The organism is Sapientia aquatica (assembly GCF_004358105.1).
Classification (GTDB): domain Bacteria; phylum Pseudomonadota; class Gammaproteobacteria; order Burkholderiales; family Burkholderiaceae_D; genus Solimicrobium; species Solimicrobium aquaticum.
Map to the genome: position 1 here is coordinate 288,357 of NZ_SMYL01000003.1, position 57,671 is coordinate 346,027.

Sequence of the window (57,671 nt, forward strand, 5' to 3'; positions counted from 1 at the left end):
GAATGCCAGCAGAGCCAAACCAACGATAAAGGTGGTTACGTTCGAATCCAAAATCGTCGCCCAAGCACGATCAAAACCAGCCGAAATCGCTGCTTGCGGAGAATTACCAGCGCGCAGTTCTTCGCGAATACGTTCATTAATCAACACGTTTGAGTCAATCGCCATACCCAAGGCCAAGGCAATCGCCGCCATCCCCGGCAAGGTCAACGCGGTTTGCAGCAAGGACAAGGAAGCCACCAAGAGTAACAAGTTGAACGACAAGGCCAAGACGCTGAAGGCACCGAACAACATGTAGTAGACCACCATGAAAATCGAAATCGCGATGAAACCGTACAAGGTAGAATCAAAACCTTGCTTAATGTTTTCGGCACCCAACTGCGGGCCGATCACGCGCTCTTCAATAATGTTCATCGGCGCAGCCAAAGCACCAGCGCGTAACAGCAAGGCTAAGTCGCTAGCGGCTTCGGTCGAACCCATGCCGGTGATTTGGAATGACGAACCCAATTCTGCTTGGATAGTTGCCACGGTTAACACTTCGCCTTTGTTTTTCTCAAACAAAACGATGGCCATTTTTTTACCGATTTTGCCGCGTGTCGCTTCACGCATCTTACGGCCACCGTCGCCGTTCAAATCGATACTGACGGAAGGTTGTTGATGTTGGTCGAAACTTGCCGATGCGCCGGAAATATAATCGCCCGTCAAAACTGGTTCTTTGTACAAAATCACTGGCGCACCGCGACCGACTTTGAATAATTCCGAACCGTATGGAACAGTCGCGGTAGCATCGGTGCCATCCAAAATCGATTCGTCTTTCATGCGCACTTCTAAGGTCGCCGTGCGGCCAATGATGTCTTTCGCACGCGCCACGTCCACTACGCCTGGTAACTCAACGACGATGCGATCTGAACCTTGTTGCTGAATAATTGGCTCTTGGGTTCCAAGTTCATTAATACGCTTGGACAAGGTCGAAATATTTTGCTTAACGCTGTCCGCCTTAGCTTGTTGTAAGGCCGCTGGTTTTAACGACAGCGTCAACAACAAATCCGAACCGGTACCAGACTCAACTACATCGACATCGCGCTGTTGGTCGAGAATCAGATTTTTTGCTTTAGTGCGGGTATCAGCATCTGTAAATTTAATTGTGATTTGTTCCGCGTTGCGATCAATACCGGAATGACGAATATCTTTATCGCGCAAGCTAGTGCGCAAACTGGCTTGCATACCTTGCAAACGCTTATTCAACACGCCGTTGGTATCAACTTGCATCAAGAAATGCACACCACCACGCAAGTCCAAACCCAAGAACATCGGTGACGCATGAATCGCTTGCAACCAAGCTGGTGCGCTCGACATCGAGTTAAACGTCACGCTGTAGGATGGATCGGTTTGATCGGGGTTTAAGGCTTTTTCTAACGCTTCTTTGGCCTTAAATTGCGTGTCAGTGTCAGCAAAGCGCATCTTGACGCTGCCTTGCGTGCCATTCACGCCGAAGAAAACACCGGTGTTGGATAGGTTGGCACTTTTTAACGCATCTTCCACCCGCGCTTGCATGCTGGAATCGACTTTGACAGTAGATTTGGCGCTGTTGACTTGCAAAGCTGGCGATGGGCTATAAAAGTTGGGCACGGTGTAGAGTGCGCCGAACAATAAAGCGATGACGATAAGTACGTATTTCCAGGCTGGATAACGATTCATAGGAAGAAAATTTCAACTAAGTTAGAAAATAAAAACTACAGAAAGTCGACACGATATAAAAATTTAAACTAAAAAGCACGTCGCTAAAAACAAATAAAGCGGGGAAATCCCCGCTCTGGCTAGTTGCTTAGATCGTCTTAATCGTGCCTTTTGGCAGCAGCATCGTGACTGCGCTTTTTTGAATCACCACATCGGTGCCTTCAGAAACTTCGATCGTCACATAAGCGTCGGTCACTTTAGTGACGCGGCCTAGAATTCCGCCCACGGTAATGACTTCGTCATTTTTTGCTAACGCATCCATCATGGCTTTTTGCTCTTTTTGACGTTTCATCTGTGGACGAATCATCAAAAAATACAACACAACAAACATCATGATGATAGGCAAGAAACTCATCAAATTGCCTTCTAAACCAGTCGCACCGGCAGTTTGAGCATAAGCATTGGATATAAACATATTTTCCTCAGTTGATTTAATGGACAAAATTGAACGCAAGCACGTCAAATGGTGCCCATTTACTAGTTTTAAAGCGTGTTTTGGGGAATAACTAAATAAAGTTGGCTATTCTAGCATTGAGCTCAAACGCCACGCGCTCTATCTGCATGAAATTGCACAACAAATGTTGAAAAACGGTCGGCATCCAACGCATCGCGCATTTCTTGCATTAATTCCAAGTAGTAGTGCAAATTATGTATCGTATTTAAGCGCGCACCGAGGATTTCACCGGTGCGATGTAAATGATGCAAATAAGCGCGCGAAAAGTTTTTGCAGGCGTAGCAGGAACAGGTTTCATCCAGCGGCGCGGTGTCTTCTTTGTAACGCGCATTTTTAATTTTGACGTCACCAAAACGGGTGAACAACCAACCGTTGCGCGCATTCCGCGTTGGCATCACGCAGTCAAACATATCAATCCCGTTTTGCACACCGGCGACTAAATCTTCTGGCGTACCAACACCCATCAAATAATGCGGTTTATTCGCGGGCAAACGCGGGCCAACATGTTGCAACACGCGCAGCATATCTTCCTTGGGCTCACCGACCGACAAGCCGCCAATGGCAACGCCGTGGAAATTCAATTCTTCCAAACCCGCCAAGGATTCATCGCGCAAATGCTCAAACATACCGCCCTGCACGATGCCGAATAAAGCGTTGGGATTTTCACCTTGATTAAATTCATCCATCGAGCGCTTGGCCCAGCGCAACGACATGCGCATCGATTTGGCAGCCTCTTCTGTCGTGGCTGGGCGTCCGTCGATTTCATACGGCGTACATTCGTCGAACTGCATGACGATGTCGGAATTGAGCACGCGCTGAATTTGCATCGAGATTTCGGGCGATAAGAATAAACGTTCACCATTAATCGGCGAGGCAAATTTCACGCCCTCTTCCGTAATCTTACGCATCGCGCCCAGCGAATACACTTGGAAGCCGCCGGAATCGGTCAAAATCGGTTGGTCCCAGCCCATGAATTTGTGCAGGCCACCAAATTTATTGACCACATCCAAACCCGGACGTAACCAAAGGTGAAAGGTATTCCCCAGAATAATTTGCGCTTCGATTTCTTTCAGTTCCAGCGGCGACATCGCTTTGACCGAGCCGTAAGTACCGACTGGCATAAAAATCGGCGTTTGGATGACGCCATGATTGACCGTGACTTGACCGCGACGCGCGGCGCTGTTGGGGTCTTTTTTGATTAGTTTGAAATCGAGCATGGAGATTTTCTTTATTCGTAAAATTTGTTCGTCAACAGCATCGCATCACCATAACTAAAAAAACGATAACGCTGCGCAATCGCATGTTGGTAAGCCGCGCGGATGTGGTTGTAGCCAGCGAAGGCAGATACCAGCATCAGCAAGGTCGATTTTGGCAAATGGAAGTTGGTCACCAAACGCGTCACGGTTTTAAATTGATAACCGGGCGTGATGAACAAACGGGTATCGGCATTGCCCGCGAGGAGTTGACCGCTTTGGGAGGCCGATTCTAATGCGCGCAAACTGGTGGTGCCGACGGCAATGACATCGCGGCCATTAGCACGTGCGGTTTGAATTGCCGCAACCGTGGCTTCTGGCATGTTGTACCACTCGCTGTGCATATCGTGCTGACTTAAATCTTCGTGGCGCACTGGCTGGAATGTGCCAGCACCGACATGTAACGTCACGTACGCAAATTGAATCCCTTTGGCGCGGCATTTTTCTAAAATCGCTTCGTCAAAATGCAAACCCGCCGTTGGTGCAGCGACGGCGCCCGGGACTTTGGAATAAACGGTTTGATAGCGATTTTCATCGAACTCGTCGGCGCTATGTTCGATATACGGCGGCAGCGGCAAACTGCCGAATTGTTCTAACAAATCGAATACATCGCTGGGGAAATTGAGCACGTAAAATTCGCCTTGGCGCTCACCGACTTCTACCTCGAAGGCATCGGCCAATCGGATCGTGCTGCCTTGAGCAGGTGATTTGGATGCTCGGATTTGGGCCAACACGCTGCGTTGATCGGGATCATTAAACAAGACACGTTCAACCAATACCTCGACTTTGCCGCCGGTATTTTTTACGCCAAAAAAACGCGCTTTCAACACGCGGGTATCGTTAAACACCAGCACATCACCGGCGTGCAATTGATCGACCAAATCCGAAAAATGCCTATCGTGCAACTGCGCTCCATCGACTTGCAATAAACGCGACGCGCTGCGCTCAGGCAGCGGCGTTTGGGCGATCAGCTCGGGCGGCAGATCAAAGTTGAAATCGGATAAGGAGTAGCTAGTTGGAGACATAATTATTTATTTACGGAATTTGCTGTATAAAAACACAGTAATATGCTAATTTATCGCGTCGGCGAACCCGCCATTTTACGCTTTCTCGCTTAACTCCGATATGCCCACCGCCAACAAAACTAGCCCAACCAAGCCCAGCAAGGAGAAAGCGCCTTCCAGCACGGCCAGTAAACTGGCGGCTAGCTTAGCTAAACTCGGCCTGCGCAGCGATATGGATTTGGTGCTGCATTTGCCGATGCGCTATGTGGACGAGACCGAAATCACGCCGATGAAGCAAGCAGCGATGCAAGGCGGACAAATGCGTCAGGTCGAAGGTTTAGTTACGGCGTGCGATGTGCAATACCGCCCACGCCGCCAGTTAGTCGTAACCATTGCGGACGACGATGCGCAAATGGTACTGCGCTTTTTGAATTTTTACGGCAGTCAAGTGACCCAATTAGCGATAGGCACCCGAGTGCGCGCACGCGGCGAAGTGAGGCACGGATTTTTTGGCTCAGAGATGGTGCATCCCGACTACAAAGTCGTCAATGAAAACACCCCCTTGCCGACCCAACTCACACCAGTTTATCCATCAGGCGTTGGTGTTTCACAAGCAGGATTGCGACGCGAAATTCGCAGTGCAATGGGCAAAATCAATTGGCAAGACACGCTCACTCCCGCCTTGCGCGCAGAACTGCAATTATGCGAATTTGCCGAGGCGGTCAAACTACTGCACACACCACCCGCCGATGTGGACGAATCCAGTTTAGAAGACCGCTCGCATCCCGCTTGGCAGCGCATGAAATTCGACGAGCTACTAGCCCAGCAATTATCCCTACAACGCGCACAAGCGGCGCGCCGCAGCAAATCGGCGCCTAGCTTTAGCCTCGTGGGTGAAATCTCTAACGCGTTTTTAATGTCGCTGCCGTTCGCATTAACCGGCGCGCAACAACGGGTATTAAGCGAGATTCGCAGCGATTTATGCGCCCCGCATCCAATGCAGCGCTTGTTACAAGGGGATGTGGGTTGCGGCAAAACAATCGTCGCTGCGTTAGCCGCCGCGCAAGCGTTGGACAATGGATACCAGGCAGCCTTAATGGCACCGACTGAGATTTTGGCGGACCAACATTTTCGCAAGATTGCCGCATGGCTGGAGCCGCTGGGCATCTCGGTGGTGTGGCTGACTGGCAGCTTGAAAAAGAAAGAAAAGCAAGCTGCGCGCGAAAAGATCGAAGCAGGGACCGCGCAACTGATTATCGGCACCCACGCGCTGATTCAAGAAGACGTTAAATTTGCCAAACTCGGTTTAGTCATCGTCGATGAGCAACATCGTTTTGGGGTCGATCAGCGTCTGACTTTGCGCAATAAAGGCCACGATGAAGCCAGCGCGGATAAATTTATTCCACACCAATTAATGATGTCCGCCACGCCGATTCCGCGCACCTTGGCGATGACTTATTACGCCGATTTAGAAATTTCAGTGATTGATGAATTGCCGCCCGGTCGCAGTCCTATCGCGACCCGCGTGATTGATCAGGAGCGCCGCAGCGAAGTGATAGAGCGCGTTGGTGCAGCAGCGGCAGAAGGACGTCAGATTTACTGGGTTTGTCCCTTGATCGAAGAATCCGAAACATTGCAATTGCAAACGGCGACCGACACCTGCGCGATGCTACAAATGGCGCTACCGCATCTGCAGATTGGCTTGGTGCATGGGCGAATGAAACCGGCTGAAAAGCAAGAAGTGATGGCGGAATTTATTGCCGGACGCATGCAATTATTAGTCGCCACCACAGTGATTGAAGTGGGCGTGGACGTGCCTAATGCGTCGCTAATGGTAATCGAACATGCCGAGCGTTTTGGCTTATCGCAACTGCATCAATTACGCGGTCGAGTCGGGCGAGGCAGCGCTGCTTCGGTGTGTTTATTGATGTATCAAGGGCCGCTGGGCCTAGTTGCCAAGCAACGTTTAATGACCATGCGCGCCACCACCGATGGATTTGAGATTGCTCGCAAAGATCTAGAGATTCGTGGCCCAGGTGAATTTTTAGGCGCGCGCCAAGCCGGGCAAGCGATGCTACGTTTTGCTGACTTGGAAACGGATCAATGGATGGTCGAACAGGCACGCGACGTGGCGCAACGTTTATTGAAGAATCAACTGCCCGATTCCGCCGCCATGGTGGAAGCGCATTTATTGCGCTGGATGCATAACAAGGAAGAATATTTGCGGGTTTAACTTCCCCATCTTAACTTGCGCTTTGCCCCATACTCCCTCCGATTGCCTACTAATTCCGACTTTGCTCCGACGTAAGAACCGCCCATCTAGCTCGACCAAGTGCAGTATGCCTGTCCGACTAATAGCATCAATGATTTGCCAGCACTTAATGGCAAATAATGCCCCGGTATGTTCAAGAGTAAAATACTGCGCTATTGGTTAAATTTCGCTAACTTTGCATAATTTCCGTGGCGCACGAACAGCAATCTCACTAAACTGAGTGGTATTAGTTTGATTGCAAAGAAGTATTGGAGAATCTAGATATTGTTGCAAGCAAGGCAACCACAAGATTTGCCCCACCTTCAACAGCAATGTGACGGTGGTATCAATATTCGTAAGATTGCCCTTGGCAAATCAACGCCCGAGCTGAAATAAAACCAAAGATTGCAAGGCACAAACTGAAGTCGCCCTAATTAACAATAAGAATAATTGAATAACTCAAGCACGACTGCGCCACAATTCTACGGCCAACATATGAAACGTTTATGACACTCACCGAACTTAAATACATCGTCGCCGTCGCCCGTCACCGTCATTTTGGTCATGCTGCGGAAGCGTGCTTCGTGGCGCAGCCAACTTTATCGGTCGCGATCAAAAAATTAGAGGACGAATTAGGCGTGATCCTGTTTGAACGCGGTGGCTCAGAGATCACCACCACGCCCATCGGAGCGCAAATCGTGGCGCAAGCCGAACATGTGCTGGAACAGACCGCCGCGATTAAAGAAATCGCCAAGCAAAATAATGATCCGCTGGCGGGGATTTTCCGACTCGGCGTGATCTACACCATCGGCCCGTATTTGCTGCCGACTTTGGTCAAAGGCATGATCGAACACGCGCCGCAAATGCCCTTGGTTTTGCAAGAAAACTTCACCACTAAATTATTAGAATTATTACGCCAAGGCGAATTGGATGCCGCCATCGTTGCGCTACCTTTGCCCGAGAGTGGCTTTATGACTTTGCCGGTGTATGACGAGCCGTTTGTGGTTGCCGTTTCCAACCAACATCCGTGGGGCAAACGTGAAAGCATTAATTCGAACGAATTAAAGTCAGAAACCATGTTGCTGCTCGGTAACGGTCATTGCTTCCGCGATCAAGTGCTAGAAGTTTGCCCTGAGATGGCGCGCTTTGCGACTTCCGATGATGGAATCGCTCGCACCTTTGAAGGTTCATCGTTGGAGACTATTCGGCACATGGTGGCTTCCGGAATCGGCATTACCGTTCTGCCGAAAGCCTCCGCACCCAACGCCGTAAGTTCCGATGGCATGTTGCGCCATGTGCCGTTTGAAGCACCGATTCCCATGCGCCAAGTCGCACTGGTTTGGCGTAAAAGTTTTACCCGCCAAGCAGCCATCAACAAGCTCCAACAAGTCATCCTGCAATGCGATGTGCCGGGTGTGACGATGTTGCCAGACGCTGTCATTTCCTGATCTGTCCGAACTAAATCCAGGCGCTTTTTTCCAACCCCTCATTTTTTACAGAGGATGTATATGGTGTGGTTTGTCTTATTGATGGCTGGCCTAATGGAAATTGGCTGGGCCATTGGTCTTAAATATTCGCACAACTTCACCCGTCCAGTTCCCTCAATTCTGACCGTTGTGGCGATGGCAATCAGTATTTGGCTCTTGTCGTACGCCATGAAAACTCTGCCAATCGGCACGGCCTACGCGGTATGGACCGGGATTGGCGCGGTTGGCACCGTCATTCTGGGCATCGTCTTATTTAACGAACCGGCCACGCCCGCCCGCCTGATTTGCGTGGGACTCATCATCGCTGGGATCGCTGGGTTAAAGATTCTCTCGCCTACCTAAACTCGCTCGACGGTCCGTCGCCTGCTAGACCGCGCCGCTATTTTTTGTATTTTGTCCACACTCAACAACTTGAAGCATAAATAGTTGAGAAAAGTCATGTAAAAAATAATGATTTATGGCAATAATACGTGCTGGATTTTCAAGTTTTTCCATCCAACATATAAAAATAGGGGGCCCATCCAATATGCAGAATCAGAATTCAAAACAACATCATTTGGCGAGCGACACAACGCAGGTAATGGAACGACGCGATTTTTTGCGATATACCATCGCCGCAGGGCTAGCGATTTCGGTATTTCCGGCTGCTGCTAAGACAGTCATCCACACGGACACCGATGGTTTAAAAGACGGTGAATTCACCTTGGACATCGCTGGTCAGCCAGTGCCAGTCTATATGGCGCAGCCCAAAGATAAGGGAAATCTGCCAGTTGTGATCGTGATCTCTGACGTATTCGGACTAACAGAACACATCGAAGACATCGCTCGCCGTTTTGCCAAACAAGGTTATTTGGCTGTGGCGCCCGACTTATTTTCGCGCCAAGGCGATCCGGCTAACTACGACAGTGTCGCGCAGATTATGAAAGAAGTCGCCTCGAAAGTATCCGATGCGCAAGTATTTGGCGATTTGGATGCATGCGCGGCCTGGGCCAAACGCAATGGCGGTGATGCGAACAAAATCGCCGTGGCTGGTTTCGGTTGGGGCGGGCGTCACGCGTGGTTGTATGCCGCACACAATGCCGAGATCAAAACAGGCTTGGCTTGGTATGGACGCTTAGTGACCGATTCGACGTCAGCCGCAATCAATCCACAAAATCCAATCAATATCGCGCCAACCTTGGTCGCGCCGATTCTGGGATTTTACGCGGGCAAAGATAGCGCCATCCCAGCAACTACCGTTACTCAAATGAAAGATGCTTTGGCACTGGGATCGAGCCATTCAGAAATCGTGATGTATCCCAAATCCGGCAGCGGTTTTTATGCTGATTATCGCCTCACGTACGCACCTGACGACGCCAAAGATAGCTGGAAGCGCGCCATCGATTGGCTGCATAGTCACGGTCTGGAATAACACCTTGATCGCCACTGTTAATTCGCGTTAGCAGTGGCACTCTGTTTTATAATGAGTCGCTTGCACCGTAACTCTTCCTGCCGAGGCTCAAAATTCACTCCACTTTAATTTCCATTCTGTTCACCACAGCGATTGCCGGTGTCATCAGCATTACGGCGGCTGCTATTTTTTCGTTCTCGATGCTGTCCAAAATGGTGGAACGCATGGTCAGCCTGTCGGTCGGGATTATGTTGTCCACCTGTTTCTTGCATGCGCTGCCCGAAGCGTTTGAATCCAAAGCCGATACCCACGCTTTATTCGCGTTATTGCTTGGAAGCCTATTGGGATTTTTTCTGCTGGAGAAATTTGCGATTCTGCGCCATTCACATCATCACGAAGACGACGGACATCATCACGCACACGGGCATGACGCGCATCAGGCGGGCAAATCGGGTTGGATGATTTTGGTCGGTGATGGCATGCACAACTTTACCGATGGCATTTTGATTGCGGCCGCTTTTTTGGCCAATCCGCAGCTCGGCATCGTGACTGGCTTGGCGATTATTGCGCACGAAATTCCACAGGAAATCGGTGATTTCATCGTTTTATTAAATGCTGGATTTACCCGCCGCCGCGCGTATATGTATAACTTATTGTCGAGCTTGATGGCAGTCGTTGGCGGTGTGCTGGGCTACTACACGCTGGAGAGCGCCAGCAATTTGATTCCCTACGTGCTGGTGATTGCTTCATCCGGATTCATCTATATTGCCGTTAGTGATTTGATGCCGCAAATGCAGCGTCGCGCCACATTAAAAGAAACCATTCCGCAAATTATTTTGATTGGCTTGGGTGTGTTGATTGTGGTGTATCTGACCGGTCAACACACGCATTGAGCGCTTAATCGCTTGGTCACTCGATCAATCATCGATCAAACGTAATACGCCACCGAGGTCATCACCTTTGCCATGCCCGTCATGATTTTTTTGACTGGTTCGGGCAATTCCGTTGCGCCCAATTGCTGTGCCGCCGCGCCATGCGCGATTTCATCGTCGCGCATTTGCACGACAATCGCGCGCGATTTGGTGTCTTGCAAGGGCAACTCGGCCAAATGACTAGTCAAATGGGCTTCGACTTGGCGCTCGGTTTCCACTACAAAACCTAGACTTGGTTTGTCGCCGACTTTAGCCGCGATCATGCCGCAAGCAAAGGCTCCGGCATACCAAAGCGGATTTAACAGACTAATGTGCGAGCCAAGCTCACCCAATCGATGCGCGGTCCATGCTAAGTGGTCTTCTTCTTCGCGCCCTGCTTCAACAAATTGCTGTTGCACTGCCGGATCCTTAGAAAACAATCCCTGCGATTGATACAGCGCTTGCGCGCAGACTTCACCAACGTGATTCACCCGCATCAAGCCAGCGCTATGCTGACGCTCTTTATCCGTTAACGTGGCTTCCACGATTTTGGCCGAAGGATTAGCTCGGCTTTGTGCGGCAACACCCGCGACAACACGTAAAGTTTTATCGAATGCGGTGATGAAGGCGTCTAATTTATTCACGAAATAGTCCTAGGCGTTTAACAATGCGCAAAAGCGCGGAAAACAGATACTTTGGTGAGGCCACATTGTCGCGTATTTTAGTGAGTTTTACTTTGCTCTGCGACAGGAATTTGGGTACACGCAACCACGGCAGCGCGACAGTTTTGGGGACATACCGCAATCGAAGAATTAAACTTTGTCGGAATAACAACCCAATACCAACTCCCTCAGCGTTAAGTTATGTCTGATGGCATATCTGTTACCTCAACATTAAAAACATTTAATGTTTGCAATAAGCACGGGCTCCTATAATTCGGCCATCACAAATATGCCCTGTGGAAACTTTTGGGGCATCGAATTCCCCAAAAAACTTCACTTTGAGGCACCCATGCTTTGGATTGTCCGTGTTGCACTGAAACGTCCGTACACCTTTATTGTCTTGGCATTACTCATTTTGATTTTTGGTCCGCTGGCGGCGTTGCGCTCGCCGACCGATATTTTCCCTGACATCAAAATCCCCGTCATCAGCGTAGTCTGGACATACACCGGTTTACCACCGGAGGATATGTCGGGTCGAGTACTGTATTACTACGAGCGCCAGCTCAGTTCGACCGTTAATGATATCGAACATATCGAATCGCAATCACTTGCAGGATACGGCATTGTTAAAATTTTCTTTCAGCCCAACGTCGATATCCGCACGGCCACGGCGCAAGTGACATCAATTTCCCAGACCGTGTTAAAACAAATGCCGCCGGGGATTACGCCGCCGCTGATCTTGAATTACAACGCGTCCACTGTGCCGATTCTGCAATTGGCGCTATCCAGCATAGAAGAAACTGAACAAAAACTATTCGACTTCGGCCAAAACTTTATCCGACCGCAATTAGCGACTGTCCCCGGAACGGCGGTTCCGTCACCGTACGGCGGCAAGGTTAGACAAATTCAAATCGATCTCAATCAACAGGCGATGCAGGCCAAAAACTTAACTGCCGAAGACATTGAAAATGCCATCACTGCGCAGAATCAAATCATTCCAGTCGGTACGCAAAAAATTGGCAAATTTGAATACAGCGTCAAGCTCAATAACAGCCCTGATGCGTTCGAAAAATTAAGTGAACTGCCGATTAAGTACGTGGACGGCACGTTAATTTATCTGCGCGACGTAGCAAGCGTGCGCGATGGCAACCCTCCCCAGACGAATATTGTGAGGGTTAATGGCAGCCGCGCAGTTTTGATGACTATTTTAAAAAGCGGTGCTGCGTCCACACTCGACATTGTCAACAACGTTAAAAATTTGCTGCCGAAAATTACTGAAACACTGCCTAAATCGATTCATCTCGATGCCATCGGCGATCAATCTATCTTCGTTAAAGCAGCAGTTGGTGGCGTAGCACGCGAAGCAGTCATTGCGGCCTTATTAACCAGCTTAATGATCCTGTTATTTTTAGGGAGCTGGCGTTCAACTTTGATTATCACCGCCTCAATTCCGCTAGCAATTTTGTCGTCCATCATTGGCTTATACGCAGTGGGCGAAACGCTTAATATTATGACCTTGGGTGGTCTAGCGTTAGCGGTCGGCATTCTGGTCGATGATGCGACGGTGACGATTGAAAATATTAATTGGCACTTAGAACAGGGCAAAGATGTGCACACGGCGATCATGGACGGAGCGCACCAAATCGTCGGGCCCGCATTTGTTTCATTACTGTGCATTTGTATTGTGTTTATCCCGATGTTCTTCTTAAACGGGGTCGCGCATTATTTGTTTGTGCCAATGGCCGAAGCCGTTATTTTTGCCATGATTGCTTCGTTCGTTTTATCCCGAACCTTGGTGCCGACGATGTCACTATATATCTTGCGCGTTCACAGTATTGGCGGTCATCCTTCGGGAGAGTTACTACAAAATGCGCAACCAAATCATCAAACCCCTTCGCATTCAAGCAACCCCTTAGTACGTTTTCAGCAAGGATTCGAGCAGCGATTTATTAAAGTCCGCAATACCTATTATTCATTCTTGGTATTAGCAATGGAAAACAAAAAGTTATTCATTCCTGGCTTTTTAGCTATCGTTGCGATCTCGTTTGCTTTAGTACCGTGGCTGGGTCGTGACTTCTTCCCTGATGTGGATTCTGGTCAAATTAAATTGCATGTGCGCGCACAGATAGGCACACGAATTGAAGAAACGGCCAAACTATTTGATCAAGTCGAGCAACACATTCGCACCAAAATCCCAAGTAATGAACTAGGCACAATAGTCGATAATATGGGTTTGACCGTGAGTGGTATTAATCAGGTGTATAACAATACTGGAACGATCGGCCCGCAAGACGGTGATATTCTTATCGCGCTCAATGAAGATCATCATCCGACGGCAGAATACGTGGCCGAGCTACGCAAATCGTTGGCGCAACAATTTCCTGGGACGACTTTCTCATTTTTACCGGCAGACATCATCAGCCAGATTCTCAACTTTGGCGCGCCCGCTCCTATTGACGTGCAGGTGATGGGACCAAACGGTGCGGAGAATATGCTGTATGCACAAAAACTGGAACGTGAGATAAAGGCAATCTCTGGTATTGCCGACGTGCGCATCCAGCAGGCGAATAATTATCCGCAATTAAAGGTTGATGTAGATCGCAGTCGCGCTAAACAAGCAGGCATTACCGAGCGCGATGTGACAAATAGTTTGGTGGTCAGTATGGCGGGGAGTGGTCAGGTTGCGCCGGCTTTTTGGCTCAATAAACGCAACGGCGTTTCTTATCCTATCGTCGCCCAAACGCCTGAATACAACATTCAATCCTTATCGGATTTAAAAAATATTCCTATCGTAGGCGATAACGTCAAAGGCTTGCAGGTGCTAGGCGGGTTGGCCGATATTACACGGTCGGCTACGCCAGCAGTGGTGTCGCATTATGCAGTGCAACCAGTGATCGATATTTTTGCTACGCCACAGCATCGCGATTTGGGCAGTGTGGCAACGGATATCACCAAGATACTGAAGCAAAACGAATCCAGCCGTCCTAAGGGTTCCACCATCACCTTACGTGGACAGGTACAAACAATGAACACGGCGTTTAGCGGATTATTGTTTGGATTGTTGGCCGCGATTGTGCTGATCTATTTGCTAATCGTCGTCAACTTCCAATCGTGGAGCGATCCATTCGTCATTATTAGCGCACTCCCGGCCGCGTTGGCAGGCATTGTTTGGATGCTCTTTAGCACGCATACGACGTTATCAGTACCAGCCTTAACTGGCGCCATTATGTGTATGGGCGTCGCCACGGCCAATAGTATTTTAGTGATCAGCTTCGCCCGCGAGCGCTTGCAGCATTTGGGCGATCCGATAAAGGCTGCACTGGAAGCTGGGTTTACCCGTTTTAGACCAGTGCTAATGACCGCGTTAGCGATGATTATTGGTATGGCACCAATGGCGCTGGGTCTAGGTGAGGGTGGCGAACAAAATGCACCGTTGGGGCGCGCTGTAATCGGCGGACTCATGGCTGCCACCATTGCCACGTTATTGTTTGTACCTATCCTGTTTAGCATAATTCATCGAAATTACACACCTACTTCACCGCTTGGAGATACTCGTGAGCACGCATGATAACGACGCAATTTTGCACAAACCATTGCCACCAAATCTAAAAATGAAAGCGTTGGTGGTACTCATTGTCGGCATTTGCGTGGTCGTTTGGGGCATTGGTTCGCGCTCCAAAGAACAAGCGGGATTAGCGCAATCAGCGCAAGATCAGGCCAACCCGATTGTAAAAGTCATTCAACCCAGCCAATCCAAAGCAGCGCCTGAATTAGTCTTACCCGGCACATTGCAGGCTTACTACTCTGCGACAGTGTACGCACGGGTTAACGGCTACTTAAAAAGTTGGTCGGCCGATATTGGAGCACCGGTCAAAGCGGGCCAAGTGCTGGCCGTGATCGAAACACCCGAATTGGACCAACAACTAAAACAATCTGAAGCCAACCTCGAATCCGCCCTAGCCAACCAGCGACTCACCGAAATTACCAGCAATCGTTGGAAAAATTTGCTAGCCAGTGACTCGGTGTCTAAACAAGAAGCCGATGAAAAAAATGGTGATAATGAAGCCAAAAAAGCGCTAGTCGTCGCCGCTCAAGCGGACGTCAACCGCTTGCGTGCACTCGCATCATTTAAGCAAATTACAGCTCCATTTGACGGCATCATTACCTCGCGCAAAACCGATATCGGGGCATTGATTAACGCTGGCCACGATGCAGGGCATGAGTTGTTTACCGTGGCCGACAACCGCAAATTGCGCTTGTACGTTAATGTTCCCCAGAGCTATGCACATAAACTTAATGTCGGCATGAAAGCCGATTTAGACGTTCCGAGCTTTCCGGGTAAAACATTCGAGGCGACTTTACGTGCCAATTCCGGCGCGGTCAATGAAAGTTCAGGGTCGGTATTAGTGGAGCTGGAAGTCGATAACAAGCTCGGGCAGCTCATGCCGGGTGGATATGGCAATGTGAAATTCAAATTGCCCGTGGATGCTAGCCTGATACAAATTCCCGCCAGTGCATTGGTATTTCGAAAAGAAGGTCTATCGATTGCAACGCTCACGACGGACAATCATGTTGCGCTCCGGCCCATCCAAATCAGCCACGATCAAGGTTCCGTGGTTGAGATCGCAAACGGCATTAGTCCGACTGACCGCATTATTGACAATCCGCCGGATTCAATCGAAAACGGTGACTTGGTGCGAATCAGCGGACCGACCGGAGGAAAGAGACAATGACAACCAAATCAAACGGTGCGAAGACTCTTTTTGGCCTGAGCATTGCGCTGCTGTTGGGTGGTTGCTCCTTAGCCCCTACCTATCATGCACCTGCAGTTGCACTCAAAGCCGATCAATGGCAGGACAGCCTTTGGAAACCCGCGCAAGCTGGAGATGCTCTTCCGCGCCAAGCATGGTGGCAGGTATATAACGATCCTGTTTTAGACGCATTGCAAGCAAAAATAGATCAGAGCAGTCCCACGCTAGCAATTGCATTGGCGCGCTTCGACCAAGCCAACGCGTTCGCTAACGGAGTGCAATCAGGGCTCTTTCCTAGCGTCGATGGCGGTGCGAATGCCAGCAACAATCGCCAATCAGATAACCGTCCGCTGCGCGGCTCCAATCAACCGAATGTGTACAAAGCCAACACCATCGGACTGGGTGCGAGATATGAATTGGATTTCTGGGGGCGCGTACGAAATTTAGTTCAAGCTGGTCAAGCCGAAGCACAAGCCAGTGCCGCGGACGTTGAAACTGTACGACTTAGTTTGCATGCTCAACTGGCCGATTACTACCTCAACTTGCGCGGCACAGATGCCAAAATCACGCTACTCAATACTACGATAGCGGCGTATCAACGCGCCTTAGAGTTAACCCAGCGACGCCATGCTGGCGGAGTCGCCTCAGGACTTGATGTGGCCCGAGCCCAGACGCAATTCAGTTCCGTCAAAGCACAGTTGGCCGATATCGCCTCAAAACGTGCTGTCCTAGAACACGCTATCGCCAGCTTGATCGGTGAACCCGCAATGCAGTTTCAATTAGCGGTGGCAAGCGAGCAGTTAAGTGTGCCAGAAATACCAACGGCCATTCCTTCAACGTTATTGCAGCGCCGACCCGATATCAGCGCAGCAGAGCGACGCACTGCGGCCGCCAACGCGACAATTGGCGTGGCGCGGGCCGCGTATTTTCCTGACTTTACCCTCGGTGCGGCGGTGGGTTACCAAAATACCGGCAAGGGTGAATTACTGTCATCACCAAATAGCTTTTGGTCGCTCGGTCCATCGGTAGTATTTAATCTATTTGACGCTGGCAAACGTGACGCCGATGTAGCACGCGCCAAAGCGGCTTTCGAGGCGAGCAGCGCGCAATACCGCGCTACCGTGCTTACGGCCTTCCAACAAGTTGACGACGCCTTATCGGAACTGCACTATGCGCAACGGGGTGAAATTGAGCAAGCCGCAGCGGTCAAGTCAGCACAAACGACGTTAAATTTATCGCTCAACCGATATCGTGAGGGTGCGGTTAATTATTTAGACGTAGTGACTGCGCAAGCGGCGGCTTTATCGGCGCAAACCTACGCACTGGATTTACACACACAACAATTGCGCTACAGTGTTGAATTAATTCGCGCCTTAGGTGGTGGCTGGCAAGCGGATCAAGCTCCCACTACACCCAACTCGACATTCGCACAGAAATAATTTAGCGTGTTCGATTACGCATGCAGTTAGCCAACCAGAACCGACTATGCTTAAAATTTTAACCATCGAAGACGATCCAGTGACAGCCGAGGAAATTGCATCGGAACTGCAAGCGCATGGTTACGAGGTCGAGATTGAACACGATGGCCAGAGTGGCTTACTCAAAGCCAGCAGCGGCAAGTTTGACGCAATCACACTTGATCGAATGCTGCCCAATCTCGATGGATTAAGCATAGTGAGTCAACTACGCGCACAAGGCATCAACACACCGGTGCTGATGATTAGCGCCTTAAGCGATGTCGATGAGCGCATCCGAGGCTTACGCGCGGGTGGAGATGATTATTTGACCAAACCTTTTGCAGTTGACGAAATGGCGGCGCGCCTAGAAGTTTTGCTGCGTCGGCGTCAGACGCCGCAATTAGTCATTACCTTACAAGTTGCCGATTTAACGATGAATTTGATGGAGCGCAGCGTTTTGCGTGGCACGGAATATATCGAATTGAAAACGACCGAATTTCGCCTATTAGAATATATGATGCGTAATTCGAATCAAGTACTCACCCGCTCGATGATTTTTGAAGCAGTCTGGAATTACCATTTCGATCCGTACACCAATTTAATCGAAGTCCATATGACCCGCTTGCGCAAGAAAATTAACCTACCCAATCTTCCCGCACTAATCCATACCGTGCGCGGCTCTGGCTATTTGCTTGGTCAACAATGAAAGCCACGCTACTCGATCATTGGCGTATATCAATTTTCCGCCTGGCGATTTTGTATGGCTTGGTTTTCACCATCGGCAATATCGCCTTGATGGGTTTAATTTATTGGCAGACATCGAGTTATTTAGTGCATCGCATTGACGACAGCATTATGACGATGTCGGGCAACTTTACAAATCTCACACCCGAACAAGCCAAACAACAAGTGCACGAAGCTTTGCAATTCGATTTACGCAAATCGAATTTATATGCGCTCTTTAGTTCAGACGGCAGCGTCATCACCGGCAATATGCAAAGTTTGCCGGAACATGTTCCGATTGATGGAGCAATACACCAATTTCCGCATCTAGGCATTCCGCCGTACTTATCCAGTTCAAATCAATCACAACGCATCGATGGTTTAGCGCGCGCGAGATTTCAGCGATTATCGAACGGCAGCATTTTGGTTGTTGGACGCGATTTTACGCAACTAGCTGAAATTAAAGGCATTATTTTGCGGGCCTTAATCGGCAGCGGTTCAGCCATATTAATTATCGGACTGCTCAGTGGCTTTGCCTTTAGCATTCGACCTTTGCGTCGCATTAATGCCATCCGCGCGACCAGCACAAAGATAATGCAAGGTGAGTTAAGTTTACGCATGCCTGTCTCAAGCCGGCAAGATGAACTCGATATGTTGTCCGGCATTGTCAATCTAATGCTGGAAGAGATTGAACGCCTACTCAACGAAGTCAAAAGCGTCACTGACACAGTAGCTCACGATTTGCGCACACCGCTGACCCGCCTGCGCTTAACGCTTTATCGCGCACAACAACTACCCAGCAACGACGCTCAGCATCAATTATTAGATAGTGCGCTCACCGAAACAGATAGTTTGTTGCGCCGGTTTAGGGCCTTATTACGCATCTCCGAAATCGAAAATCGCCAACGCAAATCGGGATTCAAGCAAATTAACTTGCCCGAAATCCTCACTCAGATCCTTGAGCTGTTTGAGCCATTAGCAGAGGAAGCACAAGTCGCATTGACGTTCGAGGGAAATTGCAGCCGCACCATCTATGCTGACCCAGATTTATTGTTGGAGGCGCTGAGTAACCTGATCGATAACGCAATCAAATTTACCGATATTGGCGGATCAGTCCACATTCTTATTTCAGAACCCAACGGGGTCGTGCAGATCGATATTACCGATACCGGCTGCGGCATTCCCCCGGCGGAGCGCGCAACAGTCCTGCTGCGGTTTCACCGCAGTATGTCCAGCCAAAACCATCAACAAAAGGAAGGCTTTGGATTGGGTTTAAGTATCGTCGCGGCGATTCTGCGACTGCATAACTTTGGCCTAGAATTTAAAGATAACGCAGTAGGAACTCATGTCAGAATTACTTGCGCCAACGACTCAGTCCAAAATAACGGATGAAAAATGAGCCTAATCAACATCCCAGATCGAGGCTTAAAAGCTGCTCTGGGATGCATAAAGAGCAGAAATTAAATCTTGTAATCAATCCCCAAAGTTAGACCTGTGGTGCTAGCCTTATTAGTTGCTGCGCCTTGGAACTGAGTTGGATCGCCGCCCCATTTATTGTGGTCGACTTCCAAAAACACTAAGGTCTTTTTAGAGAATTTATATTCCGCAAAACCAATCACTCGCTTGATGTTGGCTTCGGGTTTTGCATTCGCGCTCCAACTACGATCGACATTGTAATAACCCAATGTTAAATCAATGGCAGAGGTGGCTGCGTAGGTGGTACCGATCGACGCCACATTAGTTTTGATCTGTGTTGACGTCGTGCGATCGGCAGTGCTGCTGCTATAGTTTCCAGCGATTTGCCAATCACCCAACGTATAACGACCACCGACTGTGTAATCGGTTAATTTCAACGTGTCATTAATGTTGTTGAGATCGAGATAAGCCGCCGACAAAACCAAACCATTATCGTGGTAAGTCAATGCGCCCTGCTCGCTTGAACCTGCTGCGCTTGAGCCGCTCACGCCACCAAACGAATAAACCAGCGTTGCAGTGACTGGGCCTATATCTTTAATGTATTTGATCGCGTTATCTTGGCGCTGCATCGAATCATTTCCGGCATTGCCAACACCGTAATACGTCGCAGCCGAACTCACTAACGACGCAGAGTTGAGTGACGTAAATTGCAAATTTGGATTGAACGCAGTAAAACGACCGCCAATGGCATCAATGTCATCGATTACATCGCGCGCCGCATTTTGTTGGCGTCCCAATACAACACGACCAAACGGAGTTACCAATCCAATAGTGGCCTGGCGCTCAAACAACTTATTGGCAGTGGTCGCTGAAGCATCTTTGCCCGCACCAAGATTGGGATTTACGCTACCAGTATTGGCGTATAAATCGCCTTCCAAGGTAAATAAGGCTTGATATCCGCCGCCTAAATCTTCGCCGCCTGTAATACCAAATCGACCGGAGCGGTCCACCCCATTGGCCAAACCCGAGGTACTGCCATTAGTAGCCGACGGTGACGATGTCGCCGATATTCCCAAACCTTCGGAATAGCGAGTACCCAGATCGACAACGCCGTAAATTGTGACCGCATTTGTTACCACTGGCGGCGCGTTGTTCTGAGAAATTTCTTGTGCGAAAACGAGGTGTGAAACCGCTGTACTAAGCGAGATTATTGCGAGTGCAAAAGTGCTTTTTTTAAAATTCATTATTCTTCCCATTAGATTTGGCCGAGTCGTTAAATGGTTGACTAGGCGACAGATTTAATAGGTTAACAGTCCGCGTTTTTTTACAAAACGAATTGTTTCACGCTTCGATATGTGAAAAATGAATTTAGGAAATCCGATGACTCGCAATAAAAAAGCCGCTCAATGTTTCCATTGAGCGACTTTTAAATTTCAACCGCAGCAGCGAGTGCTACGGCATCGCACTACATCATTCTAATTAAATTAGAACTTTGTACGCATACCAACAGCGTAGATGTAGTTGTTTGCGTTGTACACCAATGACGAGTAGTTATCGCCTTTGAGTTGTGTGTACATCAAACCAGCATATACGTCTGTACGCTTAGTGAAGTGGTAGTCAGCTAACAATGAATATGCATAGATATTGCCATCAGCTTGAGTCGAGTAAGCAACGCCAGTTGTAGCGTTAGTTACTTTGTTTGGTGCGCCAGCTGTCAAACCAGTGTAATCAGCAGATGCTTTTGGGTTGATGTCGTAGAAACCAACAGCCAAGTTAAATGCTGGAGTGAAGTTGTAATCACCACCGACCCAGATGATGTTTGTTTTCTGATCAGCAGCACCGAAGTCTGGTGAAGTTGCAGCAACAGCTTTGGTAGTCAAAGTTGCAGCGATCGCAGCAGTTGCTGGGTTACCGATTGGGAAACCGTAGTAGCTTGTTACGCCCAAAGATGCTAATGAGTTCGATGGTGCTTTTAATGTGTAGCTTTCGTAGCCAGCTTTAACTGTTGCATCGCCGAATGCGTACTTAGCAGCAACCATGTAACCTGTAGTGTTGTAGTTAGTTACGTTTACATCACCTTGGATTGCACTGTTAGCGCCTTTTAATGTATCTGTAGCCGCTTGATAAGCTGCTTGGATACCAAAGCCGTTAGCATTGTAGCCGCCTGTGAATGAGTAGCCTGAACCCGCAGTTTGGTTAGCAGACAAGCCGCCAAATTTGTACATTGCACCTAAGTTGAAATCGCCAAAAGTGTTGCTGTACTTGATGCTGTTATCTTGACGTGTGTTTTCGGAGATACCAGAACCACCACCGTATGTACCAGAGAAGCCCAATGGTGAGAACAACTGAGCCAATTGAACTGGATCGTAAGTAACAACGAGGTCATAGAAGGCTGAATTGTTGCGACCAACAGTGATCTTACCTAATGAGCTGTCTTGCAAACCAACAAAGGCTTGACGGTTGAATAATTGACCGTTCAATGAGGAGTTAGCAGATACTGTGCCGGAAGTTGAGTTGCGGTTGTTTGCCAATGATGCAGCAGCATTGTTCAAACCACCTGTTGGGAGGTTGATACCGGATTCCAATGTGAAGATAGCTTTCAAACCACCGCCTAAATCTTCAGTACCGCGAATACCAAAACGTGAATCTTGGATACCGCCGTTGAACAAGCCACTTACTGAATTGTTCACTGCTAATTTAGTAGCGCTAACTGGGTTAACAGTTGCTGGGAAGTTTGAATCAGCGCTCAATGAGTGATTCACAGTTCCCATTGCAACGTCTAATACGCCATACAATTCTACTGATGAACCATTGGTAGATTGTGCAAATGCGTTTGCAGCAAATAACATTGCGATACTAACGCCGATGATTTTCTTGTTCATTGTTCGTCCTTTTGGGTTTGATGAGTGGGTAATCCGAAAACTAATGTTACAAATGCGTAACCAACTTGTATCGATTACGATTTGCTTATTGTTGTAAATAACTGAGCAAACTACAACCGATGATTAACGTGGAAAACTGACTAAATTAAAACTTCACTGTCCGTTTTCGCCCTTTGTGACAGGGTCAATCCGGCCTTTGCTTTAACAAGGTTGCACTATAATAACGAATAATTACAGCTCTATGACATGTGCGTTGCAACAAAACAACAATTACTTTTCAGAAAAACAATACTCACCAAACGCATAAAACTAATTACAAAACGATAATAACCAAGCTCGCACACGCAATAATTAAAGGAGTGAATTGTGTCAGATTGGTGACAAAGATATTGCCGCATGGAAATTTCAGCTAGAGAATCAACAATCTACTAACTTGCGGCGTCGCAGCATTTAGTCACGCGGCTTCTTTGTCATAATTAATAAATCGCCGCCTTTTCACTTCAATTCGCTTAGGTAATTTTTAACAAAAGTTAACGTTTTCTGTTACATCTGAAACATTAAAGGTGTTGTTTTTTCGTAGAAATTAAAAAAAATAAATTCAGCAAACTTGATGAATATTTCATCGGACATGAAATATTTGGGTGCTTTGCCCAACAAAAAGAGTCAGCGGCAACGATAAATGGGCAGCGCGAGCAAATGGCGACGCATATTGCTGCCAAAAATACCGGTTCATTTTTCGCCTATTTGCTATTTATTTGCCAATTAGTGGGCTTTGTCCCAATTTAATCCAACTCCCACCTCGGCCAACAGCGGCACTTGCAGACTGGCGACTTGCGCCATTAATTCGGGCAGTTTTTGTTTTACTAACGCCAATTCATCTTCTGGCACCTCTAATACCAATTCATCGTGCACCTGCATAATCATTTTTGATTTCAGTGTGCTCGCCTCTAGCCAATTTTCCACCGCAATCATGGCGAGCTTGATTAAGTCCGCGGCTGTGCCCTGCATCGGCGCATTAATCGCTGCCCGCTCAGCGCCTTGGCGACGCATGCCATTGGGCGAATTAATTTCTGGCAGCCACAAGCGACGACCAAACACCGTTTCAACATAACCTTGCGCCTTGGCGGCAATTTTGGTTTCCGCCATGTATTGCGCCACGCCCGGATAACGACTGAAGTATTTATCGATGTAACTTTGCGCGGCAGCTCTCTCGATGCCGAGATTGCCAGCCAAACCAAACGCGCTCATTCCATAGATCAAACCAAAGTTAATCACTTTGGCGTACCGACGCTGCTCGCTGCTAACTTCGGCGCTGGCAATACCGAAAATTTCGGCTGCGGTGGCGCGATGGACATCTTCACCTTCGGCAAACGCACGCAATAAACTGGCATCGCCCGAAATATGCGCCATGATGCGTAGTTCGATTTGAGAATAATCGGCCGAGACGATTACGCTGCCCGGCGGGGCAATAAACGCTTCACGAATACGTCTACCTTCGGCGCTGCGGATTGGAATGTTTTGCAAATTCGGATCGTTGGAAGCCAATCGCCCGGTTACCGCCACCGCTTGGGCGTAGTTAGTATGAACCCGGCCAGTGCTGGGGTTGACCATTTTTGGCAACTTATCGGTGTAGGTGGACTTGAGCTTAGCTAGGCCGCGGTATTCCAACAGCACTTTGGGCAAAGGGTAATTTTCTGCTAATTTTTGCAGCACTTCTTCGTCGGTAGAAGGCGCGCCGGACGGGGTTTTCTTCACGACCGGTAATTGCAGCTTGGTGAAAAATATCTCGCCCAATTGTTTCGGAGAATTCAAATTGAACGGCTGCCCTGCTAATTCATAGGCTTGGTTTTCAAGTTCTAATAGCCGTGTTCCGATTTCATTGGATTGAGTGGCTAACAAACTGGTATCAATTAATACGCCATTGCGCTCGATGGTTTGCAGCACCTGCGCGGTGGGTAGTTCAATTGCACTATATATATAGCGCAGCTTTTCATCGTGTTCGATATTGGTCGGATACATCGCTTGGTGCAACTGCAGTGTGATATCGGCATCTTCGGCGGCGTAATTGGTCGCGGCCACCAAATCAACTTGGTCAAAGCACAGTTGGTTGACGCCTTTGCCGCACACATCTTCAAAGCTGATCGTTTTGCGCTCCAAATGGCGCATCGCCAAACTATCCATATCATGCGATTTGTGCGATTCAAAAACGTAGGATTCTAATAAAGTGTCGTGCAATACGCCGCGCAAGGTTACGCCATGGTTGGCGAAAACATGACTATCGTATTTCAAATTTTGGCCAACTTTATGGCGATTAGCGTCTTCCAGCCAAGGCTTTAGCTCACTTAGCACATAGTCACGCGACAACTGGGTCGGCGCATCTGGATAACGATGGGCCACCGGAATGTAGGCCGCATGCCCCACTTCGCCGCAAAGACTAATGCCAACTAACTGTGCGGTCATCGGTTCCAAGGAAGTGGTTTCGGTATCGACGGAGGTGAGCGGCGCCTGTTGGATTTTGTCCAGCCAACGCGCCAAGTCTGCTTCGGTTAGCACAGTTTCATAATTAGTCGCCACCGGTGCTTTGGCGGGTGCTGCTTTATGCGGGGCAGCTTGGTCAAACAAATCGGCGTTAGTAGGCGTCTCTTGCACACCAATTGCCGCTTGAGCTTCGCGCAACCAGCTCTTAAATCCGTAACGTGTATAAAAATCGATCATGCCTAAGGCATCTTCTGGCCGTGCGGTAAGCGACTCGGCAATGCCTTGACTGTGTTGCGTCAGATCGCAGTCGGTTTTAACAGTGACTAACACCCGCGCTTGCGGCAGCCAATCTAGGGCTTGTCGTAAATTCTCACCCACCACACCGCCAATATCCTTGGCATTTTGCATTACGCCGTCGAGCGAGTCGTATTGCGTTAGCCATTTGACCGCGGTTTTCGGTCCGACTTTAGCAACACCGGGTACGTTGTCCACTGTGTCGCCAATCAAACTTAAATAGTCCACGATGCGATTAGGCGGAACACCAAATTTGGCGATCACACCGGCAACATCGAGCTTTTCATTGGTCATCGTATTAATTAGCGTCACGTCTTCATTGACCAATTGTGCTAAGTCCTTATCGCCCGTGGACACAATGCACTTGAAGCCTTGCCGCACCGATTCCACCGCCAACGTACCGATCACGTCATCGGCTTCCACACCCTCGACCATCAAAATCGGCCAACCTAAATGTCGTACCACCTCATGAATCGGCGTGATTTGCGCGGCTAAATCTTCTGGCATGGATGGACGCTGAGCTTTGTATTCCGAATACAAATCATCCCGAAATGTTTTTCCTTTTGCATCGAATACACAGGCCATGTATGCTGCCGGATAGTCAGCGCGCAGGCGGCGCAGCATGTTGATCATGCCGTAAATGGCGCCAGTTGGTTGTCCTGCAGCGTTGCGCAGATCGGGCATGGCATGAAAAGCGCGGTATAAATAGCTGGAGCCATCAACAAGCAGTAGAGTTTTTTGCATAAGATTTTTGAACAAGGTAACGGATGAACGAGAATAGAAAAAATATTTTGAAGCTGCGCCAAGTCACTGACAAACAGCGGGCGACAGCAATAAAAGCCAGTGAGTCATGGAATTTGCTGACGATTATGGCAGAATTTATCGAGTCCACCGAACGTTTATCAGAAGTTCGCCCGGCGGTGACGATCTTTGGGTCGGCGCGCACCAAGCAAGACGATCCGTTTTATATCAACTGCCTCGATTTATCTAAACGCTTATCGGACGAAGGTTTTTCGGTCATTTCGGGCGGTGGTCCCGGCATTATGGAAGCGGCCAATAAAGGCGCATTCGACGGCCCTTCGGCTTCGATTGGCTTAAATGTTGAGTTACCGCACGAGCAGGTGCCAAACAAATACCAAAATATTTCGATCTCGTTCCGCCACTTTTTCGCGCGCAAAGTCGCGTTTGTGAAATATGCGGATGCCTACGTTATTTATCCAGGCGGCTTTGGCACCTTAGACGAAATGAGCGAGGCACTCACACTGATCCAAACCGGCAAGTCACGCCGCATCCCGGTTATTTTGGTCGGCACCCAATTTTGGCGCGGCTTGTTAGATTGGCTGCGCAGCTCCCTGTTGGGCAACAACATGATTGCCGAGCAAGACTTGGAATTAGTCCAATTGATCGATGAGCCCGCCAATATCGTGGATGCGATTTTCGCTTTCTACGAAGCATTAGATATTGAAAATACCACCGACGAATTGCATCGGCTTCTGTAAAACCAAATCGCGGCGTGTCTGGCAACGCCGCGAAAAATCTAGTTAAAAGCGTCATCCCGCACGAAGAGCTTTGCTACAATGCCGCATACTGCGGTCGAACATCTTCATTGCCCAACATGTTTCATCACCCATACTTATCATGATAACAACGCTCAAATCCTTATTCGCGCTCACTTGCTTTTGTGTTATCAACGCAACCACCGCACTGGCGCAACAATCGCCCTCCGACGTACCACCGCGTATGGATAAATTGGACGAAGTCAGCGATCCGGCAGTGACCAACACAAAAAAAGCGGTCACTAAGCAAACCGAGCAAACAACCCAAACTGGCGAGCAAACCGAAGTAAAAGTCACGAACGGCGTTGGCACCTATATCGTCAAGCCCAACCAAAGCGTTGGCAATTCGTTACCGGGCGATGCACAAAGCAGCAGCAATCACGCGGTCCAATGGGTCGTCAAAAGCTGGGGCGGAAGCAAAAGTACCGAACCCAAAGACAACGAACCCGAAGTCTTACCTCCTAACCCAAATCCTTTGCCGCCGCAAAAATAACTCTCTCTAATCCAGCTTATATTTATCTCATGGCAGTTTTTACTCCGGTCACACTGACCGAACTCAGCGCGTGGTTGCAACAATTTTCGCTAGGAAGAGCGCATTCCATCAAGGGAATCTCTTCTGGAATCGAAAACAGCAATTTTTTCATCACTACCGATTCCGGTGAATTTGTACTGACGATTTTTGAAAATCTCAGTTTTGAGCAATTGCCGTTTTATTTGCACTTAATGGATCATTTGGCACAGCGCGGCATTTTAGTCCCGGCTCCGGTGCCGAATAAGGCTGGCCACTTAGTCACCGCCTTGCACGGCAAACCCGCTTCGATCGTCAGTAAATTAGTCGGTGAAAGTCAGCTCAGTCCTGTTCCAGTTCATTGCGCTGAAGTGGGTACGATGCTGGCTAAAATGCATTTGGCTGGACAAGATTACGCCATCAAACAAGAGAATTTGCGCGGTTTGTCATGGTGGGTCGAAACTGCACCTAAGGTCATGGGATTTCTCAATGACGATCAACAGCGCTTGCTCAGCACCGAATTAGCACAGCAGCAGGATTTTGCCGCCAGCCCAACCTATCAAGCATTGCCGCGCGGGCCAGTTCACGCCGATTTATTCCGCAACAATGTCATGTTTAATGGCACCAAACTGACTGGTTTTTTTGATTTTTACTTTGCTGGATGGGACACCTTTATTTTCGATATCGCGGTGACGATCAATGATTGGTGCATTGATTTGAATACTGGCGAATTAGATGCAGCGCGCGCCGATGCGTTAATTAAGGCCTACCAACAAGTCCGACCATTCACCCACGAAGAACAAGCCGCTTATCCAATCATGCTGCGCGCGGCAGCGCTGCGTTTTTGGTTGTCGCGCTTATTTGACTTTTACCAGCCCCGCGAAGCACACATGCTCACTCCGCACGATCCAACTCACTTCGAACGCATTTTACGCAAGCGCTGCGCACAATAATGATGAATCAACTCCCCGCAAACACTGGCTGGCTTTGGGTAAAGCAAGGGTTTGGCTATTTCAGACGGCGCCCGATGGAATTTTCATCGATGTTTTTGGGCTATTTATTTTTAATGCTCATTGTTGGCTTTGTGCCGATTTTGGGGCAGATATTAGCGTTCGTATTTCTTCCCTTGTTCACCCTCGCGTTTATGCAGGCGTGCAGAGAAATTGATCAAGGCAAGCCAGTGCATCCGCGCCTGCTGCTTTATGGTTTTCGCTCACCCCAAGCCGCCAAATTAATGCAGCTTGGCGTGCTGTATTTAGTCGCCGCCATGGTGGCGCTAGGCTCGTCATTTTTGATTGATGACGGCGTATTTTGGCAAGCCATTACAGGTCAAATCCAACTCAACGCCAAGACGGTGGAAGACACCAATATGATTGGTGCGATGTTCTTCTCGTTCTTAGTCTACATTCCCGCATTGATCGCGTTTTGGTTCGCCGGACCACTGATCGCATGGCAAGAAATGCCGCTACTGAAAGCGATTTTTTATAGCTTTTTTGCGTCGGTTCGCTCGTGGCGAGTATTCGTGGTATACGGTTTGTCGTGGTTTGTGGTTGGCGGGTTGTTACCTATGTTTTTCAGCGCATTGATCGCCGCCATCACGGGTAATCCGAACTTTATTATTCTCATCATGATGCCGTTTTCGATGGTGCTCAACATCATTTTGTATTGTTCGTTTTACCCGAGCTATGTATCGGTGTTTGGTCAACCCGCCGATAACGCTGAATCGACAATGTCGTAGCTGTGCGTGATTTCGGCGGTTTTTTCCATCATGATGGACGCCGAACAATACTTCTCGTGCGACAGCTTAATCGCACGTTCTACCGTATTAGGCTTGACGTTACTGCCCTTGACGGTAAAGTGAAAATGCACTTTGGTAAACACCTTAGGATCTTTTTCAGCCCGCTCTGAAGTCAGCTTCACTTCACAGTCGGTAATCGTTTGCCCGCTCTTACGCAGAATCAGAACGACGTCATAGGCCGTGCAACCTCCTGTGCCAAGTAAAACCATCTCCATCGGGCGCGGTGCCAAATTCCGACCACCACCATCCGGCGCGCCATCCATGGCCACTACGTGACCAGATCCGGTCTCTGCTAAAAAAGTCATTCCCGACAAACCCGTCCAACGTACTGTGCATTCCATCGCTTTATTTCCTCACATTAGATAAATTGGGTTTTATTGTAGCCCGAATCAATGAGATGTTTCTTAATAAACATATTTAGGCGAAAAATCGCACCAAAAATAGGCGTTTTATTGCACCAAAATATCGCACTGCACCAAAGCGATTCACCTATGAAAATTACTGAGTTTACCCTCTAAAATGCGCAAATTATCTTGCACCGCACAATGAAAATATGTACACTCATTTTCGTTGGGGTTAGGAACTATTTAGGTAGGTTTTAACACTGGCAAGTTTTGTCTCCTCCGCCTGCAAGGGTGGACTTCAACCCGAAATAGTCTCTATTTCGGGTTTTTTTTGCTCAAAAATACAGCAAAAAGCCATTCATCCCTTGACACTAAGTCTTTGAAAAGATTATACTTTGCGGCTTTCCATCTCGCTTATGGGAAGAACACTACAAGGTTGAGTCCGTTTGGGCGTGTCAACGTTGAACGAAAGTCCAACCCACACACCACAAACGGAACCGCCACACAGTGCACATATTTAGGCGAAATTACTTTATTTAATTAGAAAGTCATCATGAAAACCTTTTCCGCAAAAGCACATGAAGTGCAACGCGATTGGTTCGTGATTGACGCGACGGATAAAATCCTCGGACGTGTTGCCAGCGAAGTGGCACTCCGATTACGCGGCAAGCACAAACCAGAATTTACTCCTCACGTCGACACAGGCGATTTCATCGTTGTGGTCAACGCAGGTAAATTGCGCGTTACTGGTACTAAATCCTTGAACAAAACATACTATCGCCACACTGGTTATCCAGGCGGTATCTATGAGACTAACTTCCAGAAGATGCAAGAACGCTTCCCTGGTCGCGCTCTAGAAAAGGCTGTTAAAGGTATGTTACCTAAAGGCCCACTTGGCTATGCCATGATCAAAAAGCTCAAAGTGTACGCTGAGGCAACTCACCCACACTCTGCCCAACAGCCTAAAGTACTCGAACTCTAAGGAATAGACATGATCGGTAACTTCAATTACGGAACCGGCCGTCGCAAGAGTGCAGTAGCTCGCGTCTTCCTGAAATCCGGCAGCGGCAAGATCGTTGTTAATGGCAAACCAGCCAATGAATATTTTTCTCGTGAAACTGGCTTGATGGTTATTCGTCAACCGTTGGAACTCACTAACCACCTCGAAACTTTCGACATCATGGTTAATGTTCACGGCGGCGGTGAATCTGGCCAAGCTGGCGCAGTTCGTCACGGTATCACTCGCGCATTGATCGATTACGAAGCAACTTTGAAATCAGAATTGTCCAAAGCTGGTTTCGTTACTCGTGATGCTCGCGAAGTTGAACGTAAAAAAGTCGGTCTGCGTAAAGCACGTCGCGCTAAACAGTTCTCCAAGCGTTAATCAAACAACGTCAGAGTTCAGTTGTGCAAAAGCCGCCAAGTTTATGCTTGGCGGCTTTTTTTATTTTACAAAACGTTTTAAATATCCTAATGTTGCTAGGAGGCAAATAGATTTCTATCGGGCCACAATTGCATTTCTTAACTTATATCTAACTGTTAGAATGACACAAATTTTTTTTGCTTGGAGAACCAATGATTAAAGTCGGCATCGTCGGAGGCACCGGATACACAGGTGTTGAGTTACTACGCATCTTAGCAACCCATCCAGAGGCGCAGCTGACCGCAATCACTTCCCGCAAGGAAGATGGTTTGCCGGTAGCCGACATGTACCCTTCTTTACGCGGCCGTGTTCCATTGGCATTTAGCTCGCCGGACAAAGCCAACTTAAACGACTGCGACGTGGTTTTTTTCGCAACTCCGCATGGCGTTGCAATGGCGCAAACTCCAGAATTATTGGCCGCTGGCGTTAAGGTAATCGACTTAGCGGCAGATTTCCGCCTCAAAGATGTTGCCCAATTTCAACAATGGTACGGAATTCCCCACACTTGCCCAGACGTTCTGCACGAAGCTGTGTATGGATTACCGGAATTGAACCGCGAGGCGATTAAATCAGCCCGCGTTATCGGCAATCCCGGCTGCTACCCAACGACCATGCAACTGGGCTTTTATCCTTTGCTGAAAGCTGGAATCATCGATGCAAGCAATTTGATCGCCGATTGCAAATCCGGCGTTTCGGGCGCTGGGCGTAAAGCAGAAATCGGGATTTTGTTTTCCGAAGCTAGCGATAATTTCAAAGCCTACGCCGTTGCAGGGCATCGGCACGTTCCAGAGACGGTCGAACAGCTACAAAAAATGTGCGCCGCTCCGGTTAACCTCATTTTCACGCCGCACTTAGTCCCGATGATACGCGGCATGCATTCGACCTTGTACGCCAAGCTGACCACTGAGATTAGCAATGAAGCGTTGCAAGAGCTGTTTGAAAGCACCTACCGCGATGAGCAATTCGTCGATGTCATGCCGTTCGGCAGCCATCCAGAAACCCGCTCCACTCGCGGCTCGAACATGTTACGAATTGCTCTGCATCGCCCGGCAAACGGCGCGACCTTAATCGTCTTGGTGGTGCAGGACAATTTGATGAAAGGGGCTGCCGGACAAGCGGTCCAATGCATGAATTTAATGTTTGGCTTGCAGGAAAATTGTGGTTTAACTCACGTACCGCTTTTGCCTTAATTCACGGCTTTTTTACCAAAACACCATGAAAAATAACAGCTCAAAATATAAAACGATTTCCAGCATCAAGGTGGTGGAAAGCGATAATTCGCTGCTGAAATGGTCAATCATCGTTCTCGTTATCGTTGGCGCCATGGCGGCCATTTCATTTTTTACCTACCGCCTCGGCGGCACCATCAGCGGCGTAGCCCCGACCAAAGAACAACTGTCGCAACTCAAGGAAAAGGTTGAGCAACTCGATAGCGAGCGTGAAAAACTCTCTAGCACCGCCAACAGTGCGGACAGCGAGCTCAATATTGAGCGCGCCACCCAAAAACAACTAGCGACCCAAGTTCAAGCACTCACCGCCGAAAACAATAAGCTCAAAGAAGATTTAGCCTTCTTCGAAAACCTCATCCCAGCCGCTAGCGGGCCAGAGGGAATTCGGATCGGCGCATTCAAAGCTGACGCCAGCAATAAGCTGCAAGTGCAATACCGCGTCTTGGTCATGCAAGGCGGTAAAAATGTGCAGGATTTTGTCGGTGAATTACAATTTAACGCTACTATATTGCTGGGCGGAAAAACTGTTATTCTTACGCTTCCTGAGCCAAAAGATAACGCGGCCAAGTTGAAGTTATCGTTTAAATACTATCAACGCATGGAAGGCAGTCTTGCCCTCCCTGAAGGTGCAGTTCTGAAGTCCTTGCAAGCGCGCATTTTGGACCGAGGCCAACTTCGCACCTATCAGTCGATCAATTTCTAGAGGAAGTTCATGTTCAACCGTAAAAACAAAAGTACGATTGATAGTTTAATCGGCCTTTCAACCAATATTGATGGCAACCTGTATTTCAAGGGCGGATTGCGTATAGATGGCAATGTCAAAGGCAATGTGATTGCCGAAGAAGATCAGGGCAGCATGTTGATCATCTCCGAAAACGCGACCATTTGCGGCGAAGTTCGTGCGGCCCATGTAGTGGTCGATGGCACTATTTTAGGCCCCGTGTTTTCGTCTGAATTGCTCGAGTTATTGCCAAAAGCGCGCATCACTGGCGACGTTAACTACAAAGCCTTAGAAATGAATAGCGGCGCAACCGTGACTGGGCTATTAACCCACAATGCCAGCGGCGTGCCAGGCGAGGCGATTTTGCAACTTTCCTCGTCGCAAGCAGACGATTGACCAACGCGCTATAATGAACAACTAGTTAGCGCAACCCGTTGCTCATTTTTTAAGAGCAAAGCGCCTGAAACACAGCAATGCATAGATGCTATGCAAGTACCACGTCAAGGAGTCTATTATGAATGCCGTCACAGAAATGCCAGCACCAATTATCTTTACCGATAGCGCTGCCTCTAAAGTAGCCCAGTTAATCGAAGAAGAAGGCAATCCTGATTTGAAATTACGCGTCTTTGTTCAAGGCGGCGGTTGTTCTGGATTTCAATATGGATTTACCTTCGATGAAATCACCAACGAAGACGACACAACAATGACCAAAAATGGTGTGCATTTGTTGATCGATTCAATGAGCTATCAATATTTAGTTGGCGCCGAGATCGACTATAAAGACGATTTAGAAGGTGCCCAATTCGTGATTAAGAATCCGAATGCCACCACCACTTGCGGCTGCGGCTCTTCTTTCTCCGCTTAAGTTATTGGCGTGTAAAAAATTAAAGGACGCGTTAGCGTCCTTTTTTTGTTGGCGTAAACGGAGTTGATTTGAGATCTTCGATTCACGCATCATCGACGGCGCGCCAACCGGAATTTTTCGACGATTGAATTAAATTCACCTGAACTCGTTGCCAGAATTCATCTTGCTTTCCAGCACATTTTCGTACACTGAGGTTTATGAAAACACATTCAGCCCATTTCAATCCCGAGCGCCAACGCCAAGTCTTGCAGGCCTTACTCAAGGTATTGCCAGCCAATTGCGTCTTGCATGAACTCGAGGACACCAAACCCTACGAATGCGACGGCTTAGCGGCGTACACCGAACTGCCAATGATCGTGGTGTTGCCCGAAGACGAGCAGCAAATATTAGCGACGTTGGGGGTTTGCCGCGAGTTAGCCGTTCCCATCGTGCCGCGTGGGGCAGGCACCGGATTGTCGGGTGGAGCGATGCCAACTTCAGACGGCATCGTGCTCTCAACGGCCAAGTTAAAACGCATCGTCCAACTCGATAAAAACGCACGTACCGCCATCGTGCAACCGGGCGTGCGCAATTTGGCGATCTCCGAAGCGGCAGCTCCCCTCGGCTTGTATTACGCGCCCGATCCCTCGTCGCAAATCGCTTGCACTATCGGCGGCAACGTGTCCGAGAATTCAGGCGGAGTGCATTGCCTCAAATATGGATTAACACTGCACAACGTGCTGCGCGTGCGGATTGCGACGATTGATGGCGAAATGATTGAACTCGGCAGCGCCGCCTTGGATGCGCCCGGTTTGGATTTGATGTCAGTCTTTATTGGCTCCGAAGGCATGCTCGGGATCGTCACGGAAGTTACCGTTAAATTAGTCCCTAAACCAGAATGCGCGCAAGTGATTATGGCGTCATTTGACGACGTTATTACCGCCTGCAACGCCGTGTCTGACATCATCAAAGCGGGCATTATTCCAGCAGGTTTAGAAATGATGGATCAACGCTCGGTGCACATGGTGGAGCCGTTTGTCAAAGCTGGTTATGACCTCAACGCCGCAGCGATTTTGTTGTGCGAATCCGATGGCAGCGAAACCGAAGTGCGCGACGAAATTGAACGTATGAGCCGAGTCTTGCAACAAGCTGGCGCGACCGCAATTGCGGTATCGAATTCCGAAGCCGAACGTTTACGTTTTTGGTCTGGCCGCAAAAATGCCTTCCCCGCTGCGGGCCGTATATCACCGGACTACTACTGCATGGACGGCACGATTCCACGCAAAAAATTAGCCCAAGTTTTACAGGGAATTGCCGATCTGGAAATCAAACATCAACTGCGCTGCGCTAACGTATTCCACGCGGGCGACGGCAACTTACATCCCTTGATTTTATTTGATACCAACACGCCGGGCGAGCTCGACCGCGCCGAACAATTTGGTACCGATATTTTGGCGATGTGCGTCGATGTTGGCGGCACGATTACTGGCGAGCATGGCGTCGGCATCGAAAAGATTAACGCGATGTGTTTGCAGTTTACGAGCGAAGAAAACGACGCGTTTTTCGCGGTGAAACGCGCCTTTGATCCAGCCGGCTTACTTAATCCAACCAAGACGATTCCGACCTTGCATCGCTGTGCCGAATTTGGGCGCGAACACGTACATCACGGTCAGCAAAAGTTTCCCGATTTACCGCGCTTTTAACCTATTAAAACTATTTTATGGTGACTGAATTTATCGACCGCATCAAAGCGGCCACAGCACAAAAGCAAGCGCTTTGCATTCAAGGTGGCGGCACCAAAAATTGGTACGGCCAAGCCGCGCAAGGCGACTTGTTATCGACGCGCAGCTACGCCGGAATTATTGATTACGACCCCAGCGAGTTAGTCATCACTGCGCGCTGCGGAACACCGTTATCCGAGATCAAAAAAGTCCTTGCCGAACAAAATCAATTTCTGGCCTTCGAGCCGCCCTCGTTCGGCGCGGATGCGACAATCGGCGGCGCAGTCGCAAGCGGATTGGCTGGCCCACGGCGCGCCTATGCTGGCGGCGTGCGTGACTTTGTCTTAGGTGTTGTGTTACTCAACGGCAGCGCGCAACGTTTAACCTTCGGCGGACAAGTGATGAAGAACGTGGCCGGTTACGATGTCTCTCGGATGCTGGCCGGTTCGATGGGCAGCCTAGGATTGCTACTGGAATTGTCCATCAAAGTTTTGCCAGTGCCGCATAGCGAAGCCACGTTACGCTTTGAATTATCCGAAGCCGACGCACTCGCCAAACTCAATCAGTGGGGCGGCATGCCAATACCGATTTCAGCCTCAAGCTGGGAACAGGGGCAATTAAGCTTGCGCCTGTCCGGCTCAGAACCCGCCATCCAGCAAGCCAAACAGCAGCTTGGTGGCGAGCAGCTCAACGCTGATTTGGCAGCCCAATATTGGTCTGAGTTGAATGAACAAACAGCCGCTTTCTTCCAACAAACCGGCGCGTTATGGCGTTTGTCGGTGCCATCGACTTGCCCCTGCATTGATCTCGGGCCGGCGCAATTAATCGAATGGGGCGGCGCGCAGCGTTGGGTGTATTTACCGCAAAATCATAACGCGCAGCAGTTGCGCCAACAGATCAGTGCAATGGGCGGACATGCTACTTTATTCAAAGGCGGCGACAAATCGATCGGCGTATTCCAAGCGCTGCCCAAACCCTTATTCAATGTCCATCAACGGCTGAAATCCGCCTTTGATCCAGCCGGGATTTTTAATCCTGGTCGTCTCTATCCTGAGCTTTAACACTATGCAAACCAATCTCGCTGACCACTACAAAAACAGCCACGCCGGAAACGTTGCAGAGGAAATTTTAGGCAAATGCGTGCATTGCGGTTTCTGCACCGCAACCTGCCCGACTTATCAATTATTAGGCGATGAATTGGACGGCCCGCGCGGACGTATTTATCTCATCAAGCAAGTATTAGAAGGTCAACCCGCCACCGAAAAAACACTCTCGCATCTTGATCGTTGCCTAACGTGCCGCAGCTGCGAAAGCACTTGCCCGTCCGGTGTCGAGTACGGGAAATTAGTCGAAATTGGCCGTCACATCGTGGAAGACCAAGTCGCTCGGCCATTGATGCAGCAACTCGAACGTGCCGCGCTCAAAACCGTCTTGCCGCGCAATTGGTTGTTCACACCACTTCTGCGCACGGGTCAAGCGTTACGACCATTGCTACCCAAGCACATCGCCTCCAAAGTGCCGAAATTCCAAGCCCAAACCGCGCGGCCAAGCAGCCAACATGCGCGCAAAATGATCGTCTTAGAGGGCTGCGTTCAACCCAGTATTTCACCCAACATCAATGCCGCCACGGCGCGTGTCTTTGATCGCTTAAAGATTCAATTAATCGCCGCGCCAAAAGCCGGTTGCTGCGGCGCGATCCGTTCGCATTTGAATGATCTCGAAGGCGGCATGGCAGATGCCAAGCGCAATATCGATGCTTGGATTCCGTTATTAGATGCTGGCGCAGAAGCGATCATCATGACCGCGTCCGGTTGCGGCACAACAGTTAAAGAATATGGCTACCTGCTGTCGCAAGACGCGCACTACGCTGAAAAGGCCAAACGCATCAGCTCAGTAACGATGGATTTGAGCGAAGTCTTGGCGAGCCAAATCGAAGCGCTCAAAACCTTGCCAACGCAATCAACAACCCAACAAACCATCGCCTATCATCCGCCGTGCAGTTTGCAGCACGGACAAAAAATACACGGCAAAACAGAACAGGTTTTGGCGGCGGTCGGCATCCCAGTAAAACGCTGCACTGACAGCCATATTTGTTGTGGCTCAGCAGGAACGTATTCCATCTTGCAAGCCGATATCGGGCGCAGTTTACGCGATCAAAAATTACAGCACTTGCATGCAACCGGTGCGACCAGTATCGTCACCGCCAATATCGGCTGCATTGGGCATTTGCAATCGGGCACGGATACGCCCGTGCAACATTGGATTGAATTGCTCGATAGCGCGTTAGCTTAATCAAGATGTGGGCAGCGCTATGTGGGCTGCAACGCCTGCATTCCGCGCTCATAGCCAAACTGCCACTGCGCATCTATCATGCGCGCGTACTCGTCGTAGGTCGGCGGCGCGACGATTTCGATTTTGTTTTTGTACCAAATAACTTGTTGCTTGATGCGCTGATGTAAAAACACGTCTTCCATATCCGCCGTATCAAACCAAATATCGGCGGGATGTTCTAGCACATGATCTAAGCGCGCATTACCATCAAACCCTAACACGGTGCGCAATGCGGGTTGGCCGTACATTTTGTCGTAGCCAGCTTTTAATTCCATGATGACCGAGTCGGATAAGCGATGCGCGACCTCAATGGGAAATAAATCCACCACCCCGCCGATGTAATCGCCGCTGGCGTGTGAATGACAGCGAAAATAAAACATGTCTGAAATCGACGCCCGCACCGCATCGATCAGCGGCATGCTACCGTCAGTCAAAATCTGCGCAGCGATTGCCGTGTCACCAAATTGCGGCAAGCTCAATGGCGAGGCCATATCACCAATTAATTCCGCAGCGCGCGGCTCACAAAAAACGATTTCGGAAAATAATTTACGTGCACCACGCGGTTGGCCAACTTCCGATTCTTGGTAATTTAATTTGCCTGCCACGATGGCTAAACTTGGCGCAGTTTTTTGAGCCGCAACTGGTTTAAAAGTCGCTTCTGGCAAAGGCAATTGCGCGGGAATTTCAAACATATAATCGTTGAACAAATCCGGAATCACCGCCGCACTTTTGCCAAAAAAACGCCGCCGCATCGCCCCGGCAAACGTCCCCAACAAAGTCGCATCGCGCTTAGCGCGGAGTGATCGCCAATATTGGTACATCTGCGGCGCGGCCAGCCACGCTTTACGCTCGGCATCATTGGGCAGAGATTGAATCAACGACGCGGCAATCGCCCCGCCGCAACTGGCCAATAAAATATCCGGGTGCTTATCTGCTTCGCACATCGCGGCATAGGCGCCCAAGTAATAGCCCAAGTGAAAGCCGCCGCCTGCCATCACCATGCAGCGTTGATATTTTGTTGTTGTCATTATTTTTTGGTTAAGAAATTGGAGGAATTAGTGGAATTTCGCTATTTTAGGGCTTGTTTCAGCGCGAAGCACGCAGGGCTAGGTCGTCCCAACATTGCCTTTCCTGATTTTCGGTATAAATTGATTGGATAAATTCACAAGTCGCTGCGTCACAACTCACAATCTTACTAGGGCCGAATTGTTGCATGGACACAGAAAAACTCCAATGGCAGGAACAACAATTCCATCAAATCGTTGAAATGGCACCAAACGCCATCGCGCTCATCAATGAACAAGGCATTATCGAAGTCGCCAACAAGCAAATGGAAATTATTTTTGGCTATTCGCGCCAAGAATTAATCGGCCAGCCCTTAGCAATTTTGCTACCCGCAAGCATCAAAGTAAGGCATCAACAGCATCAGCAGACGTTCTTTTCCAATCCCCATGCACGCAGCCTCAGAGATCGCGGCGATCTGTATGGGCGCCGTAAAAATGGCACCGAAGTCGCGCTCGAAATTGGGCTCAATCCCATCCACACCGACAAGGGCAAAAAAGTCATCGCCACCGTGATTGATGTCTCCGAGCGAACGCGCTATCTGCACGAATTGCACGAATTGACCGAATTGCGGCAAGCTATTCTGGATAGCTCTAATTTTTCGATTATTTGCGCTAATTCCGAAGGACTTATTCAAATATTCAACAAGTCTGCCGAGCGCATGTTGGGATATACCGAGGACGAAATTGTACATAAGCAAACACCGGCGATTTTCCATGACGTTAATGAAGTCATCATCCGAGCGGTGGAACTCAGTGAAGAACTCGGCATGGAAATTGAGCCCGGCTTTGACGCCTTCGTGGCCAAATCGAGGATAAAGCGCGAGCCAGACGAACACGAGTGGACCTACATTCATAAGAATGGCACTCGCATTCCGGTGCTACTGTCCGTGACCGCACTGATTAATAAAGATAACGACATCTCCGGTTATTTAGGCATGGCGGTGGATTTGCGCGAGCAAAAAAAGCAAGAGCGCCAATTGCACGACAATCAGGAATTCTTTCGGGCGCTGTACGAAAACTCGCTCGACGCGCACATGCAAACCGATATTACCAAGGGCTTTATCGGCGCGAATGCCGCCGCGCTAAAGTTGTTTGGTTGCACCGATATTGAAGAATTTCTCGCCCTGTCCCCCACCGAACTATCGCCCGAGTACCAATCTGACGGTCAGCTTTCAAGCGAAAAAGCCTTAGCGATGATGATCACGGCGATGCAAACCGGTTCGCACAAGTTTGAATGGTTGCATCAACGTGTCGATGGCACGCAATTCGATGCCGAAGTAGTGTTGGTGCGCATGACAATTGGCGGCAAAGATTTATTACAAGGCACTGTGCGCGACATATCCGAACGCAAACGCGCCGAGCAAATTAAAAACGCCTTCATCTCCACCGTAAGTCACGAGTTGCGCACGCCACTGACTTCGATTAGCGGCGTGTTGGGACTGGTCGAACAAGGCGTGTTGGGCGCGATTCCCGATGCGGCGCTATCAATGATTAAAATGGCGCACCGAAACAGCCTGCGCTTATCCGATTTGATTAACGATTTGCTCGATATCGAAAAACTCGCTGCTGGACAAATGATTTTCGAGATGCAGGAACAGCGTTTAATGCCGCTGATTCAGCAAGCCGTGAATTCACTCACCACCTATTTTTTACAGTTCAAAGTCAATTGCACGATTAACGCTTTGATTGATCCGACCATCTACGTCGATGAACGCCGCATCATCCAAGTGCTCACTAATTTCCTCTCGAACGCCGCCAAGTTCTCTTACGAAGGCGGGCAAATTGAAGTCGTCGTCAAACTATTGGATGGCAACATCAATCCGCTAGTGCGGGTGGCGGTAATCGATCACGGGATAGGAATGCAAGACAATTTCAAAGTAAAGATTTTTCAAAAATTCTCGCAAGAAGACACGTCCGATACCAGAAAAAAAGGCGGAACGGGTTTGGGCTTGGCGATCTGCAAAGAACTCATCGAGCGCATGCATGGGCAAATTGGCTTTGAGTCTAACCACAACCAGGGCAGCTGCTTTTACTTTGATTTACCGTTGAAGCTATCGCTCTAAAAAGTCACTGCCCAAATCTCATATTTACCAACGAATGGTCGAATTGATCGCACAAAATAGCATTAAAGACAACTATTAGCCGATATAGCGCATCAGGTTTGATTAGAACCCCGCGGAAGGTTACAATTGGCACGTTTTTTGGATGCAACATCGCGCCATGGCGACTCAGATTAAATCCAATCCCCACCTACTAACCGTTTTTATCCTGGCCTGCGTCAACGGCCAGACACAAACAACTGCTTATTTAGCTACTTATTCGTCAAACCTGATTTAGAAAGATTTTCATGAGCCTCCAATGCGGCATCGTCGGCCTTCCAAACGTAGGCAAATCCACCTTATTTAATGCTCTGACCAAAGCGGGCATCCCAGCTGAGAATTATCCGTTCTGCACCATTGAGCCTAACGTCGGCGTGGTGGAAGTTCCAGATCCTCGCTTGGACCAGTTAGCCGCCATCGTCAAACCAGAGCGCATCCAAAACGCGATTGTTGAATTCGTCGATATCGCTGGCTTGGTCGCTGGTGCTTCCAAGGGTGAAGGCTTAGGTAACCAATTTTTAGCGCACATCCGCGAGACCGATGCGATTGTCAATGTGGTGCGATGCTTTGAAGACGATAATGTGATTCACGTCGCGGGCAAAGTCAGTCCATTGGACGACATCGAAGTAATTCAAACCGAATTGGCCTTGGCCGATATGGGCACCGTTGAAAAAGCAATTCACCGCGAAAATAAAAAAGCCCGTTCTGGCGACAAAGACGCGGCCAAATTAGTCGACTTATTAGAGCGCATCATGCCCGCCTTAAACGACGCCAAACCAGTGCGCTCATTAGGTTTAGATGCCGAAGAAATGCTGCTCATCAAACCACTGTGCTTAATCACCGCCAAGCCAGCGATGTATGTGGCAAACGTATCCGACAGTGGCTTTACTAACAATCCGCTGTTAGATCAATTAACCGTGTACGCGGCGTCGCAAAACGCGCCTATCGTGTCGATCTGCGCATCGATTGAATCTGAAATCGCCGACTTAGAAGACGACGACAAAAAAGCCTTCTTGGATGACATGGGGATGGAAGAGCCAGGCTTGGATCGCTTGATTCGCGCCGCTTTCAAATTGCTCGGCTTGCAAACCTACTTCACCGCGGGCGTCAAAGAAGTCCGCGCTTGGACTATTCATGTTGGCGATACTGCGCCACAAGCCGCCGGTGTGATTCACACTGACTTTGAACGCGGATTTATCCGAGCACAAACCATTGCGTTTGACGACTTCATCCAATTCAAGGGCGAAGCCGGTGCCAAAGAAGCCGGAAAAATGCGCGCTGAAGGTAAGGAATATGTGGTCAAAGATGGCGACGTATTGAACTTCTTGTTCAACGTTTAAGGCGCGATAAAGTTGTTGATAAAGCCCAGTTCCGACTGGGCTTTTTTGTATTTCATCGAATCAGGAGACTAAACATGAGCCATCTATTTTCGTCACGCCGCAAGTTGTTATTGAACTCGTTGGCCGTTGCAGCCTTGGGAGCATTGTCGAGTGCCGCTAGCCGCGCCGCGCAAGAAATCAATAACAGCAATCCAGCCAACAAACAATACAAAGCGGTATTTCAAGTCACCGACAACGATGCGCAAAAATGGAATCTGACTTTGGGTAATGCGCACAATTTACAAAACGATTTAGGCGCGAAAAATGTCACGATTGAAATCGTGGCGTTTGGGCCGGGAATTGCGATGTTTAAATTAGGTTCCGAATGCACCGATAAAATCGTCGATGCGCTCAATAACGGCATCACAATCAGCATCTGCGAAAACAGTATGCGCGGCCATCAATGGAAGCACGAAGATATGTTGGCCGGCATCAGCTACGTGCCGGCGGGAGTATCGGCAGTGGTACAACGCGAAGCGGCTGGTTACGCTTATGTGCGCTCGTAAAATGAGTCGCCCGGGCGGCAATCAGCTAGCGGCTTGCAATGAGTCAGCTCGCTTTTTGCGCTTGCAGTAATTCGTATTTAGCTTGAAGTTGTTCCGGCGTTTCGCGCCACGCCGGATCAAACGGAATGCAGGCGACCGGACAGACTTGTTGGCATTGCGGTTCGCTGTAATGCCCTACACATTCGGTGCATTTATTGGGATCAATTTCGTAAATTTCAGGCCCCATATAAATCGCTTCATTGGGGCATTCTGGCTCGCATACGTCGCAGTTAATGCAATCATCGGTGATAAGTAATGCCATGCTAAAACCTACACTCCCTTATCTTTCAATTCTTGCAAAGCCTGCGCTGCGCTGACTTTCTCTTGTAACCAACGATCGACCGACGGGAACACAAACTTAGACACATCGCCGCCAAATTGCGCGATCTCGCGCACGATGGTGCCGGAGATAAATTGGTACTGATCGGACGGAGTCAAAAACAATGTTTCCACATCCGGCAACAAATAGCGATTCATCCCCGCCATTTGAAATTCGTATTCAAAATCGGACACCGCACGCAAACCACGCACAATTACGCGCGCATCGTTCTTGCGCACAAAATCTTTCAGCAGACCAGAAAAGCTCTCAACCCGCACATTCGGATAATGGCCTAGAACCTCGTTCGCAATGGTCAGGCGCTCTTCCAGCGAGAAAAACGGCTTCTTGTTTTTGCTATCGGCCACACCAACGACCAACGTATCAAACAAGCCAGATGCGCGACGCACTAAATCTTCGTGACCGCGCGTTAAGGGATCAAAAGTACCTGGATATACCGCTGTAACCATTACTGCTCCTAGTAGTCTGCTAGAGAAAGGCAAAAATCAACCCGCATTATGCCTGAAAATAGTGTCAAGTTTCGCTCTCAGAGTGGATTAGTTATTGCGCTGCAACAAATGAAAAAAAACTTTTCCGGCGCGATCGGCGCGGATTACTTGCCAATTACTTAAATCTGGCGGCAAATTGTCGCCGGTCAGCGTATGTTCGGCTTCCAGGTACAACAAACCATCTGGCTTTAATAACGTCACGCAATGCGGCAAGATTGAGCTCAAGATATCGTGATGAAACGGCGGATCGAGGAAAATCACATCAAATTGTTCGCCCTTGGCGGCTAATTTCTGAGCGATTAGCTTAGCGTCGCCGCGCACAATCTGAATCTGCTGGGCTTGCAGCTTGTCTTTGGCTTTTTCGAGTTGCGCCACGGCCGGTGGATGCGCTTCGACTGACGTGACTTGCGCGGCACCGCGACTAGCCGCTTCAAATCCCAGCGCACCGCTTCCAGCATACAAATCCAAACAACGCACCTGCGACCAATTTTGTTGGAATAAAAAACTCAGCCAGTTAAATACTGTTTCCCGCACGCGATCAGGCGTGGGACGCAATCCCGGCGCATCCACCACCGTCAGCGGCGTGCGCTTCCACAGGCCGCCGATGATGCGAACTTGTTGCTGGGAAGATATTTTTTGCATAATTAATACATTAGTAATAAATGAGGCCATACTGGCCCAATCGGCGTCCAAACTAGCTCAATTAAGCCCAGTCTGTCTGCTAAAATGACGCACATTGTAGCCTGACTCGGTCTAACCACTTACCCCATCCATGTTTAGTTTCTTCAAAAAAAAACCAAAAACCGACGAAGTGGTGAACGCACCCGCTTCGTCAGAACAATCCGACACCGCACCTGATTCCACCGATTTACCCGTCGCTCCCGGCAACAACGCCGAAGCCAAGCAATCGTGGTTATCGCGCCTTAAAGCTGGCCTGGCCAAAACGTCCAACAATCTGTCCAGTTTATTCGTCGGCGCAAAAATCGATGACGATTTGTACGAAGAACTAGAATCCGCCCTGCTGATGTCAGACGCTGGGATGGAAGCCACCTTGTATTTATTGGACGAGTTAAAAAAACAGGTTAAGCAGCAAAAATTAACTGAAGCCGAACAAGTTAAAGCAGCGCTTAAAACTATTTTTATCGACTTCTTATCCCCGCTCGAAAAAACCCTAGAACTAGGCCAGCATCAGCCGCTAGTGATGATGATCGCTGGCGTCAACGGCGCTGGCAAAACCACCACTATCGGCAAACTGGCCAAGCATTTGCAAGCACACGGTCAATCGGTGTTATTAGCCGCTGGAGACACCTTTCGCGCCGCAGCGCGTGAGCAACTCACCATTTGGGGTGAGCGCAACAACGTTACGGTAATCGCGCAAGAATCCGGTGATCCGGCCGCGGTGGCGTTTGATTCAGTCAATTCAGCCATTGCCAAGGGAATCAATGTGGTGATGGTCGATACCGCAGGCCGCCTACCTAGTCAGTTGCATTTGATGGAAGAATTAAAGAAGATTAAACGCGTAGTCACCAAAGGCATGGCCAGCGCTCCGCACGAGGTGTTATTGGTAATCGACGGCAATACCGGGCAAAACGCGCTAGCACAAGTCCAAGCATTTGACGATGCAATTCAATTGACCGGATTAGTCATTACCAAGCTCGATGGAACCGCTAAAGGCGGGATTTTGGCTGCCATCGCCAAGACGCGCCCAATTCCCGTGTACTTCATCGGCGTGGGTGAAAAAATCGAAGATTTGCAGCCATTTAACGCCACCGAATTTGTGGACGCTTTGTTAGGTTAATCTGAGGAATCGAATTAGTTTGGATACACCAATCGACATCAGCACGGACAAGTCAAAACTCAATCTCGACTTCTTGCACGCCGAATTAAGCCAACAATATTGGTCGCTCGGTATTCCGCGTGCTACTGTCGAACAAGTGATTGCCAACTCGTTATGCTTTGGCGTGTATTTGACCGAATCACAGCAACAAATTGGTTTTGCGCGCGTGACCACAGATTTTGCGACCTTCGCGTATTTGGCGGACGTCTTTATCCAAACCGATTACCAAGGTCGCGGTTATGCCAAGACATTAATCGCTGCCATCAAAGCGCATCCCGATTTGCAGGGCTTGCGCCGCTGGATGTTAATCACCCGCGATGCACACAATTTATACAAGCAGTTCGGCTTTACCCCGCTGGCTAATCCGGGCCGCGCCATGGAAATCACCCAACCTAATATCTATCAAACACCATGATCGAATTTAAACAGGTCAGCAAACATTTTCCACCCAGCGTTTCCGCATTAAGCGATGTTTCGTTTTCGATTGCGCGCGGCGAATTGGTCTTTTTGGCCGGCCCATCGGGCGCAGGTAAATCAACGATTCTGAAAATGATTGCGGCCATGGAGCGCCCAAGCAGCGGGCAGGTGTTAGTCAATGGGCAAAATATCGCGGGACTAAAATCAGCCAGCCTGCCCTATTTTCGGCGCAACTTGGGTCTGATCCTGCAAGACCATGCGCTGCTGCTCGATCGCTCCGTGTTAGCCAATGTGATGCTGCCGTTGATGATTAGCGGCGCAACCACCAAAGACGCATTAATCCGTGCCAATGCGGCATTGGATAGAATGGATTTAGCCGACAAGGCCGATTCCTTTCCTTTGGCACTGTCAGGCGGAGAACAGCAGCGAGTTGCCATTGCACGCGCGATTGTGAATCGCCCGCAAGTGATTTTGGCCGATGAACCAACCGCTTACCTGGATCGAGATAACGCTAAAAAGGTCATGGACGCTTTACGGGCGTTTCAAGCGGCGGGCGTTACCTGCATTGTTTCCAGCCACGATGAAGAATTCCTAGGCAAAGCTGAGCGGGTGATTTATTTAAATCAAGGCAAGCAAAGCCAAAGCTGGCAATCTGCCGTATAAGCCCCCAATCGCTCATCACCGCTTGGCCACCGATCAACCACTGATACACAGAACGCTATGAAAATTTGGTTCCGACAACACGCTGCCGCCAGCTTAGACGCAGCAAAGCAAATTCTCCGCGCACCGGGTAATTTCCTATTCAACGTGATCGTGGTCGCGGTCGCCTTGTCCTTACCGATTGCGGGATTAACGTTGATTGAGAACGTGCGCCCGATTTCCAATGAGCTCGCTATCGAACCGGAATTAAGCCTATTTTTGAAAACCAACGTTAGTCGCGCCGATGCAACCGCATTTGCCGATACTTTGAAGAAAACTGTCAAAAGCGCGCAAACCTCAGCCAAGATAACTTTCGTGCCGCGCGAAAAAGCACTAGTCAGCATGCAAACCAATTCCAACTTGGGTGACGTGCTGTCAACCTTGGGCGAAAATCCGCTGCCCGATGCATACATCCTCAGCTTTGAGCAACATATTGAATTAAGTACCCAACAATCCACCCCCGCCAAGATCGAAGCCTTGGCTGCCCAGTTGCAAAAGTTGCCCGAAGTAGATCATGTGCAAATTGATTCCAACTGGATCAAGCGTCTCGCCGCCCTGCTGCATCTGGCGCAATTTGTCTTGATCGCTTTGGCGATTATTTTGAGTGTGGTGGTTATAACGGTGGTCTTTAACGCGACGCGCTTGCAAGTACTGTCACGCCAAGCCGAGATCGCGGTAATTCGCCTGCTAGGAGCAACTAGTCAATATATTAGCCGTCCTTACTATTACACCGGCGCAATATTGGGTCTGGTATCGGGTGCGGTGTCTTTAGGCATCGTCGCTGGTGCATTGCATCCTATGAATCAGGCCATCTCAGAATTCGCGAGTTTATATGGCTCGGAATTTCAATTGGCACCACTTAATGCGGTTTTCAGCCTATATTTGCTGGTTTTAAGCGCTTTATTAGGCTTATTTGGGGCCTTTTTATCAGTTCGTCATCAAGCCAAGCAAATTTCATAAGTAGTTTCCGCAAAATCATCGTTTCTCTTTGTTTTTTGCCTAAAAACAGATCAGAATCGACTGATTTAGCCGTAAATGTCTCCGTTTTTTACAACAATTAACCTTGATTAGCACTCTTCCCAATAGAGTGCTAATATAATGTTTGAACGCGATAAATTCATTTATTGAAGTTAAGCAATAGATAATGATTGGAGTGTAAGGAAACAACATGAGCCATTCAACAACACTATCATCCAATAACACTGCATTAGCGCTGGGCTTTACCGGAACGCTAGGCAATATCGACGCCTACATTTCCGCGGTCAATCGCCTGCCGATGCTGACTCAAGAAGAAGAAACCCGCTTAGCCACCGCCTTGCGCGACCAAAATGATTTGGGCGCTGCGCAGCAAATGGTTCTGTCCCATTTACGCTTAGTGGTTTCGATCGCCCGCGGCTATTTAGGCTATGGCCTGCCGCACGCTGATTTGATTCAAGAAGGCAATATCGGCTTAATGAAAGCGGTAAAACGCTTTAATCCTGACCAAGGTGTGCGTTTAGTGTCCTATGCGATGCATTGGATTAAAGCCGAGATGCACGAATACATTTTAAAAAATTGGCGTTTGGTCAAAGTTGCGACAACCAAAGCGCAACGTAAATTGTTCTTCAACCTGCGCAGCCACAAAATCGGTTTTGAAAGCATGACCCAAAGCCAGATCGATAATTTGGCTGAGACGCTCAACGTCAAGCGCGAAGAAGTCATCGAGATGGAAATGCGTTTAGCGGGTCGCGACATGGCCTTAGACGCGCCGACCGACGACGAAGACGACAAATTTGCACCGATTGCTTATTTATCGAGCGATAACAATGAACCAACCAAGGTATTGGAAGCGCAGCATTACGACCAACTCCAAACTACCGGTTTGGAAACAGCACTTGAAAACCTCGATCCACGCTCACGTCGAATTATCGAGGCACGTTGGTTAGCCAATGATGACGGCAGCGGTGCTACGTTGCATGATTTGGCGGCCGAGTTCAGTGTTTCGGCTGAACGAATTCGTCAAATTGAAAGCGCGGCGTTGAAGAAAATGAAAGGCAGTTTGGCTGCTTATGCTTAAGTATTAGCAATGATCGCCCCAATAAAAAACGCTCTTAACGAGCGTTTTTTGTTGGGGCAACAGTTTAAATTGTATGCGCGAAGATCGCTTATTTCGACACCAGCAAACGCTGAGCAGCACTCCAACGCTGCCCCGATTGCAAGACGACTGGATTACCAATGTTGGCAGCCTCAACACACAGCATGCGTTGATAACCTTGTGGCTCCATATCCGCCATCGCAGCACTTAATTCGGGGCCCGGATTCCACACCACCGCATCCGGAAATCCGATGCTTTGCACCAAGACAGAATGGTGGTTTCGCTTCACCGTTAGCTTGTTCGACGCATTGAAATAAATGCGATCTACTTGCCCAACAATCGCGCACTCGTCGTCCTTCTCAACACATCCGTTGGTGCCGGTCACGGAATCACGGTAAGTCGTGCCTTGCAATCCTAACAGGCGAGTGGCGGCAATATCATCAACGCGCAAATAGGTGTGCAGCGCAGCGGTAAAATCAAATGGAGTTGTTCCAGTGTTGGTGACTGCTAACTCAACCTCTAGCGCGAGTCCTGAAATCACTACCGTAATTTCCGCTAAAAACGCATGCGGCCAAATCGCCCGCGTCATATCGTTATCCCGCAACTCGAAAACCGCCCGATCGGGCTGATCGGATTGACGCAAGTGCCACAATTGATTGCGTGCGAAACCGTGTTTCGGTAAGTTCCCCAATGCTGCAAACTGCGGAAAAATAACCGGCACACCGCCACGTATGGATGCGCCAGCTTTAAGGTCCGATTGTTGACTCAGGAATAATTGCTCACCGAATTCCTGTGGAATCCACGAAGTAACATGCGCGCCATTCAAGGCGATCTCAGCCTTTGCACCGTCAGCCGAATAAAGAGTGTGTTTCATTAATAGATGAATGCGGAATCAATTAAGCAGCAATTTGAGATCGTGCACAATCGGCTCTGGTCCTTGATTAAAACGCACGAACAAACGCACATGGCCTTCTTTATCAAACACGTAGCTGCCAGCACTGTGATCAATGCTGTAGCTGCCGGGTGTTTTGCCGGGAACCTTTTCGTAGAAGATTTTAAAGTCGGAGGCAATTTTTTTGGTCTCAGCAACCGAACCGACCAAGCCTAAAAAACGCTTATCGAAAGCAGGAGGATATTGCGCCATGATTTGTTTGGTATCGCGCTCAGGATCGAGGCTGACGAATAACACTTGCACTTGATCAGACTGCGGGCCCAATTGCTGCATCACGGTCGATAGTTCGGCCATGGTTGTTGGGCAAACATCCGGACATTGGGTGTAGCCGAAAAACATCACAACCACCTTACCTTTGAAGTCCGACAAATGGCGCACCTTGCCAGTAGCATCAGGCAAACTAAATTCGGTGGCGTATTGCAGTCCGGTTATATCGGTATTTTTAAAATCAAGTTTGGCGTTTTGGCTGCACGCGCAGACTGAGAGAACTAATCCGACTATGGCAAAGAACGATTTCAATTGAAGTTTCATAAGCTTTTCTGATGTACGCGCAGAGGTCAAAAATTAAAATCTCAGGTAATGATCGACTAACAATGCAGCGAACAATAAGGACAAATAAATAATCGAGAAAGTGAAGGTTTTACGGGCCAACATATCGTTGTAATGACGGTAAATTTGCCAAGCGTAATACAAGAAAATCCCGCCCAAAATCAACGCGCTCGCCAGATAAATCAAGCCACTCATTTGCACTGCAAACGGCAAAACGGTGGTGGCGACCAACACAATCGTGTAGAGCCAAATTTGCAAACCTGTGAATTTCATCCCATGAGTAATCGGCAGCATCGGTAAACCGGATTTAGCGTAATCATCGCGCCGATACAGTGCCAGCGCCCAAAAGTGTGGCGGCGTCCAAACAAAGATAATCAACACCAACAACCACGCCTGCATCGGAACATCGTTAGCGACCGCGGCCCAACCCAAAGCAGGCGGCATCGCGCCCGATAAGCCACCGATGACGATGTTTTGCGGTGTGGCCGGCTTTAATAAAATCGTATAAATCACGGCGTAACCGATGAACGTGGCGAAGGTCAGCCACATGGTTAGCGGATTGACCAAGAAGTACAACACCCACATCCCCGCGCCACCAATCACCGCAGAGAACAGCAAAATCTGCTGCACTGAAATTTCGCCTTGCGCTGAAGCGCGGCGTGCAGTGCGTGCCATGCGCGCATCAATTTCGCGCTCCACCAAGCAGTTCACCGCAAACGCTGCGCCAGCTAACAGCCAAATACCGACTGCGGCGAAAAATACGATGTGCCAGTCGGGCAATTCTGGCGTCGCCAAAAACATGCCGATCACAGCGCAGAAAACCGCCAATTGTGTCACGCGCGGCTTGGTCAAGGCCAGATATTGAGAGATGCGACTGGGATGAGCGGTCAAGGTGTTCATGCTTTCCTAAAAACTGATGCGTGTTCGGTATTTGTTCGGTATTCGTTCGGTATTTATTCGGGATTCGACTAAGTGCTATTTACGACGCAAATCGACCGGAATCTGAACTCGGTAGTTTAACATGGTCAACAGCAGCAACAGCAACGCCGCGCCACCATTGTGCATTACCGCGATTGCTAATGGCCAACTTAGCAATATGTTGGCTAAGCCAGTGCAGAATTGAACAACTAGAACGATCAAAATCCCATTGGCGACTTTGGTCAAACCCGCCAACTTACGCGCTTTGAGAGTCAGCAAGCCAGAACTCAGCACCACCAACCACGCAAAATTGCGGTGTACCCAATGGATCGCAGTAAGTGCGGCGAACGATAAATAGTCACCATTGACCGTTTTACCCAATTCGCGCCACAAGCTAAATCCATGCTCGAAATCCATAGGTGGCACCATCACGCCTTGGCACATCGGATAGTCAGTGCACGCTAACACAGCGTAATTGGTGCTCACCCAGCCGCCTAAAGCGATCTGCACGACCAAGATCAGCCAAGCCAACCTCGCCAGCCAACGCAGCTTCAAGGCTTCATGCGGCACCCTAGTTTGGTTGTGAGGCGCCTTAATGCGCTCAGACAGCCAGCCCAACATCGCCAACAATCCCATGCCCAACAATAAATGCGTGGTAACGATGATCGGTTGCAGTTTTAAGGTCACCGTCCACGCACCGAATGCGCCTTGTAGGCAGACGAAAAAGAACAGCAGGGTCGCATAGGCCGGCGCACCTGAAAACTGTTTGCGCTTAATCCAGGCAATAATCATTTGCGTCACGATCAATACGCCAACCGTCATCGCCAAATAGCGGTGAATCATTTCAATCCACGCTTTGAAATGAGTGACTGGCCCTTCTGGCATCGCCGCTTGCGCAGCGCTAATGTCAGCGTGCGCGATGAACGGGTTGGAGGCACCGTAACAACCCGGCCAATCGGGGCATCCCAATCCAGAATCAGTTAGGCGCGTGAAACCACCAAACATGATCAAATCAAAGGTCAAAAACAGCGTCACAAAAACCAGTTTGCGGTATTTGTTGGCGTCGCTCGATACCCAAACGATAGCCAAAGGAACCGACGCGACCAATAAAGCTGTAATGGCGAGTTCAATCCACATATGCGTTACCCGATGCTAGAAGCTTTAAGCAGTTTAATAATGTCTTTTTTAATTTTGTTAGGGTCAGCATCGACTGAGTAACGCATCATTAAATTTCCGAGTGGATCAATTAAATATAAGCGGTCTTGCATCGTCGTGCCGTCTTCAACAGGCAGCCACGCTTGCAGAACTTTCGGATCAATCCGCAAAAAATGTGCGCCGTCGTGTTCGCGTAACAGCATGGTTTCCAGCGGTTGCTGGTCGGTGATTAAAACTACGCGCTCGATCCTGTCCATGTCTTTACCTTGGGTGAGACGTAATTGGCGCATGTCGTATAAACTTTTTTGACATTGTTTTGCGCAATCAGACGAAATCACTTCCAACATAATCCACTTGCCTTTGTAGGCATCCAGTTCTTGTACCGCGCTCGTCTCGCCCAACAGTTGCGCGTTGAGTTTAGGCATCGGATACAAACGCGGATCAAGCAAGGTGCCGTAGTTGGTGCGACCGGTGGGCTTGATTACGTAATACGCCAAGTAGGAAAACAACAAGGGTGAAGCGCAAATGGCGATGACTAAATACAGTTTCCAGCGGCCTTGTTTTACTTTTAGCGCTTGCTGCTCTGGGTTTAAATTCGATGTTGATGTGGTGTTTGCTTGCGTCGTATTCACTGTTTTTTCCCGCCTTTGAATCCTGTTACCAAGAAAAATAATAATGCCATTACGGCCAATGCTAGCCATTGAAAAGCATATCCTCTATGTCGCTCTGAACCCATCGAAGCGCGCGGCCAATCGCGTTGCAAACCGTCTTCGGGCCCTTTGGTTTGCTCGATAAAAAACGGTTCCGCATTGAATTTACTGGCCGCATTGAACGCGTTGATTTCGATATTTTGAACTAAGGCTTTGGGCTGCAAAGGCGCGCTTTGGCCTAATTGTAAAACATGCCCGCCGCTGGCTTTGAGCGCACCTTCGATTTGAATGATTCCGCTCGGTGTTCGATACGGTTTGATAGTGGCACGATCAGTAGAATTTCTCGGCAACCAACCGCGCTCAACCAGCACGACTTTATTTTCCCCTTGTAATTTAAATGGCATAAGCACGTAAATGCCGGCGACGCCGTTCATCGGGCGATTGTCTAAATACAGCGGCCAATCCGCGACAAATTCGCCGATCAAGGTTACACGGGTATATTCCATTTGGCTGACATCGACGGCGGGGGGCAAAAGCACGGCGGGAGTGCTTTCGCGCACCAACAATTTTGCCTCAATGGCTTCTTTGGTTTTTGCGCGTTGCGTTTGCCAGTACGACAAAGAACAGCCTAAGGCAAACAGCAGCAGAGTCGCAATGAAAGGAACTAGTCTAAATCGGAAAGTAAGCATTACAATAGGCACTCACATTTTTGCGCTGCGCGCCATTAAACTACTAAAAATCATGAAAATCTTTGTCGCCATTGCCTTTATCTTAATCATCGCCAGCTTAGCTTCAGCATTGGTGTATTTAATGAAAGATAAAGGGCGCAGTATGCGTACCGTTAAAGCCTTGGCGCTGCGCGTGGGCTTTTCGGTTAGCTTATTTATATTGATTCTGATCGCGAATCATTATGGCTATATTCAACCCACCGGAATCCGCTATTAGACCACAGGATGCGCGCTAGTCTTGTATAGGCTTTGCAAAGATAGTTGGTCAGTTCACTTACATCGCACTACTTTTTTCCCCAACAAAAAGCCGCACCCGAAGTGCGGCTTTTTGATTGAGGCGCAGTCGCTTACAACCAATATACAACCACGTATAAACCCAGCCAAACCACGTCAACAAAGTGCCAATACCAAGCGGCGCCTTCGAATGCAAAATGATGTGTCGTGGTGAAGTCACCGCGCATATGGCGATACAACACAACGGACAACATGATCGCGCCCATCGTCACGTGGAAACCGTGGAAACCGGTCAACAAGAAGAAGGTTGAACCGTAAATACCCGAGGTCAATTTCAAATTCAATTCGGTGTAAGCGTGAAAGTATTCAAAGCCTTGGAAGCCCATGAAAATCGCGCCCAAAACGATGGTGGCAAACAAGAACAAGGAAGTCTTAGCACGATGACCAGCTAACAATGCATGATGAGCAATCGTTAATGTCACGCCAGAAGTTAACAACAAGGCGGTGTTGATGGTTGGAATCGGGAACGGGCTCATTGTTTTGAATGTTTCGATCGTACCTGCTGGGCCGATATTACCCCAGTGACCAACGAAATCAGGCCAGATTAATTTGTTATCCAAATCAGCTAACCAAGGCATGGTGATCGAGCGCGCATAGAACAACGCACCAAAAAACGCGCCGAAAAACATCACTTCAGAGAAAATAAACCAGCTCATGCTCCAGCGATACGACACGTCAACACGCGCGCCATATTGGCCGCCTTCCGATTCCTTGATCGCATCGCCAAACCAGTTGTACAACACAACCAAAGTCAACGCGATACCGATGAAGTTTGCATACACACCCCATGGCAAATCATTGACCCATGCAGCGGCGCCGAACATCGTCAAGAGCAATGTCGCTCCTCCGAAAATCGGCCACTGGGACGGACCTGGAACAAAGTAATACGGCGCTTTTGCGTGCCCTGAACTCATTTTCATCTCCCGAAACAAACTTAATATTTAGATCATTGATTTGCCACAACGCTTTTCACAATCAGGATGAGCGTTGTGATGAATAGTACTGCGCCAAAAATTCCTGCGATAACTACATAAATTGGGTTCAATTTTGCAACGTCTTGTTCATAGGCGCTTTTTTTGCGAACACCAAAAAACGACCAGAATACTGCTTTCAACGTGGCAAAAAACGACAGCTTGCGCTGGGATGCTTCTTTTAAATCGTCCATATCACCTCTAAAGCAAAACGCGCCTACCACCAACAAACAACATTGTCGAACTAGGTTGGTGCTTTCACTACATTGCCGCCAACTTCAAAAAAGGTGTACGACAACGTAATGGTCGTGACATTTTTTGGTAGCTTTGGATCAATGTAAAACACCACCGGCATTTGTCTCGCCTCGTTCGGTCCCAACGTTTGCTGCTTAAAGCAAAAGCATTCCATTTTCTTAAAAAACGCCTCGGCTTCGTGCGGCGCATAACTTGGAATCGCTTGCGCGTCCATTTTGCGGGACTGCGTATTCACGACTTCATACACGATCTGGGTCATTTCACCGGGGTGTACTTTTAAACTACTTGCCACTGGTCTAAAACGCCAAGGACCTGTGGTGTTGGCATCAAATTCAACCGTAATTAAGCGGGTTTTATCGATTTGCGTATTATCAGGAAGCGCAACTTTGTCATCCTTGTTGGTGAGAATATTCACACCGGTTAATTCGCAGATCTGTTTATACATTGGGATCAATGCAAAACCAAAACCAAACATCAGCACCGCTATCACGACTAACTTACCGAGCATTACTGCATTTAGTTTTGCCAGCAAGTTAGCTGCTTTCGAATTTTTCATTGCATCTCTTTACCGAAACCAAATCTGCTTAACAAATATACCGATGAAAAACACGGCTGCCATCGATGCCAAGATCAAGGCAGTTTGGAGGTTTTTAGATTTTTTATCTGTCATCGCAAGCACGTTAGGGAGCATGCGCTCCCTACCTTTATTATTTGACTGTTGGTGGTGTTTCAAATGTGTGGAATGGGGCTGGGCTTGGTACTGTCCATTCCAAACCTTCCGCGCCTTCCCAAGGTTTATCTTCTGCCTTCTTGCCGCCACGATACGCTGGCAACACAACGAAGAACAGGAAATACACTTGAGTCAGACCAAAGCCGAACGCGCCGATTGTTGCCAACTGATTGAAATCCGTAAATTGTGCTGGATAGTCAGCATAACGACGTGGCATACCTGCTAAGCCCAAGAAGTGCATTGGGAAGAAGGTCACGTTGAACCAGATTAACGAATTCCAGAAATGGATTTTGCCGCGCAGTTCGTTGTACATGAAACCGGTCCATTTTGGACTCCAGTAGTAAAAACCAGCAAACAACGCAAACAAAGAACCAGCCACCAATACATAGTGGAAATGGGCCACAACGTAGTAGGTATCTTGCATTTGAATATCGATTGGAGTCACCGCTAAGATTAAGCCAGTAAAACCACCGATGGTGAATACGAAAATAAAACCGACCGCAAATAACATCGGCGTTTCGAATGTCATCGAACCTTGCCACATTGTTGCGATCCAGTTAAACACCTTCACGCCGGTTGGCACCGCGATCAACATCGTTGCATACATGAAGAACAACTGCGCTGTCACTGGCATTCCAGTAGTAAACATGTGGTGCGCCCAAACGATGAAGGACAAAATCGCGATAGACGATGTTGCGTACACCATGGATGCATAACCGAACAATTGCTTACGTGCGAAAGCTGGGATGATCTGAGAAACAATACCGAACGCTGGCAAAATCATGATGTACACCTCTGGATGTCCGAAGAACCAGAAAATATGTTGATACATCACAGGGTCGCCGCCGCCGGCCGCGTTAAAGAAGGAAGTGCCGAAATGACGATCCGTCAAAGTCATCGTAATCGCGCCAGCCAACACCGGCATAACAGCGATCAATAAGTAAGCAGTAATCAACCATGTCCAGCAGAACATCGGCATCTTCATCAATGTCATGCCAGGAGCGCGCATGTTCAAAATCGTCGTGATGATGTTGATCGAACCCATGATGGACGAAGCACCCATGATATGCACAGCGAAAATCGCCATGTCCATACCAGGTCCCATTTGAGTTGATAACGGTGCATACAAAGTCCAGCCAGCAGCCGTTGCGCCGCCAGGAACCAAGAACGAGGTCGTCAACAGAATCGCAGCAGGTGGCATTAACCAGAATGAGAAGTTATTCATCCGCGCAAAAGCCATATCGGATGCGCCGATTTGCAGCGGGATCATCCAGTTAGCGAAACCAACAAAGGCCGGCATAATCGCGCCGAACACCATGACCAAACCGTGCATCGTGGTCAATTGATTAAAGAACTCTGGTTGCATCAATTGCAAACCAGGTTGGAACAATTCAGCGCGAATTAATAACGCCATCACACCGCCAGCCAACAACATGGTGAAGGAGAAAATTAAATACAGCGTACCGATATCTTTGTGGTTGGTTGCAAACAACCAGCGACGAAATCCATGCGGGTGATCGTGCGCGTGGTCATGGTCGTGTCCATGATCATGGCCGTGAGAATGATCAGCGTGGGCGTGATCCATTGCGATGTTGCTCATTAGAATCTCCTATGAATTACTTACGCGCAGCCAGAACTTCTGCTGGTTGAACAATATTTTCTTGGGCTTTGTTTGACCAGTTATTACGAGTGTAAGTAATAACAGCAGCGATCTCGGTATCGGACAAGACGCTCTTCCAAGTTGGCATCGCGTTTTTACCGTTCAATACCAAATGGATTTGTGCGTCTTTCCCGCCATTGACTACAGCAGAACCGTCCAATGCTGGGAATGCGCCGGGTACACCTTTACCGTTTGCTTGATGGCACACTACGCAGTTTGCTGTGTACACTTTTTCGCCGCGTTGTTTC

General features: G+C 48.9%; 57 protein-coding genes (2 of these 57 cut by a window edge). 32 read left to right on the plus strand and 25 right to left on the minus strand.

Going from position 1 to position 57,671, the window contains the following annotated elements:
• From secD to queA, 4 genes are all read right to left on the minus strand, one after another.
• A protein-coding gene (secD, locus tag E2I14_RS09000) for a protein translocase subunit SecD (protein ID WP_133327622.1) crosses the window boundary here: on the minus strand, nt 1-1,695 show its 5' portion. The gene continues 165 nt to the left of window position 1, outside the view; only the first 1,695 of its 1,860 coding nucleotides appear in the window; its start codon is at nt 1,693-1,695; the stop codon falls past the left edge of the window.
• A 127-nt stretch (nt 1,696-1,822) separates the two neighbouring features.
• Nucleotides 1,823-2,149 carry a preprotein translocase subunit YajC gene (yajC, locus tag E2I14_RS09005; RefSeq protein WP_133327624.1) on the minus strand — a complete coding sequence of 109 codons (327 nt, stop codon included), beginning with the start codon at nt 2,147-2,149 and terminating at the stop codon, nt 1,823-1,825.
• A gap of 122 nt (nt 2,150-2,271) precedes the next feature.
• Nucleotides 2,272-3,405 carry a tRNA guanosine(34) transglycosylase Tgt gene (tgt, locus tag E2I14_RS09010; protein ID WP_133327626.1) on the minus strand — a complete coding sequence of 378 codons (1,134 nt, stop codon included), beginning with the start codon at nt 3,403-3,405 and terminating at the stop codon, nt 2,272-2,274.
• 11 nt (nt 3,406-3,416) lie between these two features.
• Nucleotides 3,417-4,466: a tRNA preQ1(34) S-adenosylmethionine ribosyltransferase-isomerase QueA gene (queA, locus tag E2I14_RS09015; protein WP_133327628.1), complete on the minus strand. Its 1,050-nt coding sequence runs from the start codon at nt 4,464-4,466 to the stop codon at nt 3,417-3,419.
• Nucleotides 4,467-4,566: 100 nt separating this feature from the next.
• Between queA and recG the strand changes: the two genes are divergently transcribed.
• The 5 genes from recG to E2I14_RS09040 all read left to right on the plus strand — a co-directional run bounded on the left by recG (nt 4,567) and on the right by E2I14_RS09040 (nt 10,466).
• Entirely contained in the window at nt 4,567-6,678 is a 2,112-nt protein-coding gene (recG, locus tag E2I14_RS09020; RefSeq protein WP_133327630.1) for an ATP-dependent DNA helicase RecG, read from the plus strand.
• Nucleotides 6,679-7,202: 524 nt separating this feature from the next.
• A complete protein-coding gene (locus tag E2I14_RS09025) occupies nt 7,203-8,144 on the plus strand; it encodes a LysR substrate-binding domain-containing protein (protein WP_133327632.1) in 942 nt (313 codons plus the stop codon).
• A 60-nt stretch (nt 8,145-8,204) separates the two neighbouring features.
• On the plus strand, nt 8,205-8,525 hold the full coding sequence (gene sugE / locus E2I14_RS09030) for a quaternary ammonium compound efflux SMR transporter SugE (protein ID WP_133327634.1): 321 nt from the start codon (nt 8,205-8,207) through the stop codon (nt 8,523-8,525).
• 184 nt (nt 8,526-8,709) lie between these two features.
• The gene (locus E2I14_RS09035) at nt 8,710-9,594 is read left to right on the plus strand and encodes a dienelactone hydrolase family protein (protein ID WP_133327636.1); all 885 of its coding nucleotides are present in this window, start codon (nt 8,710-8,712) and stop codon (nt 9,592-9,594) included.
• A 191-nt stretch (nt 9,595-9,785) separates the two neighbouring features.
• Nucleotides 9,786-10,466 (plus strand): ZIP family metal transporter, encoded by a 681-nt coding sequence (locus E2I14_RS09040; protein WP_406675702.1) that lies wholly within the window; start codon nt 9,786-9,788, stop codon nt 10,464-10,466.
• A gap of 35 nt (nt 10,467-10,501) precedes the next feature.
• Here the strand turns inward: E2I14_RS09040 and coq7 are convergent, their stop codons facing one another.
• Nucleotides 10,502-11,128: a 2-polyprenyl-3-methyl-6-methoxy-1,4-benzoquinone monooxygenase gene (coq7, locus tag E2I14_RS09045; RefSeq protein WP_133327639.1), complete on the minus strand. Its 627-nt coding sequence runs from the start codon at nt 11,126-11,128 to the stop codon at nt 10,502-10,504.
• A gap of 367 nt (nt 11,129-11,495) precedes the next feature.
• On the opposite strand from coq7, the gene E2I14_RS09050 reads away from it, so the two are divergent.
• Genes E2I14_RS09050 through E2I14_RS09070 form a run of 5 tightly spaced genes read left to right on the plus strand, consistent with a single transcriptional unit; the run spans nt 11,496 to nt 19,469 of the window.
• Complete coding sequence (locus tag E2I14_RS09050; RefSeq protein ID WP_133327641.1) at nt 11,496-14,714, plus strand: efflux RND transporter permease subunit; 3,219 nt, start codon at nt 11,496-11,498, stop codon at nt 14,712-14,714.
• Nucleotides 14,701-15,879 carry an efflux RND transporter periplasmic adaptor subunit gene (locus tag E2I14_RS09055; protein WP_206105612.1) on the plus strand — a complete coding sequence of 393 codons (1,179 nt, stop codon included), beginning with the start codon at nt 14,701-14,703 and terminating at the stop codon, nt 15,877-15,879. The genes E2I14_RS09050 and E2I14_RS09055 overlap by 14 nt, the downstream gene beginning before the upstream one ends.
• Complete coding sequence (locus E2I14_RS09060) at nt 15,876-17,336, plus strand: efflux transporter outer membrane subunit (RefSeq protein WP_133327643.1); 1,461 nt, start codon at nt 15,876-15,878, stop codon at nt 17,334-17,336. Before E2I14_RS09055 ends, E2I14_RS09060 begins: the two co-directional genes overlap by 4 nt.
• A gap of 46 nt (nt 17,337-17,382) precedes the next feature.
• On the plus strand, nt 17,383-18,060 hold the full coding sequence (locus E2I14_RS09065; RefSeq protein WP_133327645.1) for a response regulator transcription factor: 678 nt from the start codon (nt 17,383-17,385) through the stop codon (nt 18,058-18,060).
• Nucleotides 18,057-19,469, plus strand: coding sequence for a sensor histidine kinase (locus E2I14_RS09070; protein WP_133327647.1), 1,413 nt, complete (start codon nt 18,057-18,059; stop codon nt 19,467-19,469). The genes E2I14_RS09065 and E2I14_RS09070 overlap by 4 nt, the downstream gene beginning before the upstream one ends.
• 68 nt (nt 19,470-19,537) lie before the next feature.
• On the opposite strand, the gene E2I14_RS09075 is transcribed toward E2I14_RS09070, so the two are convergent.
• From E2I14_RS09075 to polA, 3 genes are all read right to left on the minus strand, one after another.
• Entirely contained in the window at nt 19,538-20,737 is a 1,200-nt protein-coding gene (locus E2I14_RS09075; RefSeq protein ID WP_165967804.1) for a porin, read from the minus strand.
• Between the two features lie 240 nt (nt 20,738-20,977).
• Nucleotides 20,978-22,375, minus strand: coding sequence for a porin (locus E2I14_RS09080; protein WP_133327651.1), 1,398 nt, complete (start codon nt 22,373-22,375; stop codon nt 20,978-20,980).
• A 762-nt stretch (nt 22,376-23,137) separates the two neighbouring features.
• On the minus strand, nt 23,138-25,891 hold the full coding sequence (polA, locus tag E2I14_RS09085; protein WP_133327653.1) for a DNA polymerase I: 2,754 nt from the start codon (nt 25,889-25,891) through the stop codon (nt 23,138-23,140).
• A gap of 23 nt (nt 25,892-25,914) precedes the next feature.
• Between polA and E2I14_RS09090 the strand changes: the two genes are divergently transcribed.
• From E2I14_RS09090 to E2I14_RS09105, 4 genes are all read left to right on the plus strand, one after another.
• Nucleotides 25,915-26,646, plus strand: a complete 732-nt coding sequence (locus tag E2I14_RS09090; protein ID WP_133327655.1) for an LOG family protein — start codon at nt 25,915-25,917, stop codon at nt 26,644-26,646.
• Nucleotides 26,647-26,785: 139 nt separating this feature from the next.
• Nucleotides 26,786-27,196: a hypothetical protein gene (locus tag E2I14_RS09095; RefSeq protein ID WP_133327657.1), complete on the plus strand. Its 411-nt coding sequence runs from the start codon at nt 26,786-26,788 to the stop codon at nt 27,194-27,196.
• A 29-nt stretch (nt 27,197-27,225) separates the two neighbouring features.
• Nucleotides 27,226-28,164 (plus strand): homoserine kinase, encoded by a 939-nt coding sequence (locus E2I14_RS09100; protein ID WP_133327659.1) that lies wholly within the window; start codon nt 27,226-27,228, stop codon nt 28,162-28,164.
• Nucleotides 28,164-28,949: a BPSS1780 family membrane protein gene (locus E2I14_RS09105; protein WP_319945923.1), complete on the plus strand. Its 786-nt coding sequence runs from the start codon at nt 28,164-28,166 to the stop codon at nt 28,947-28,949. Before E2I14_RS09100 ends, E2I14_RS09105 begins: the two co-directional genes overlap by 1 nt.
• Here E2I14_RS09105 and E2I14_RS09110 read toward each other — a convergent pair.
• Nucleotides 28,913-29,350 (minus strand): OsmC family protein, encoded by a 438-nt coding sequence (locus E2I14_RS09110; RefSeq protein WP_133327661.1) that lies wholly within the window; start codon nt 29,348-29,350, stop codon nt 28,913-28,915. The genes E2I14_RS09105 and E2I14_RS09110 overlap by 37 nt on opposite strands.
• A 556-nt stretch (nt 29,351-29,906) precedes the next feature.
• On the opposite strand from E2I14_RS09110, the gene rplM reads away from it, so the two are divergent.
• The 9 genes from rplM to glcF all read left to right on the plus strand — a co-directional run bounded on the left by rplM (nt 29,907) and on the right by glcF (nt 37,583).
• Entirely contained in the window at nt 29,907-30,335 is a 429-nt protein-coding gene (gene rplM / locus E2I14_RS09115; protein WP_133327663.1) for a 50S ribosomal protein L13, read from the plus strand.
• A gap of 9 nt (nt 30,336-30,344) precedes the next feature.
• Complete coding sequence (gene rpsI, locus E2I14_RS09120) at nt 30,345-30,737, plus strand: 30S ribosomal protein S9 (protein ID WP_133327665.1); 393 nt, start codon at nt 30,345-30,347, stop codon at nt 30,735-30,737.
• A 191-nt stretch (nt 30,738-30,928) separates the two neighbouring features.
• Nucleotides 30,929-31,966: an N-acetyl-gamma-glutamyl-phosphate reductase gene (argC, locus tag E2I14_RS09125; RefSeq protein ID WP_133327666.1), complete on the plus strand. Its 1,038-nt coding sequence runs from the start codon at nt 30,929-30,931 to the stop codon at nt 31,964-31,966.
• Nucleotides 31,967-31,991: 25 nt separating this feature from the next.
• A complete protein-coding gene (locus E2I14_RS09130; protein ID WP_227544673.1) occupies nt 31,992-32,708 on the plus strand; it encodes a DUF6776 family protein in 717 nt (238 codons plus the stop codon).
• A gap of 9 nt (nt 32,709-32,717) precedes the next feature.
• Nucleotides 32,718-33,122, plus strand: coding sequence for a bactofilin family protein (locus E2I14_RS09135; protein WP_133327668.1), 405 nt, complete (start codon nt 32,718-32,720; stop codon nt 33,120-33,122).
• A 118-nt stretch (nt 33,123-33,240) separates the two neighbouring features.
• Nucleotides 33,241-33,591 (plus strand): iron-sulfur cluster insertion protein ErpA, encoded by a 351-nt coding sequence (gene erpA / locus E2I14_RS09140; RefSeq protein ID WP_133327670.1) that lies wholly within the window; start codon nt 33,241-33,243, stop codon nt 33,589-33,591.
• A gap of 197 nt (nt 33,592-33,788) precedes the next feature.
• Nucleotides 33,789-35,273 carry an FAD-linked oxidase C-terminal domain-containing protein gene (locus E2I14_RS09145; RefSeq protein WP_133327672.1) on the plus strand — a complete coding sequence of 495 codons (1,485 nt, stop codon included), beginning with the start codon at nt 33,789-33,791 and terminating at the stop codon, nt 35,271-35,273.
• 17 nt (nt 35,274-35,290) lie between these two features.
• Nucleotides 35,291-36,352 carry a glycolate oxidase subunit GlcE gene (gene glcE, locus E2I14_RS09150; RefSeq protein WP_133327674.1) on the plus strand — a complete coding sequence of 354 codons (1,062 nt, stop codon included), beginning with the start codon at nt 35,291-35,293 and terminating at the stop codon, nt 36,350-36,352.
• Nucleotides 36,353-36,356: 4 nt separating this feature from the next.
• Complete coding sequence (gene glcF, locus E2I14_RS09155) at nt 36,357-37,583, plus strand: glycolate oxidase subunit GlcF (protein ID WP_133327676.1); 1,227 nt, start codon at nt 36,357-36,359, stop codon at nt 37,581-37,583.
• 17 nt (nt 37,584-37,600) lie between these two features.
• Here glcF and E2I14_RS09160 read toward each other — a convergent pair whose 3' ends face one another.
• A complete protein-coding gene (locus E2I14_RS09160; RefSeq protein WP_133327678.1) occupies nt 37,601-38,650 on the minus strand; it encodes a patatin-like phospholipase family protein in 1,050 nt (349 codons plus the stop codon).
• 185 nt (nt 38,651-38,835) lie between these two features.
• On the opposite strand from E2I14_RS09160, the gene E2I14_RS09165 reads away from it, so the two are divergent.
• From E2I14_RS09165 to E2I14_RS09175, 3 genes are all read left to right on the plus strand, one after another.
• On the plus strand, nt 38,836-40,749 hold the full coding sequence (locus E2I14_RS09165) for a PAS domain-containing sensor histidine kinase (RefSeq protein ID WP_133327680.1): 1,914 nt from the start codon (nt 38,836-38,838) through the stop codon (nt 40,747-40,749).
• Between the two features lie 284 nt (nt 40,750-41,033).
• Nucleotides 41,034-42,125, plus strand: a complete 1,092-nt coding sequence (gene ychF / locus E2I14_RS09170) for a redox-regulated ATPase YchF (protein ID WP_133327682.1) — start codon at nt 41,034-41,036, stop codon at nt 42,123-42,125.
• Between the two features lie 74 nt (nt 42,126-42,199).
• Nucleotides 42,200-42,670 (plus strand): DsrE family protein, encoded by a 471-nt coding sequence (locus tag E2I14_RS09175; protein ID WP_133327684.1) that lies wholly within the window; start codon nt 42,200-42,202, stop codon nt 42,668-42,670.
• A gap of 43 nt (nt 42,671-42,713) precedes the next feature.
• Here the strand turns inward: E2I14_RS09175 and E2I14_RS09180 are convergent, their stop codons facing one another.
• The 3 genes from E2I14_RS09180 to rsmD form a co-directional block, all read right to left on the minus strand.
• The gene (locus E2I14_RS09180; RefSeq protein WP_133327685.1) at nt 42,714-42,971 is read right to left on the minus strand and encodes a YfhL family 4Fe-4S dicluster ferredoxin; all 258 of its coding nucleotides are present in this window, start codon (nt 42,969-42,971) and stop codon (nt 42,714-42,716) included.
• A gap of 8 nt (nt 42,972-42,979) precedes the next feature.
• The gene (gene coaD, locus E2I14_RS09185) at nt 42,980-43,495 is read right to left on the minus strand and encodes a pantetheine-phosphate adenylyltransferase (protein ID WP_133327687.1); all 516 of its coding nucleotides are present in this window, start codon (nt 43,493-43,495) and stop codon (nt 42,980-42,982) included.
• A gap of 87 nt (nt 43,496-43,582) precedes the next feature.
• Nucleotides 43,583-44,176 carry a 16S rRNA (guanine(966)-N(2))-methyltransferase RsmD gene (rsmD, locus tag E2I14_RS09190; protein ID WP_133327689.1) on the minus strand — a complete coding sequence of 198 codons (594 nt, stop codon included), beginning with the start codon at nt 44,174-44,176 and terminating at the stop codon, nt 43,583-43,585.
• A 130-nt stretch (nt 44,177-44,306) separates the two neighbouring features.
• Between rsmD and ftsY the strand changes: the two genes are divergently transcribed.
• From ftsY to rpoH, 5 genes are all read left to right on the plus strand, one after another.
• Nucleotides 44,307-45,332, plus strand: a complete 1,026-nt coding sequence (gene ftsY / locus E2I14_RS09195; RefSeq protein WP_133327691.1) for a signal recognition particle-docking protein FtsY — start codon at nt 44,307-44,309, stop codon at nt 45,330-45,332.
• 19 nt (nt 45,333-45,351) lie between these two features.
• The gene (locus tag E2I14_RS09200) at nt 45,352-45,786 is read left to right on the plus strand and encodes a GNAT family N-acetyltransferase (RefSeq protein ID WP_227544674.1); all 435 of its coding nucleotides are present in this window, start codon (nt 45,352-45,354) and stop codon (nt 45,784-45,786) included.
• Nucleotides 45,783-46,451: a cell division ATP-binding protein FtsE gene (locus E2I14_RS09205; RefSeq protein ID WP_133327695.1), complete on the plus strand. Its 669-nt coding sequence runs from the start codon at nt 45,783-45,785 to the stop codon at nt 46,449-46,451. Before E2I14_RS09200 ends, E2I14_RS09205 begins: the two co-directional genes overlap by 4 nt.
• A gap of 57 nt (nt 46,452-46,508) precedes the next feature.
• Complete coding sequence (locus tag E2I14_RS09210; protein ID WP_133327697.1) at nt 46,509-47,447, plus strand: cell division protein FtsX; 939 nt, start codon at nt 46,509-46,511, stop codon at nt 47,445-47,447.
• Between the two features lie 208 nt (nt 47,448-47,655).
• Nucleotides 47,656-48,543 carry an RNA polymerase sigma factor RpoH gene (gene rpoH / locus E2I14_RS09215; RefSeq protein ID WP_133327699.1) on the plus strand — a complete coding sequence of 296 codons (888 nt, stop codon included), beginning with the start codon at nt 47,656-47,658 and terminating at the stop codon, nt 48,541-48,543.
• A gap of 88 nt (nt 48,544-48,631) precedes the next feature.
• Here rpoH and E2I14_RS09220 read toward each other — a convergent pair whose 3' ends face one another.
• The 6 genes from E2I14_RS09220 to E2I14_RS09245 all read right to left on the minus strand — a co-directional run bounded on the left by E2I14_RS09220 (nt 48,632) and on the right by E2I14_RS09245 (nt 53,474).
• Complete coding sequence (locus E2I14_RS09220; protein WP_133327701.1) at nt 48,632-49,435, minus strand: D-hexose-6-phosphate mutarotase; 804 nt, start codon at nt 49,433-49,435, stop codon at nt 48,632-48,634.
• An 18-nt stretch (nt 49,436-49,453) separates the two neighbouring features.
• Nucleotides 49,454-50,044: an SCO family protein gene (locus E2I14_RS09225; protein WP_206105613.1), complete on the minus strand. Its 591-nt coding sequence runs from the start codon at nt 50,042-50,044 to the stop codon at nt 49,454-49,456.
• A gap of 33 nt (nt 50,045-50,077) precedes the next feature.
• Complete coding sequence (gene cyoE / locus E2I14_RS09230) at nt 50,078-50,962, minus strand: heme o synthase (protein ID WP_133327703.1); 885 nt, start codon at nt 50,960-50,962, stop codon at nt 50,078-50,080.
• Between the two features lie 75 nt (nt 50,963-51,037).
• A complete protein-coding gene (locus E2I14_RS09235; protein WP_133327705.1) occupies nt 51,038-52,117 on the minus strand; it encodes a COX15/CtaA family protein in 1,080 nt (359 codons plus the stop codon).
• Between the two features lie 5 nt (nt 52,118-52,122).
• On the minus strand, nt 52,123-52,767 hold the full coding sequence (locus E2I14_RS09240; protein WP_227544675.1) for an SCO family protein: 645 nt from the start codon (nt 52,765-52,767) through the stop codon (nt 52,123-52,125).
• On the minus strand, nt 52,764-53,474 hold the full coding sequence (locus tag E2I14_RS09245) for an SURF1 family protein (RefSeq protein ID WP_133327707.1): 711 nt from the start codon (nt 53,472-53,474) through the stop codon (nt 52,764-52,766). Before E2I14_RS09245 ends, E2I14_RS09240 begins: the two co-directional genes overlap by 4 nt.
• A 52-nt stretch (nt 53,475-53,526) precedes the next feature.
• Here E2I14_RS09245 and E2I14_RS09250 point away from each other — a divergent pair, with 52 nt between their 5' ends.
• A complete protein-coding gene (locus E2I14_RS09250; RefSeq protein ID WP_133327709.1) occupies nt 53,527-53,730 on the plus strand; it encodes a twin transmembrane helix small protein in 204 nt (67 codons plus the stop codon).
• Nucleotides 53,731-53,860: 130 nt separating this feature from the next.
• Here E2I14_RS09250 and E2I14_RS09255 read toward each other — a convergent pair whose 3' ends face one another.
• The 6 genes in view from E2I14_RS09255 to coxB are tightly spaced (at most 50 nt apart) and all read right to left on the minus strand, a layout consistent with a single transcriptional unit that may run on beyond the window.
• A complete protein-coding gene (locus E2I14_RS09255) occupies nt 53,861-54,721 on the minus strand; it encodes a cytochrome c oxidase subunit 3 (protein ID WP_133327710.1) in 861 nt (286 codons plus the stop codon).
• Between the two features lie 32 nt (nt 54,722-54,753).
• Nucleotides 54,754-54,972, minus strand: a complete 219-nt coding sequence (locus tag E2I14_RS09260) for a DUF2970 domain-containing protein (RefSeq protein WP_133327712.1) — start codon at nt 54,970-54,972, stop codon at nt 54,754-54,756.
• Between the two features lie 50 nt (nt 54,973-55,022).
• Complete coding sequence (locus E2I14_RS09265; RefSeq protein ID WP_227544676.1) at nt 55,023-55,589, minus strand: cytochrome c oxidase assembly protein; 567 nt, start codon at nt 55,587-55,589, stop codon at nt 55,023-55,025.
• A gap of 9 nt (nt 55,590-55,598) precedes the next feature.
• Nucleotides 55,599-55,724, minus strand: coding sequence for a cytochrome oxidase small assembly protein (locus E2I14_RS19665; RefSeq protein ID WP_319945924.1), 126 nt, complete (start codon nt 55,722-55,724; stop codon nt 55,599-55,601).
• Between the two features lie 16 nt (nt 55,725-55,740).
• Complete coding sequence (gene ctaD, locus E2I14_RS09270) at nt 55,741-57,363, minus strand: cytochrome c oxidase subunit I (RefSeq protein ID WP_133327714.1); 1,623 nt, start codon at nt 57,361-57,363, stop codon at nt 55,741-55,743.
• Nucleotides 57,364-57,379: 16 nt separating this feature from the next.
• Nucleotides 57,380-57,671, minus strand: partial view of a cytochrome c oxidase subunit II gene (gene coxB, locus E2I14_RS09275; RefSeq protein WP_133327716.1) — the 3' end only. It continues 899 nt past the right edge of the window; only the last 292 of its 1,191 coding nucleotides appear in the window; its start codon lies beyond the right edge, outside the window; the stop codon is at nt 57,380-57,382.

Bases quoted from the DNA above. Each gene is read 5' to 3' on its own strand.
- yajC (WP_133327624.1), bottom strand. From the start codon at position 2,149: ATGTTTATATCCAATGCTTATGCTCAAACTGCCGGTGCGACTGGTTTA.
- tgt (WP_133327626.1), bottom strand. From the start codon at position 3,405: ATGCTCGATTTCAAACTAATCAAAAAAGACCCCAACAGCGCCGCGCGT.
- queA (WP_133327628.1), bottom strand. From the start codon at position 4,466: ATGTCTCCAACTAGCTACTCCTTATCCGATTTCAACTTTGATCTGCCG.
- recG (WP_133327630.1), top strand. From the start codon at position 4,567: ATGCCCACCGCCAACAAAACTAGCCCAACCAAGCCCAGCAAGGAGAAA.
- E2I14_RS09025 (WP_133327632.1), top strand. From the start codon at position 7,203: ATGACACTCACCGAACTTAAATACATCGTCGCCGTCGCCCGTCACCGT.
- sugE (WP_133327634.1), top strand. From the start codon at position 8,205: ATGGTGTGGTTTGTCTTATTGATGGCTGGCCTAATGGAAATTGGCTGG.
- E2I14_RS09035 (WP_133327636.1), top strand. From the start codon at position 8,710: ATGCAGAATCAGAATTCAAAACAACATCATTTGGCGAGCGACACAACG.
- E2I14_RS09040 (WP_406675702.1), top strand. From the start codon at position 9,786: ATGGTGGAACGCATGGTCAGCCTGTCGGTCGGGATTATGTTGTCCACC.
- E2I14_RS09050 (WP_133327641.1), top strand. From the start codon at position 11,496: ATGCTTTGGATTGTCCGTGTTGCACTGAAACGTCCGTACACCTTTATT.
- E2I14_RS09060 (WP_133327643.1), top strand. From the start codon at position 15,876: ATGACAACCAAATCAAACGGTGCGAAGACTCTTTTTGGCCTGAGCATT.
- E2I14_RS09065 (WP_133327645.1), top strand. From the start codon at position 17,383: ATGCTTAAAATTTTAACCATCGAAGACGATCCAGTGACAGCCGAGGAA.
- E2I14_RS09070 (WP_133327647.1), top strand. From the start codon at position 18,057: ATGAAAGCCACGCTACTCGATCATTGGCGTATATCAATTTTCCGCCTG.
- E2I14_RS09075 (WP_165967804.1), bottom strand. From the start codon at position 20,737: ATGAATTTTAAAAAAAGCACTTTTGCACTCGCAATAATCTCGCTTAGT.
- E2I14_RS09080 (WP_133327651.1), bottom strand. From the start codon at position 22,375: ATGAACAAGAAAATCATCGGCGTTAGTATCGCAATGTTATTTGCTGCA.
- polA (WP_133327653.1), bottom strand. From the start codon at position 25,891: ATGCAAAAAACTCTACTGCTTGTTGATGGCTCCAGCTATTTATACCGC.
- E2I14_RS09090 (WP_133327655.1), top strand. From the start codon at position 25,915: ATGAACGAGAATAGAAAAAATATTTTGAAGCTGCGCCAAGTCACTGAC.
- E2I14_RS09095 (WP_133327657.1), top strand. From the start codon at position 26,786: ATGATAACAACGCTCAAATCCTTATTCGCGCTCACTTGCTTTTGTGTT.
- E2I14_RS09100 (WP_133327659.1), top strand. From the start codon at position 27,226: ATGGCAGTTTTTACTCCGGTCACACTGACCGAACTCAGCGCGTGGTTG.
- E2I14_RS09105 (WP_319945923.1), top strand. From the start codon at position 28,164: ATGATGAATCAACTCCCCGCAAACACTGGCTGGCTTTGGGTAAAGCAA.
- E2I14_RS09110 (WP_133327661.1), bottom strand. From the start codon at position 29,350: ATGGAATGCACAGTACGTTGGACGGGTTTGTCGGGAATGACTTTTTTA.
- rplM (WP_133327663.1), top strand. From the start codon at position 29,907: ATGAAAACCTTTTCCGCAAAAGCACATGAAGTGCAACGCGATTGGTTC.
- rpsI (WP_133327665.1), top strand. From the start codon at position 30,345: ATGATCGGTAACTTCAATTACGGAACCGGCCGTCGCAAGAGTGCAGTA.
- argC (WP_133327666.1), top strand. From the start codon at position 30,929: ATGATTAAAGTCGGCATCGTCGGAGGCACCGGATACACAGGTGTTGAG.
- E2I14_RS09130 (WP_227544673.1), top strand. From the start codon at position 31,992: ATGAAAAATAACAGCTCAAAATATAAAACGATTTCCAGCATCAAGGTG.
- E2I14_RS09135 (WP_133327668.1), top strand. From the start codon at position 32,718: ATGTTCAACCGTAAAAACAAAAGTACGATTGATAGTTTAATCGGCCTT.
- erpA (WP_133327670.1), top strand. From the start codon at position 33,241: ATGAATGCCGTCACAGAAATGCCAGCACCAATTATCTTTACCGATAGC.
- E2I14_RS09145 (WP_133327672.1), top strand. From the start codon at position 33,789: ATGAAAACACATTCAGCCCATTTCAATCCCGAGCGCCAACGCCAAGTC.
- glcE (WP_133327674.1), top strand. From the start codon at position 35,291: ATGGTGACTGAATTTATCGACCGCATCAAAGCGGCCACAGCACAAAAG.
- glcF (WP_133327676.1), top strand. From the start codon at position 36,357: ATGCAAACCAATCTCGCTGACCACTACAAAAACAGCCACGCCGGAAAC.
- E2I14_RS09160 (WP_133327678.1), bottom strand. From the start codon at position 38,650: ATGACAACAACAAAATATCAACGCTGCATGGTGATGGCAGGCGGCGGC.
- E2I14_RS09165 (WP_133327680.1), top strand. From the start codon at position 38,836: ATGGACACAGAAAAACTCCAATGGCAGGAACAACAATTCCATCAAATC.
- ychF (WP_133327682.1), top strand. From the start codon at position 41,034: ATGAGCCTCCAATGCGGCATCGTCGGCCTTCCAAACGTAGGCAAATCC.
- E2I14_RS09175 (WP_133327684.1), top strand. From the start codon at position 42,200: ATGAGCCATCTATTTTCGTCACGCCGCAAGTTGTTATTGAACTCGTTG.
- E2I14_RS09180 (WP_133327685.1), bottom strand. From the start codon at position 42,971: ATGGCATTACTTATCACCGATGATTGCATTAACTGCGACGTATGCGAG.
- coaD (WP_133327687.1), bottom strand. From the start codon at position 43,495: ATGGTTACAGCGGTATATCCAGGTACTTTTGATCCCTTAACGCGCGGT.
- rsmD (WP_133327689.1), bottom strand. From the start codon at position 44,176: ATGCAAAAAATATCTTCCCAGCAACAAGTTCGCATCATCGGCGGCCTG.
- ftsY (WP_133327691.1), top strand. From the start codon at position 44,307: ATGTTTAGTTTCTTCAAAAAAAAACCAAAAACCGACGAAGTGGTGAAC.
- E2I14_RS09205 (WP_133327695.1), top strand. From the start codon at position 45,783: ATGATCGAATTTAAACAGGTCAGCAAACATTTTCCACCCAGCGTTTCC.
- E2I14_RS09210 (WP_133327697.1), top strand. From the start codon at position 46,509: ATGAAAATTTGGTTCCGACAACACGCTGCCGCCAGCTTAGACGCAGCA.
- rpoH (WP_133327699.1), top strand. From the start codon at position 47,656: ATGAGCCATTCAACAACACTATCATCCAATAACACTGCATTAGCGCTG.
- E2I14_RS09220 (WP_133327701.1), bottom strand. From the start codon at position 49,435: ATGAAACACACTCTTTATTCGGCTGACGGTGCAAAGGCTGAGATCGCC.
- E2I14_RS09225 (WP_206105613.1), bottom strand. From the start codon at position 50,044: ATGAAACTTCAATTGAAATCGTTCTTTGCCATAGTCGGATTAGTTCTC.
- cyoE (WP_133327703.1), bottom strand. From the start codon at position 50,962: ATGAACACCTTGACCGCTCATCCCAGTCGCATCTCTCAATATCTGGCC.
- E2I14_RS09235 (WP_133327705.1), bottom strand. From the start codon at position 52,117: ATGTGGATTGAACTCGCCATTACAGCTTTATTGGTCGCGTCGGTTCCT.
- E2I14_RS09245 (WP_133327707.1), bottom strand. From the start codon at position 53,474: ATGCTTACTTTCCGATTTAGACTAGTTCCTTTCATTGCGACTCTGCTG.
- E2I14_RS09250 (WP_133327709.1), top strand. From the start codon at position 53,527: ATGAAAATCTTTGTCGCCATTGCCTTTATCTTAATCATCGCCAGCTTA.
- E2I14_RS09255 (WP_133327710.1), bottom strand. From the start codon at position 54,721: ATGAGTTCAGGGCACGCAAAAGCGCCGTATTACTTTGTTCCAGGTCCG.
- E2I14_RS09260 (WP_133327712.1), bottom strand. From the start codon at position 54,972: ATGGACGATTTAAAAGAAGCATCCCAGCGCAAGCTGTCGTTTTTTGCC.
- E2I14_RS09265 (WP_227544676.1), bottom strand. From the start codon at position 55,589: ATGAAAAATTCGAAAGCAGCTAACTTGCTGGCAAAACTAAATGCAGTA.
- E2I14_RS19665 (WP_319945924.1), bottom strand. From the start codon at position 55,724: ATGCTCCCTAACGTGCTTGCGATGACAGATAAAAAATCTAAAAACCTC.
- ctaD (WP_133327714.1), bottom strand. From the start codon at position 57,363: ATGAGCAACATCGCAATGGATCACGCCCACGCTGATCATTCTCACGGC.